The sequence below is a fragment of the Microbulbifer mixtoriginis (SeqCode) genome (assembly GCF_052467515.1).
Genome location: NZ_CP174314.1, coordinates 3,225,351 through 3,283,021 on the forward strand (window position 1 = coordinate 3,225,351; position 57,671 = coordinate 3,283,021).

The 57,671-nt window shown below is 50.8% G+C and carries 50 protein-coding genes and 1 other RNA gene (1 of these 51 only partly in view); 24 read left to right on the plus strand and 27 right to left on the minus strand.

Going from position 1 to position 57,671, the window contains the following annotated elements; all coding sequences use genetic code 11:
• Positions 1-214, plus strand: partial view of a nuclear transport factor 2 family protein gene (locus ACJJIT_RS13945; protein WP_444885688.1) — the end only. 290 nt of this gene lie to the left of the window's left edge; only the last 214 of its 504 coding nucleotides appear in the window; its start codon lies beyond the left edge, outside the window; it ends in the stop codon at positions 212-214.
• A gap of 61 nt (positions 215-275) precedes the next feature.
• On the opposite strand, the gene ACJJIT_RS13950 is transcribed toward ACJJIT_RS13945, so the two are convergent.
• From ACJJIT_RS13950 to ACJJIT_RS13960, 3 genes are all read right to left on the minus strand, one after another.
• Entirely contained in the window at positions 276-887 is a 612-nt protein-coding gene (locus tag ACJJIT_RS13950) for an NUDIX hydrolase (protein ID WP_252085055.1), read from the minus strand.
• Between the two features lie 110 nt (positions 888-997).
• Positions 998-4,162 carry an efflux RND transporter permease subunit gene (locus tag ACJJIT_RS13955; RefSeq protein ID WP_444898785.1) on the minus strand — a complete coding sequence of 1,055 codons (3,165 nt, stop codon included), beginning with the start codon at positions 4,160-4,162 and terminating at the stop codon, positions 998-1,000.
• A 32-nt stretch (positions 4,163-4,194) separates the two neighbouring features.
• On the minus strand, positions 4,195-5,505 hold the full coding sequence (locus tag ACJJIT_RS13960; RefSeq protein ID WP_444885690.1) for an efflux RND transporter periplasmic adaptor subunit: 1,311 nt from the start codon (positions 5,503-5,505) through the stop codon (positions 4,195-4,197).
• Positions 5,506-5,607: 102 nt separating this feature from the next.
• On the opposite strand from ACJJIT_RS13960, the gene ACJJIT_RS13965 reads away from it, so the two are divergent.
• The gene (locus ACJJIT_RS13965; protein WP_252085052.1) at positions 5,608-6,147 is read left to right on the plus strand and encodes an NUDIX hydrolase; all 540 of its coding nucleotides are present in this window, start codon (positions 5,608-5,610) and stop codon (positions 6,145-6,147) included.
• A gap of 102 nt (positions 6,148-6,249) precedes the next feature.
• Positions 6,250-6,777: a hypothetical protein gene (locus ACJJIT_RS13970; RefSeq protein WP_444898786.1), complete on the plus strand. Its 528-nt coding sequence runs from the start codon at positions 6,250-6,252 to the stop codon at positions 6,775-6,777.
• Between the two features lie 43 nt (positions 6,778-6,820).
• Here the strand turns inward: ACJJIT_RS13970 and ACJJIT_RS13975 are convergent, their stop codons facing one another.
• The 5 genes from ACJJIT_RS13975 to nhaA all read right to left on the minus strand — a co-directional run bounded on the left by ACJJIT_RS13975 (position 6,821) and on the right by nhaA (position 11,476).
• Positions 6,821-7,150 carry an NGG1p interacting factor NIF3 gene (locus ACJJIT_RS13975; protein WP_444885692.1) on the minus strand — a complete coding sequence of 110 codons (330 nt, stop codon included), beginning with the start codon at positions 7,148-7,150 and terminating at the stop codon, positions 6,821-6,823.
• A gap of 80 nt (positions 7,151-7,230) precedes the next feature.
• Complete coding sequence (gene trxA, locus ACJJIT_RS13980) at positions 7,231-8,085, minus strand: thioredoxin (protein WP_252085049.1); 855 nt, start codon at positions 8,083-8,085, stop codon at positions 7,231-7,233.
• A gap of 39 nt (positions 8,086-8,124) precedes the next feature.
• On the minus strand, positions 8,125-8,505 hold the full coding sequence (locus ACJJIT_RS13985; protein ID WP_444885694.1) for an MmcQ/YjbR family DNA-binding protein: 381 nt from the start codon (positions 8,503-8,505) through the stop codon (positions 8,125-8,127).
• A gap of 9 nt (positions 8,506-8,514) precedes the next feature.
• Complete coding sequence (locus ACJJIT_RS13990) at positions 8,515-9,885, minus strand: hypothetical protein (protein ID WP_444898787.1); 1,371 nt, start codon at positions 9,883-9,885, stop codon at positions 8,515-8,517.
• A 97-nt stretch (positions 9,886-9,982) separates the two neighbouring features.
• Positions 9,983-11,476 (minus strand): Na+/H+ antiporter NhaA, encoded by a 1,494-nt coding sequence (gene nhaA, locus ACJJIT_RS13995; protein WP_444888360.1) that lies wholly within the window; start codon positions 11,474-11,476, stop codon positions 9,983-9,985.
• Between the two features lie 124 nt (positions 11,477-11,600).
• Between nhaA and ACJJIT_RS14000 the strand changes: the two genes are divergently transcribed.
• Both ACJJIT_RS14000 and ACJJIT_RS14005 read left to right on the plus strand, forming a co-directional pair.
• On the plus strand, positions 11,601-12,362 hold the full coding sequence (locus ACJJIT_RS14000; protein WP_444898788.1) for a TlyA family RNA methyltransferase: 762 nt from the start codon (positions 11,601-11,603) through the stop codon (positions 12,360-12,362).
• A 305-nt stretch (positions 12,363-12,667) separates the two neighbouring features.
• The gene (locus ACJJIT_RS14005) at positions 12,668-13,171 is read left to right on the plus strand and encodes a thermonuclease family protein (protein WP_444898789.1); all 504 of its coding nucleotides are present in this window, start codon (positions 12,668-12,670) and stop codon (positions 13,169-13,171) included.
• Between the two features lie 193 nt (positions 13,172-13,364).
• Here the strand turns inward: ACJJIT_RS14005 and ACJJIT_RS14010 are convergent, their stop codons facing one another.
• Positions 13,365-14,684 carry an amidohydrolase family protein gene (locus ACJJIT_RS14010; RefSeq protein ID WP_444898790.1) on the minus strand — a complete coding sequence of 440 codons (1,320 nt, stop codon included), beginning with the start codon at positions 14,682-14,684 and terminating at the stop codon, positions 13,365-13,367.
• A 1,022-nt stretch (positions 14,685-15,706) separates the two neighbouring features.
• Between ACJJIT_RS14010 and ACJJIT_RS14015 the strand changes: the two genes are divergently transcribed.
• Positions 15,707-16,771, plus strand: coding sequence for a linear amide C-N hydrolase (locus tag ACJJIT_RS14015; RefSeq protein WP_444898791.1), 1,065 nt, complete (start codon positions 15,707-15,709; stop codon positions 16,769-16,771).
• Between the two features lie 119 nt (positions 16,772-16,890).
• Here ACJJIT_RS14015 and ACJJIT_RS14020 read toward each other — a convergent pair whose 3' ends face one another.
• The 3 genes from ACJJIT_RS14020 to ACJJIT_RS14030 form a co-directional block, all read right to left on the minus strand.
• Positions 16,891-17,286 carry a GNAT family N-acetyltransferase gene (locus ACJJIT_RS14020; protein WP_444898792.1) on the minus strand — a complete coding sequence of 132 codons (396 nt, stop codon included), beginning with the start codon at positions 17,284-17,286 and terminating at the stop codon, positions 16,891-16,893.
• Positions 17,287-17,335: 49 nt separating this feature from the next.
• Entirely contained in the window at positions 17,336-17,803 is a 468-nt protein-coding gene (locus tag ACJJIT_RS14025) for an OsmC family protein (protein WP_444898793.1), read from the minus strand.
• 195 nt (positions 17,804-17,998) lie between these two features.
• Complete coding sequence (locus ACJJIT_RS14030; RefSeq protein ID WP_252085039.1) at positions 17,999-18,343, minus strand: 4a-hydroxytetrahydrobiopterin dehydratase; 345 nt, start codon at positions 18,341-18,343, stop codon at positions 17,999-18,001.
• A 264-nt stretch (positions 18,344-18,607) separates the two neighbouring features.
• On the opposite strand from ACJJIT_RS14030, the gene ACJJIT_RS14035 reads away from it, so the two are divergent.
• Complete coding sequence (locus ACJJIT_RS14035) at positions 18,608-20,431, plus strand: DUF885 domain-containing protein (protein ID WP_444898794.1); 1,824 nt, start codon at positions 18,608-18,610, stop codon at positions 20,429-20,431.
• A 20-nt stretch (positions 20,432-20,451) separates the two neighbouring features.
• Here ACJJIT_RS14035 and ACJJIT_RS14040 read toward each other — a convergent pair whose 3' ends face one another.
• The gene (locus ACJJIT_RS14040; RefSeq protein WP_444898795.1) at positions 20,452-21,138 is read right to left on the minus strand and encodes a sterol desaturase family protein; all 687 of its coding nucleotides are present in this window, start codon (positions 21,136-21,138) and stop codon (positions 20,452-20,454) included.
• Positions 21,139-21,350: 212 nt separating this feature from the next.
• On the opposite strand from ACJJIT_RS14040, the gene ACJJIT_RS14045 reads away from it, so the two are divergent.
• Complete coding sequence (locus ACJJIT_RS14045) at positions 21,351-22,268, plus strand: LysR substrate-binding domain-containing protein (protein WP_444898796.1); 918 nt, start codon at positions 21,351-21,353, stop codon at positions 22,266-22,268.
• A 185-nt stretch (positions 22,269-22,453) separates the two neighbouring features.
• On the opposite strand, the gene ACJJIT_RS14050 is transcribed toward ACJJIT_RS14045, so the two are convergent.
• Positions 22,454-23,962 carry a fumarate hydratase gene (locus ACJJIT_RS14050; protein ID WP_444898797.1) on the minus strand — a complete coding sequence of 503 codons (1,509 nt, stop codon included), beginning with the start codon at positions 23,960-23,962 and terminating at the stop codon, positions 22,454-22,456.
• Between the two features lie 141 nt (positions 23,963-24,103).
• Positions 24,104-24,859, minus strand: coding sequence for a hypothetical protein (locus ACJJIT_RS14055; protein ID WP_444888349.1), 756 nt, complete (start codon positions 24,857-24,859; stop codon positions 24,104-24,106).
• Positions 24,860-25,189: 330 nt separating this feature from the next.
• Here ACJJIT_RS14055 and sodB point away from each other — a divergent pair, with 330 nt between their 5' ends.
• Together sodB and ACJJIT_RS14065 are read left to right on the plus strand one after the other, a co-directional pair.
• Positions 25,190-25,771, plus strand: coding sequence for a superoxide dismutase [Fe] (sodB, locus tag ACJJIT_RS14060; RefSeq protein ID WP_252085033.1), 582 nt, complete (start codon positions 25,190-25,192; stop codon positions 25,769-25,771).
• A 234-nt stretch (positions 25,772-26,005) separates the two neighbouring features.
• Positions 26,006-27,883 carry a DUF885 domain-containing protein gene (locus ACJJIT_RS14065; protein WP_444898798.1) on the plus strand — a complete coding sequence of 626 codons (1,878 nt, stop codon included), beginning with the start codon at positions 26,006-26,008 and terminating at the stop codon, positions 27,881-27,883.
• A gap of 85 nt (positions 27,884-27,968) precedes the next feature.
• Here the strand turns inward: ACJJIT_RS14065 and ACJJIT_RS14070 are convergent, their stop codons facing one another.
• The 4 genes from ACJJIT_RS14070 to ACJJIT_RS14085 all read right to left on the minus strand — a co-directional run bounded on the left by ACJJIT_RS14070 (position 27,969) and on the right by ACJJIT_RS14085 (position 32,944).
• Positions 27,969-29,786 carry a DUF885 domain-containing protein gene (locus ACJJIT_RS14070; RefSeq protein WP_444898799.1) on the minus strand — a complete coding sequence of 606 codons (1,818 nt, stop codon included), beginning with the start codon at positions 29,784-29,786 and terminating at the stop codon, positions 27,969-27,971.
• Positions 29,787-29,921: 135 nt separating this feature from the next.
• On the minus strand, positions 29,922-30,857 hold the full coding sequence (locus tag ACJJIT_RS14075; protein WP_252085030.1) for a universal stress protein: 936 nt from the start codon (positions 30,855-30,857) through the stop codon (positions 29,922-29,924).
• Positions 30,858-31,131: 274 nt separating this feature from the next.
• A complete protein-coding gene (gene hda / locus ACJJIT_RS14080; protein WP_252085029.1) occupies positions 31,132-31,845 on the minus strand; it encodes a DnaA regulatory inactivator Hda in 714 nt (237 codons plus the stop codon).
• A gap of 1 nt (position 31,846) precedes the next feature.
• A complete protein-coding gene (locus ACJJIT_RS14085) occupies positions 31,847-32,944 on the minus strand; it encodes a DUF2066 domain-containing protein (RefSeq protein ID WP_444898800.1) in 1,098 nt (365 codons plus the stop codon).
• 276 nt (positions 32,945-33,220) lie between these two features.
• Between ACJJIT_RS14085 and purM the strand changes: the two genes are divergently transcribed.
• The 6 genes from purM to ACJJIT_RS14115 all read left to right on the plus strand — a co-directional run bounded on the left by purM (position 33,221) and on the right by ACJJIT_RS14115 (position 39,944).
• Entirely contained in the window at positions 33,221-34,282 is a 1,062-nt protein-coding gene (purM, locus tag ACJJIT_RS14090; RefSeq protein WP_444898801.1) for a phosphoribosylformylglycinamidine cyclo-ligase, read from the plus strand.
• Complete coding sequence (gene purN, locus ACJJIT_RS14095; RefSeq protein ID WP_444898802.1) at positions 34,282-34,935, plus strand: phosphoribosylglycinamide formyltransferase; 654 nt, start codon at positions 34,282-34,284, stop codon at positions 34,933-34,935. The genes purM and purN overlap by 1 nt, the downstream gene beginning before the upstream one ends.
• A gap of 93 nt (positions 34,936-35,028) precedes the next feature.
• Positions 35,029-35,733 (plus strand): DUF3108 domain-containing protein, encoded by a 705-nt coding sequence (locus ACJJIT_RS14100; protein WP_444890970.1) that lies wholly within the window; start codon positions 35,029-35,031, stop codon positions 35,731-35,733.
• Positions 35,734-35,980: 247 nt separating this feature from the next.
• A complete protein-coding gene (locus ACJJIT_RS14105) occupies positions 35,981-37,390 on the plus strand; it encodes an OmpP1/FadL family transporter (RefSeq protein WP_444898803.1) in 1,410 nt (469 codons plus the stop codon).
• Between the two features lie 458 nt (positions 37,391-37,848).
• Entirely contained in the window at positions 37,849-38,622 is a 774-nt protein-coding gene (locus ACJJIT_RS14110; protein ID WP_444885716.1) for a type IV pili methyl-accepting chemotaxis transducer N-terminal domain-containing protein, read from the plus strand.
• Between the two features lie 2 nt (positions 38,623-38,624).
• On the plus strand, positions 38,625-39,944 hold the full coding sequence (locus tag ACJJIT_RS14115) for a DUF1116 domain-containing protein (protein ID WP_444898804.1): 1,320 nt from the start codon (positions 38,625-38,627) through the stop codon (positions 39,942-39,944).
• A 67-nt stretch (positions 39,945-40,011) separates the two neighbouring features.
• Here ACJJIT_RS14115 and ACJJIT_RS14120 read toward each other — a convergent pair whose 3' ends face one another.
• Positions 40,012-41,874 (minus strand): M2 family metallopeptidase, encoded by a 1,863-nt coding sequence (locus ACJJIT_RS14120; RefSeq protein ID WP_444888339.1) that lies wholly within the window; start codon positions 41,872-41,874, stop codon positions 40,012-40,014.
• Positions 41,875-42,128: 254 nt separating this feature from the next.
• An RNA gene (ffs, locus tag ACJJIT_RS14125) (signal recognition particle sRNA small type) lies at positions 42,129-42,226 on the minus strand.
• A gap of 129 nt (positions 42,227-42,355) precedes the next feature.
• Here ffs and ACJJIT_RS14130 point away from each other — a divergent pair.
• From ACJJIT_RS14130 to ACJJIT_RS14140, 3 genes are all read left to right on the plus strand, one after another.
• Complete coding sequence (locus tag ACJJIT_RS14130) at positions 42,356-43,207, plus strand: 6-carboxytetrahydropterin synthase (RefSeq protein WP_252085020.1); 852 nt, start codon at positions 42,356-42,358, stop codon at positions 43,205-43,207.
• Positions 43,208-43,261: 54 nt separating this feature from the next.
• Positions 43,262-43,978: a 16S rRNA (uracil(1498)-N(3))-methyltransferase gene (locus ACJJIT_RS14135; protein ID WP_444898805.1), complete on the plus strand. Its 717-nt coding sequence runs from the start codon at positions 43,262-43,264 to the stop codon at positions 43,976-43,978.
• A gap of 257 nt (positions 43,979-44,235) precedes the next feature.
• Complete coding sequence (locus ACJJIT_RS14140; protein WP_444898806.1) at positions 44,236-45,597, plus strand: substrate-binding domain-containing protein; 1,362 nt, start codon at positions 44,236-44,238, stop codon at positions 45,595-45,597.
• Positions 45,598-45,953: 356 nt separating this feature from the next.
• Here ACJJIT_RS14140 and ald read toward each other — a convergent pair whose 3' ends face one another.
• On the minus strand, positions 45,954-47,099 hold the full coding sequence (gene ald / locus ACJJIT_RS14145) for an alanine dehydrogenase (RefSeq protein WP_252085017.1): 1,146 nt from the start codon (positions 47,097-47,099) through the stop codon (positions 45,954-45,956).
• Positions 47,100-47,297: 198 nt separating this feature from the next.
• Between ald and ACJJIT_RS14150 the strand changes: the two genes are divergently transcribed.
• Positions 47,298-47,783, plus strand: a complete 486-nt coding sequence (locus tag ACJJIT_RS14150; RefSeq protein ID WP_152452263.1) for an Lrp/AsnC ligand binding domain-containing protein — start codon at positions 47,298-47,300, stop codon at positions 47,781-47,783.
• A 75-nt stretch (positions 47,784-47,858) separates the two neighbouring features.
• Here ACJJIT_RS14150 and ACJJIT_RS14155 read toward each other — a convergent pair whose 3' ends face one another.
• The 3 genes from ACJJIT_RS14155 to putP all read right to left on the minus strand — a co-directional run bounded on the left by ACJJIT_RS14155 (position 47,859) and on the right by putP (position 50,552).
• Complete coding sequence (locus ACJJIT_RS14155) at positions 47,859-48,323, minus strand: Mpo1 family 2-hydroxy fatty acid dioxygenase (protein ID WP_252085016.1); 465 nt, start codon at positions 48,321-48,323, stop codon at positions 47,859-47,861.
• A 104-nt stretch (positions 48,324-48,427) separates the two neighbouring features.
• A complete protein-coding gene (locus tag ACJJIT_RS14160) occupies positions 48,428-48,940 on the minus strand; it encodes an O-acetyl-ADP-ribose deacetylase (RefSeq protein ID WP_252085015.1) in 513 nt (170 codons plus the stop codon).
• 145 nt (positions 48,941-49,085) lie between these two features.
• On the minus strand, positions 49,086-50,552 hold the full coding sequence (gene putP / locus ACJJIT_RS14165) for a sodium/proline symporter PutP (RefSeq protein ID WP_444888335.1): 1,467 nt from the start codon (positions 50,550-50,552) through the stop codon (positions 49,086-49,088).
• Positions 50,553-50,757: 205 nt separating this feature from the next.
• On the opposite strand from putP, the gene ACJJIT_RS14170 reads away from it, so the two are divergent.
• On the plus strand, positions 50,758-51,363 hold the full coding sequence (locus ACJJIT_RS14170) for a hypothetical protein (RefSeq protein ID WP_252085013.1): 606 nt from the start codon (positions 50,758-50,760) through the stop codon (positions 51,361-51,363).
• On the opposite strand, the gene ttcA is transcribed toward ACJJIT_RS14170, so the two are convergent.
• Together ttcA and ACJJIT_RS14180 are read right to left on the minus strand one after the other, a co-directional pair.
• Positions 51,248-52,165 (minus strand): tRNA 2-thiocytidine(32) synthetase TtcA, encoded by a 918-nt coding sequence (gene ttcA, locus ACJJIT_RS14175; protein WP_252085012.1) that lies wholly within the window; start codon positions 52,163-52,165, stop codon positions 51,248-51,250. The genes ACJJIT_RS14170 and ttcA overlap by 116 nt on opposite strands.
• 115 nt (positions 52,166-52,280) lie before the next feature.
• Positions 52,281-52,949 carry an arylesterase gene (locus ACJJIT_RS14180; RefSeq protein ID WP_444885725.1) on the minus strand — a complete coding sequence of 223 codons (669 nt, stop codon included), beginning with the start codon at positions 52,947-52,949 and terminating at the stop codon, positions 52,281-52,283.
• Positions 52,950-52,993: 44 nt separating this feature from the next.
• Here ACJJIT_RS14180 and ACJJIT_RS14185 point away from each other — a divergent pair, with 44 nt between their 5' ends.
• From ACJJIT_RS14185 to bioA, 3 genes are read left to right on the plus strand one after another with little or no spacing between them, the layout of a single operon-like run.
• The gene (locus tag ACJJIT_RS14185; RefSeq protein WP_252085010.1) at positions 52,994-53,716 is read left to right on the plus strand and encodes an ABC transporter ATP-binding protein; all 723 of its coding nucleotides are present in this window, start codon (positions 52,994-52,996) and stop codon (positions 53,714-53,716) included.
• On the plus strand, positions 53,716-56,166 hold the full coding sequence (locus tag ACJJIT_RS14190; RefSeq protein WP_444898807.1) for an ABC transporter permease: 2,451 nt from the start codon (positions 53,716-53,718) through the stop codon (positions 56,164-56,166). The genes ACJJIT_RS14185 and ACJJIT_RS14190 overlap by 1 nt, the downstream gene beginning before the upstream one ends.
• A 40-nt stretch (positions 56,167-56,206) precedes the next feature.
• On the plus strand, positions 56,207-57,478 hold the full coding sequence (gene bioA / locus ACJJIT_RS14195) for an adenosylmethionine--8-amino-7-oxononanoate transaminase (protein WP_444898808.1): 1,272 nt from the start codon (positions 56,207-56,209) through the stop codon (positions 57,476-57,478).
• Positions 57,479-57,671 lie beyond the last annotated feature (193 nt).

The window sequence follows — 57,671 nt, forward strand, 5'->3', positions numbered from 1 at the left end:
TCGCTCTGGCTATCGCGTTGCCGTAGCCGCAGAATACCATGATGAATTAGTCAAGGTAGACGGCAGCTGGCTATTTCAATGCCGCCGTGGCGTTATTGCTAAGCTACCGAATGATCCTGATTTTCCCATACTTACTGCTGATCCCAATACTCGTGACCAGATAAGTCTTTTAGAGGATGCCTGGAAAGACTTGGGTGAACTGATATCAGATTAAAGCTACCAATATAACGAGTATCAAAAAATCCGAATCCGTGAAATATTCCTCTAGAGCAGGGCTAATTCAATGTACGTAATGGCACATCATCCCTGCGCCCAATAGAAGCGCCCAGTATTCTTACCAGGAACTCGGTTAACACTCCGGCAGTAAAACCCCAGATTTCATAGTCGCCAAACTGGTAGGCGGGTAGATAAATAGCTTGATTATCGATAGTGATTCGGTCAGTGCGGATACGGGGATCGTCAAGAAAAAACGACAAAGGCACACGAAAAATTGCATCCAGCTCACCAGGGTTGGGCCTGAGATGGGTATCCGGTGAGATCACCCCCACCCAGGGAGTGACATGTACCTGCCAGCGAGTAGTGCGCGGCCACAGAGGGCCGAGCATCCGCACCTGATTCATAGGCAGGTCCACTTCCTCTTGAGCTTCGCGCAGGGCGGTATATTGCAGGGAGGGGTCAGTGGCATCCCAACGCCCGCCCGGTAGGGAAACTTCTCCGGAATGGGTAGATAGTGTATCGGCGCGCTTAGTCAGCACTACATGGGGGTCTGGCTCTTCGGTAAGAGCAATCAACACTGCGGCATGGCCATACAATTCTGGCCCTGTTGGTACGCCAGCCTCCAGCTCTTCTATTTGCTGGGAAATTTTCTTTTCGATAATCGATAACATATCCACTTATCCCGCCTCATACAACAAAGGCTCCCTAACGTTCATCATACTGATTCCCGGTGATAACACCGAGCTGTATACCGCAATCTCCATTTGCGGCTCCCAGCCAGTTACTGCCGCTCAGCCGAAGCTACATCCAGCTGGGACTGGGGCGTATAGCCCCCTTTGAGCTTCTCACGAAGCGCCTGCACCAACGCGTAGTACACAGGCACCAGTAAAGTGGCGAACAGGCTGGCTGCGAGCATACCGCCAAACACGACCAACCCCAGGGAAATACGGCTTACGGCACCCGCGCCTGTGGCTACCAGCAACGGTATCACTCCGAGAATAAACGACATAGCCGTCATCAATACTGCCCGGAAACGCAGGCGGGTGGCTGAAATCGCAGACTCGGCAATAGACTTGCCTTTATCCCGTTCCACACAGGCGAATTCAACAATCAAAATTGCGCTCTTCGCCGCCATACCAATTAACAATACCAAACCGATCTGGGTATAGAGATTATTGATAGATCCGGCCAGCCACACCACCAACATGGCACCGCAAATCGCAATAGGCACGCACAAGAGCACCGCAATAGGAATACTCCAGCTCTCATACTGGGCCACCAAAAACAGGTACACAAATATTATGGCCAAACTGAACAGGATGGGAGCCAGATTGCCTGAGGTAACCTCCTGTAAACTGATCCCGGTCCATTCATAGCCGTAGCCTTCCGGCAGCCTGGAGGCCAGCTCCTCCATGGCATCCATGGCCTGACCACTGGAGTAACCCGGTGCTGGAGCGCCATTAATCGTCACACTGTTATAAAGGTTGTAGCGGGTGATGGTTTGTGGTGCCACAACCGGTTCAATAGTGGAGACCGAGGTAATCGGCACCAGACCACCACTGTTGGCGCGTACATAGAAGCCCGCCAGATTTTGTTCGTCATCGCGAAACTGCGCATCGGCCTGGGCGATCACTCGGAATACTTTGCCATATAAATTAAAATCGTTTATGTAATATCCGCCCAGAAAAGTCTGCAGGGTGGAATAAACCTCTGGCAACGGAACACCGAGTACGTGCGCTTTTTCTTTATCGATCTTTAATTCCAACTGGGGGGTAGCCGCCTGGAAACTGGTGAAGGCCTGGGAAATTTCCGATCGCTGATTGGCCGCGCCCAACAGATCAATCATTACTTGTGATAATTCTGTAATACTGCGCCCCTGCAAATCCTCCAGCACAAATTCAAACCCTCCCACGGTGCCGATACCCGGCAGGGGTGGTATGACAAAAGGCATAATCTGTGCGTTGGGTATCTGCGCCAGTTTTTTCTGTGCCCGCTGCATAATGGCGAACTGGTGATCCTCTTCACTGGTGCGGTCATCCCAGGGTTTTAACACCGCAAACATCATTGCGGTATTAGATGAGACACTGTTGGTAAGCAGGTTATAGCCGGGCACACCCACCACATGGGCCATACCAGGTTCTTCCAATAATATGTCTGTAACCTGATTCACCACCGGGCCCGTGCGCTCCAGGGAGGAACCATCCGGCAGTTGCACGTGTAGCATAAACGTGCCCTGGTCCTCGTCCGGGATAAAGCCAGTGGGGATACTACTAAATAACCAAAAGGCCAGCAGGAAAATACCTATAACGGAGATAATTCCGATTAGCGGAATCTTTACGCAGGCTTTTACCATACCCACATAAAAATTGGTGGAGCGATGCAGCCCTCGGTTGAAAAAACCAAATACCCCGGTCTCTTTCACTCCGGCAACTTCGCCTTCCTTACCCACTTTTAAAATACTGGCGCAAAGTGCCGGGCTCAGGGTAAGCGCATTAAGGGAGGAAATCGCGACCGACATAGAAATAGTAACCGCAAATTGCTGATACATTTTTCCGGTGATACCCGGCATCAACATGACCGGTACAAACACCGCAAACAACACCAGCGTAGTGGCAATGACCGGCCCAGTAACCTCACGCATAGACTGCAACGCAGCCTCTTTTGGCGTTAGGCCGTCACTCATCAGTCGCTGGGTGTTTTCCACCACAATAATCGCATCATCAACCACTATGCCAATCGCTAGAATCAGCGCAAACAAGGTGATGGTATTAATAGTCATACCAAACGCCAGCATCAATGCAAAAGTGCCCACCAGTGAAACAGGGATGGCAATAGCGGGGATCAGGGTGGAGCGCCAATCCTGTAAAAACAGGAAGACCACCGCGATCACCAAAATCAGGGCAATAAATAGTGTCTGCACCACCTCTTTGATAGAGGCCTGCACAAACAGAGTGGTGTCGTAGAGGATCTCTGCCTTTAGGCCATCTGGAAAACGCTGGGAAAGCTCTTTGACCTTGGCCTTGATGCCGTCAGCCACTTCAATGGCATTGGCTTCCGGCAACTGATAAACACCGATCACTGCCGAAGCCTGGTTATCCAATTGCCCATAGGAGGAATAGGACTCACTGCCTAATTCCACCCGCGCCACATCTTTCACTTTTACCATGGCGCCATCGGGTTTGGCGCGAATAGTAATTTCCTCAAATTCCTTGGGATTCACCAGGCGCCCCTGCACCAGGATGTTGTATTGAAATTGCTGGTCCTTGCGAATGGGCGGCGAGCCAATCTGCCCAGCCGCTACCTGCACATTTTGTGCCCGTACCGCGCTGATAACATCCTCGGTGGTAACGTCCAGGGACGCCATCCTATTCGGGTCCAGCCACAGACGCATGGCGTAATTGCGCGAGCCAAAAATAACTACGCTGCTCACACCCAATACGCGCGCCAGCTCATCCTTCAAATAAATTTCTGCGTAATTGGCTAGGAAAAGTTCATCGAATTTCTGCTCAGGAGAAAATAAGTTCACGACCAATAGCAAAGTGGTGCTTTGCTTGGAAACCACCACACCATCGCGCTTTACATCCTCAGGCAATTGCGGCGTGGCCTGCTCCACACGGTTCTGTACATTGACCTGAGCGATATCATCGTCATAACCAGATTTAAACGTTACCGTGAGACTGTAAGAGCCATCGTTGCCACTGGTGGAGGACATATAATCCATGCCTTCCACGCCATTCACTTGCGATTCGATGGGCACAGCAACACTATCGCGCACAACTTCAGCACTGGCCCCGGCGTAATTGGCTGCGACGTTTATTGTGGCTGGAGTAATTTCTGGAAATTGCGCCACCGGCAATAATGGCAACGAGAGAATACCCGCAAGAGAGATCAGTATGGAGATGACAAAGGCGAAACGGGGCCGCCGTATGCAAAAGGCACTGATCATAAATTCGCTAAGCCCCCCCCATTTCAGGCGGGCTATTTATAATCATGCTCTTGTCCCTCGTATCGGTGGCGTTCGCCCTCCTCCACACCTTCAGGAAGTTCCATATCATCGGGGAGCAGTGTCCCCTGCCCGAAGCCTATAGGCTGTTTGGTACTTTGCTTACCTACGGGAGAAGCGCCACCACTTGCGGGCTCCGCCGGCTTTTCTGATGCGTCGTAGGGGTTTCGTGGCGTGTTTTGAGGGGTCACTGGCTTACCGGCAACAACCCGCTGCAGACCGTTAACGATGACCGACTCCCCAGCAACCAACCCATGGTTGACCGCCCAAAGCTCCCCCTCCCGCTGCCCCAAAGTGACATAGCGTTTTTCAGCAATATTTTTCTTACCCAGCACAAAGAGGTAACGCCCCTGCATGTCCTCCAGCACTGCAGATTGCGGCACCAGCGGTTTAAGTGCCTCACTGCCGGTATACAAACGGATTGAGACCCGAGCAAATTGTCCTTGCACCAGTAGGCTGCCCGGATTGGGAAAGAGTGCGCGTACCGCTACGGAGCCGGTGTTGGGGTCTATCTGGTTATCGATAAATACAATCCGGCCCTGATAGGGGTAAAAATTACCATCCGGCAGCTCTATACGCACATCCAGCCTCGTTGGCGGCAACCCCTCCCGGCGGCGGCGCTCGGCATCCACCTGTACGGCATAGAGTTGGTTTTCAGGAACCTCAAACAACACATAGATTGGGTCCATCTTGACGATGGTAGTGAGCGGGTCCGAATCAGGTCCCACCAGGGAACCCTCAGTGAACTGGGTACGACCAATGCGGCCGGTAAGTGGCGCGTAAATCTTTGTGTAGGAGAGGTCTAGGCGAGCACTTTCCACTTTGGCCCGATCTGCATCGACCTGTGACTTGGCCTCTTCAAAAGTGCCCAGTAATTCATCCATCTGCACCTGGCTGATAGCACCTGTAGCGACCAACTTTCGACCACGTCGATAATTGCGCTCAGCGATCCGCAGAGTTGCCTCGGCGCGCTCCAAATTGGCGCTTTGGTTATCCAATTCAGCGATAAATGGGCGCGGATCTATTTCAAATAGCAGGCGCCCTTTCTTAACCGTTTCCCCCTCTCTAAAATCACGACTCTGGATATAACCTTGCACGCGGGGGCGCACCTTATACTCATCGGTGGCCTCCACCCGGCCGACAAATTCAAAGCGCGGAATCACTGGCTGTTCTCGCACCACCAGCACCTCTACAGGAGGCGGTGGCGGTGCCTTTTGCTTATCGTCTTTGCCGCCACAGGCCGCCAAGGCGATCAGCACAAGCCAAAAAAATAAAATACGCGCCATAGTAAAGCTGGCACCGCCCTATGAACTTCAACACCTTTAACAACTATAGGCGTCAAAAAGCTGGAAGCTGGCGCTGGAATCTTGCATGGGTATACTGACGCCATGAAATTTTGTAGCCAATGCGGCAGTAATGCCGTCACATTTTCCATCCCCCAAGGCGATGACCGCCCTCGCCACCTCTGTGGCAATTGCGGCACCATCCACTACATCAACCCGCGTGTGATTGTCGGTGTTTTACCCTACCTGGAAGACCGGGTCTTACTGTGTAAACGCGCCATTGAGCCACGCCTGGGACTCTGGACCCTGCCCGCCGGCTTTATGGAAAACGGTGAAACCAGTGAAGAAGGTGCTTTGCGCGAGTCCTGGGAAGAAGCACGTGCCAGCATTCGTGTGGACGAGCTTTATTCAATTTATGACATTCCGCATATCAATCAGGTTTACCTGATGTATCGCGGAGAGCTCACCGATACGAATTTTGGCCCCGGGCCGGAGTCACTAGAAGTGTCACTATTTCGCCAGGAAGAAATCCCCTGGGCTGAAATTGCCTTCCCGATCATGCATAAAACTCTCAAGCACTATTTCACCGACACGGAACAGGGGCAATACCAGCTGCACCGGGGCGTTATTTCGCGGAAGCTATAGTGGTAGCTGCAGCGCGAGCCAAGCTGAAGATAATGCACTGGAAGAGGACTCTGGGTGGGAGAAGCACTCACCCACCTGGGTACATTTAAAAAGGATGTTCCAATGAAATACGCCTATATGCTTGCGGTACTGTTATTAGTAGGCGTGGGCTTACCCATGTTGATTCCCGGCCCCGATGGCAAACCGATTATGTCTCCCCAAGACTGGCTTCCCGATCAGCAGACTCTGGACACAGTTCGCCAGCAAGGCCAACGCGCCATTCAAGCGGTGAGCGACAGTACTCAGAAATCTGCCGAGCAACTGGAAACCCTGGTGGAATCCAGTGGCCTTTTGCCAGAAGAGCAATATAAACAGACCAGGGAGGTATTTAGCTGGCGGGACAGTGAGGGCAATTGGCACTTCTCTGATTCGATACCCGAGGGCCTGGATACTCATGTACGTATACATCGGATAAAACCCATCAATACCCTGCCCGCCATACCCAGCAACGATGCTCAGCCACAAGGCCCCCAGGCACAGCTATTGCAGGAGAACCGTGAGGGCGATAGCCGGATTTCACAGATTTTGAAAGAGGTTCAAGCGTTAAAAGAAAACAGTCAGCAGCGCCAGCAGGCACTGGATAACCTTTAAAGCCCTCTCTCGCGAATGGCAGGATACTGTTTATCTCCTGCCACTAGCGAATTTTGCCGCCACAACGCTCATCCAGGCGCCAAAGGTCAAAGGCCGGCTCCTCGTAAGGATGTGCCTGGTAGAGGGCTTCAAGTGCTGCATCCACAGACTCATCGGCACACGCCATCTCAACCCGATATTCCTCTACCTGCTCTATCTGCCCGGACTCACCAATAAACGGCTGACTGCCCGCTAGTGGCCGGAACTGACCGGCACCCAATACCTGCCAGCAACAACTGTCGTAGTCGCCGATTCTGCCAGCTCCGGCGTTAAACAGAGCTTGCTTGACAACTTCCAGATGACTTGAGGGTATATAGATACAGAGCTTATGCATTCTGCTGATTCACTATTCAACGGTGTATAAAGTAAAGGGGCCTTCAAGGCCCCCTTTACAGTGCAATACGATTGAAACGTCTAGAACATCAACGTCATCAGCTTACGCTGATATTGGGTGGCGATGGGGTCGCCGGCACCCAGGCTTTTCACCATATCGAGAAATGCCTGCTTGGCCGCGCCATCGGCAAAATTCATATCCTTGCGCAGGATATCCAACAACAGCTCCAGGGCTTCCTCGTGACGATTGGCCTGACTGTACTGTACCGCCAGCTTATAGGCGGAATCATAATCCTGCGGGTTCTGCTCCAGGGCCTTCTGCAGCGCCTGAATCTCGGGGGTATCCGCCGCCTGTTGTTTTAGCTCCAGCTGGGCCATCAGGCGCTGGTATTCTGCATCCTGATCCGCCAGAAGAATTTTGCTGAGCACGGTTTCTGCTTCCGCAGCGCGGTTTTGATCGAGCAGCAACGCCGCCAAGTGTTTGGCGATATCCACCCGCTCGGAGGATTCAGCGTAAGCCTGGCGCAGCAACGGCAGGGCTTCATCCACCTTGCCCTCACCAATCAGCGCCTGGGCCTGCTGCAATTTGATGTCCCAGGGTTTGGGCAGATATTTATCGAGCATTTCACGAATCTGGCTTTCCGGCTGTACCCCGGCAAAGCCATCTACCGGCTGCCCCTCTTTGAGCAGCATAACTGTAGGTAAGCTGCGTACCCCCAGCTGGCCGGCGATCATCTGCTCGGTGTCGGCATTCACTTTTGCCAGGAGGAACTGGCCCGCATATTCATTCGCGAGCTTTTCCAAAACCGGCATCAGCTGTTTGCACGGCTCGCACCAATCGGCCCAGAAATCCACCAGAACCGGGCGATTCATGGATTCTTCAATGAGTACCTGCTGGGCGTTTTCTGCCGTTACATCGACAATAAAATCGTTCACAAACTCTCCTGAGTAATGTCTTGCTAATCTGCTGAGGTTCTAGCGGTAGAGGGTATCCGTGCCATAAGCCAGCTCAAGGGATTGCCGCTCAATTTTACGCAGTCCCTTGACCACCAGGCCATAGGAGCGATCCGCCATCCGCTCAATTTCATAATCCGGCACTGTGCCATCGAGCAATACAGTATTCCAGTGCTTCTTGTTCATATGGTAACCCGGCAGCACGCCAGGGAAGATATCCCGCAGGGCCTGAGCCTCATCGGGATCACACTTTAAATTGGTCGCATCTACCTCGCGGTAGCGGCTGAGAGTCGCGAACATACGCCCCTTAATCTTGTACACAGCAACATCGGGACCAAAGGGGAAGTCCTCAATCGCCTCTGGTCGCGCAAGTAAATAACTTCGCAGTTCCGCCTTGTGCATTGTTAGCGCCTACCAGTCTAGCGAAGAGGGTAAGCGTGGCGACGACAACAGCTTGGCGAAACGCTGCCAGCGCTCTTGTGCACTGCTTGTATCTCGCTCCACATAATCAGCTACCAGTTTTTTGCCCCAGTTGTAATTAATGACATAGGCACCGTAGGCATCGACAAAATCCTTGCGCTGCTTTGCCTTGGCCGGGCTCATCAGAGTGTATTTCTCAAACAGTGCCGCAACTTGGTCTGGGGCAATTTCACCATCGATATACTGCCGAGCAATTTCATTGCCGGCAAAACTGAGCTTATCCACCAGTCCCATCACCCGCTCATACTTTTGCGCACTTTGTGGGTCCAACCCGGCGAGGGGATAAAGTACCTCCATCTCGAAGCGGTTTTTTTCCTCCCCAGGAAAGGCCAGATCGATACCGTAATTGGCACTGCCCTCGGCAATCAGAGATTGGGGACTGAACAGCGGATACACGCTGTATTCCACCCAGCCATGGTCTTCCACCAACGTCTGTTCCAACAACGCGTTATAGGTATGATGGCCCGGGTAGCCTTCATGGCAGCCAAGGTCGATCGCGCGATCAATGGTAATCGGCAAGCCACTGTTCACCTGTATCAGGCTATGCGCCCCTCCCTGATACCAGTTGTAACCGCTCCAGGGTTTGTCACTGACATATTCAAGGGCAAAATTTTCATCCTGTGGCAGCGGAATATACTGCTTCGTGCGCTTGCGACACTCCGCAATGGCTGCATCAAAAACCTCTTGGAGCTTGTCCACTGGGATTTCATACTGCTGCCGAAACGCCTGCACTCGCGCACTTAGGGGCTCATTGCCGGGCAACAGCTCATCCAACTCCTGCAAGAGTGGATCGAAACTAGTGAAATTTTGCCTGGGGGGCTCGGTGTCATAAAGCTCGCGCGCTTCTTTGGCAAAGTTGCGCTCGCTTTCGCCAGCAAGGCTGCGGGCGTGAGCAACCAGCGCAGCCAGTTGAGTTCGCAGGTAGTGTAGACGCAGGCCGTCAAGGGAACCATCCGCCACGCCCTCTTCGGGTAGCAGTGCGATGAGGGCGTTACCGCGTTTGGCAATATCCGCCGGGCTGGCCGGGCTCTGCTCCGCCTGCTCTCGCCACTGAGCCGGGCCATAATAGGCATCGACATAACTCTTGTCGTGATTACCCAGTTCCAACACCAGGGCAACATAGTCCCTGGCCACTGTATCCATGGACATATCCCCTTTCCCTTCTATTGCAGTTTTTTGCCCTTTAACCTCTACTGCTTCTCGTAACTTATCCTCTGATCGCGCTTTACCCTCGCAGGCGACAAGAAATAGAGGTGCAGCCAGAATTGGCAACAGACACACCGCCTTTACTACTTGTTTCATTATTATTTCTCTTGAAATTTATTTCACATCTGGAAGTTTACTCAGCCGGGAAAACCCCAAAACGGCCTGCTATGGCAGGACCAGGCCGGGAAGCCCCTCAACGTTGACGACCGGGATTTTCCTGAGCGGAACTATCTTGCTTCTCTAAGCCTTCTTGCTGAGCTTCACTGCCCCCCGCAGGCTCAGGTTCCCGGCCATCGGTCTGTACATCAAACTCTTCAGTAACCGGCGCAGTGCGCAGTACCAGGAAACCGGCGATACCGGCAATTACAGAAGCCAGTAAGATACCTGCCTTGGCCTGATTCAGCAGGTTATTCTGGTAACTGAACGCCAGTTCGGCAATAAAGATCGACATAGTAAAGCCGATACCACCGAGTAATGCCACGCCAATGATATGCTGAAAATTAGCCAACTTAGGTAAGCTGCCCAAGCCTAATTTCCAACCGATCCAAGTAGCCCCCACAATCCCAATCAGCTTTCCGAATACCAGCCCAGCGATTACCCCCAGGGTTACCGGGTTGAAAACTGCACTTGAGCTAGTAAAGCTATCGAAGGGAATGCCTGCATTAGCGAGCGCAAAGATGGGAATCACCAGAAAGCCAACCGGAGTGTGCAGGCGGGTTTCCATACGCTGCAGAGGAGACTGCGCCAGGTTAACGCCACTGCCTAGGGCCATAACCCGTGCGCGTAAGGCATCATTGGCAATGATTTTATCACCGGGACGGAAACAGCGATCGAAGCTGCGGATAATATCTTTAACAAAGGTACTAAACGCCACTGGATCGTACTTGGGCTTCGCCGGCAGCGCCATTGCAGTTATGACCCCCGCAATGGTGGCGTGAACTCCGGCCAGATAAAATTCATACCACAGCAGAATGCCCACAAATACATAGGGGGGGGAGTTACGCACGCCAGCCGCCTTTAGCAACCACATGATCACAACCAGGCAACCCGCAGCGATCAGCGCGGTCATATTTACCTGCTCTGTATACCAGATAGCGATCACCAGAATGGCGCCCAAGTCATCAACAATAGCCAGAGCCACTAAGAAAGTCACAACCGCGCGAGGCACACGATTACCCAATAAGGCAATACAGCCCACGGCAAAAGCAATGTCCGTGGCCATGGGGATGCCCCAACCGCGCTCCGCCTCACCGCCAGCATTGAATGCTGCATAAATCAATGCCGGCACCACCATGCCACCGATTGCCGCCATCACAGGTAGTACCGCATGGCGTAAATCGGACAGCTCCCCTACCATAAATTCCCGCTTGAGCTCCAAGCCCACTAAAAAAAAGAAGATCGTCATTAGACCTTCATTAATCCAGTGGTGTAGCGATAAAGAAAACTCCCAATTTCCCACAGTGAAACTGATGGGCATATGCAAAAGGGTTATGTAGACATCTTCCAGGGGGGAGTTTGCGATAATGAGCGCCGCCAGCGCAGAAAGCATCAGTAAAATACCACTGCTGCTCTGCCGGTGGATAAACTCTTCAAAAGGTGTCACCAGGCGCCCAAAAGCCTGTTCTAAAGGCGCCTCAAAAACCTTTCCTTTGCGGATCTTGAACTTATTCAGAACGCTTTTTGCCATCGACAACCCCCTCTTTAGTAAAGAGTAGCCCGACTAGAAACGGAGCCGCACTTCTACCTATGGGAGCCAGAGGTTAGCATGGCCACACTATTCTTAACCATTTGACAGGACCCAGTAGCAAAACATGACCCGCTTGGACCAACTGCTAGTACAGAGAAAACTCGCCAATTCCCGCACCCACGCCAAAAAACTGGTTGAAGCCGGCAGGGTCACGCTATCCGAGGGCGGCCCCATGGAGCTGGCGCGCAAAGCTGGGCAATCCGTCAGTGAGAACTGCGCCTTAGAAGTCACTGCACTACCCGAAGATCAATATGTTTCCCGCGCCGGCCTAAAACTTGCCGCGATACTCGATCACACAGGATTAAACCCTATGGGCTGGCACGCCCTGGATGTAGGCTGCTCTACTGGAGGCTTTAGTGACTGCCTGTTACAGAGAGGCGCCACTTCCGTAGTAGGGGTAGATGTAGGACGAGATCAGCTAGCACAAAAATTAATAGATGATCCACGTATGCACCTCTTCGAAGGAATTAATGCCCGTTATTTAGAGGCATCACAACTTTCTCCTTACGCAGATACTGGCTTTGATGCCATCGTGATGGATGTATCCTTTATTTCCCAAACGTTGATACTGCCGCAGCTGCCTTCTTTACTAAAACCCGAAGGCCAGCTGTTGACCCTGGTAAAGCCACAATTCGAGGTGGGACCTGAGGGCATTGGTAAAGGGGGGGTGGTGCGTGATGCAAACCTCTACCCACAAGTACGCCAGAAAATTGCATATTTATGTGATGAACTAGGACTTGAGATTAAAGAATATATTGACAGCCCAATTAAAGGTGGCGATGGCAACCGGGAATTCTTACTCTGGGCTGCACATAGAGAAGCATGAGCTAAGAGAACAAAAAAAATTAATATTACACTGCTGAATCCACTTGAACGCTCTATCCTGACATAATTTTAATTTACGCTAGGGTCATCATATTTCGAGGGCCCTATCGATTACGTTTCAAAATAAAAATTTCCAGACAGATCTTAGATACCTACCGCTTAGAATTAAGAAACATCCTCATGCTCACCTCTCAAAACACTCTCACCCTTTAACAAAAACTATTTATTACTATCACAATCTATAAATAAACACGTAATAAATACTCCCTATCCTGCGCACATAAAACAACGACGCAGATAACCCCAATGAAAAGATTAGTTTTGCTGTGTACACTCTCCACTTCATTACAAGCGGCTCCACTGACTAACTACAGGATAATAGACGGTGACACAGTTCACGGATACGTCTCTGGTGAATATGTTGAGATACGCCTTCAGTGCATTGATGCACCAGAAACCTATCCCAGCACGCAAATATATGGCCCAGAAGCTACTCAAATCCTGAATCATTTATTGTCAGTTGGCACTGTGGATTTCCAATCGACAGGAAGGGATCAATACGGCAGAGAAACTGGCTATCTATTTGCAAATGGGTACAACATCAATCAAGAAATGGTTGCAAGAGGAGCCGCTTGGAATTACGCCTACTATTGCGGAGATAAATTCAAGATTGAGCAAGACTTTGCATACTACTCCAACCTAGGGTTATGGGACGAAATGGAAGCAAAAGACCCCTACTGCTTTCGCAAGAACCTAGATCACGACTTTTGCTATTACAATCCGGAAAACAAATTCTTTTTAGATGATTAAAAACTAAATTTTCTGAACATGAATTTTACCCACTAAGCAAACAGTTCCCATAAAGCTCAAAATAAAAAATCATTAGAACTACCAAACTGGCCTATAACTTACACTATACGGGAGTATATGGGACTGTTTGCTGATATTTTAAGAGGAGATTCCTTCGGTTTTACCTTTGGGAGGTTGGGTAAGATTCTATTGCCTATCCACCCTTTTTATAGAGGACTCCTCCTTTCATAACCAATGAGACATTGGATAGAAGGTTAATATGCCTCAACACATCCCCTCTTACTGCGATGATATCGGCAAATTTTCCTTTAGATACAGTCCCTGATTGGTCCGAAACCCCCATCATTACTGCGGGCCAGTAGGTAGCTGCTCGAATTGCATCCATAGCGGAAAAATTCATCTCTTCAACCAAAACGGCCAATTCGTTCCAAGTGCTTTGGCAATGAAATTTAGTTGGGATACCACTATCTGTCCCCACAAGAAACACCACACCAGCATCTTTAAGCTGGGAGATTTTCTTTTTCAAAGTTGGTTTACGTAAGGGAGTTAACTGCATGTACTGCAATTGCCCAGGGTTTCTCAATGACTGTTTAATATCGTCAATAGTGTCTGGTTTTAGTCCTTTGTGCCAGCATGTATCATCCAGCCTTTCCGGGTTATCCACAGTGTTACTATAGTTCCAGAGACCTTCTACGGTTGGAGTCCAGAAAAGCGGGCCTCCAGCAACGCGACCCTTAGCAGTGCGCTCTTTTAATAACTGGATGATATCTTCAGGGTACTCAGGTGCTGTTGTCAGCCCTGTATGTTCAAAGTTATCGACACCTATGGCCAGCCCTCTGCGGATCTCATCTGGGCGGTGCGAATGAGCTACAACTTTTAAACCATGCTTATGGGCCTCATCCACGACCGTTTGAGCAACTTCTATAGTCATCTTGTCATGGTCAATCAGCTTAATTATATCGACACCAGCTGTTGCCAGTAAGTTTACTTTCTTTTTTGCTTCAGGGGCACTAGAGACTGACCAACGAAAAGCTTCAGTACCAGGATAAACTTCATGTTGGATAAATGGACCGGAAACAAATAGTCTTGGCCCAGCAATTTCACCAGAAATGATTTTGCGCTTTATCTCTATAGATGCTTCTAGCGGAGCACCCAAATCACGAACACTAGTAACCCCGGCTAGCAGCAATTGTATTGCACTAGCAGGCATTATTTCATTGGTCAGGCGATGTAGGTAGTGTTTATCCCAATGCACATAGTCCGCGTGTCCACTGAGCATTAGGTGAGCATGATTTTCCCAAAGTCCAGGTAAGACATCCATCCCCTCAGTAGAAATAATTTGATACCCGTCGGGGACGGGAAGCGTTTCAACCGTTCCAACTTCCTCAATTTTGTCGCCCCGAATTAAAATAACACTGTTTGCGATTGGCCGATTACCAAAACCATCGATCAGCCGCCCCCCCACAAGCGCACTTCTCGTCTCCGCCTGAATTGACAAGCTGAACAGCAACATAATACCAAGAGATGATGCCTTAATTATTTTTTTATCATTAAAATTTCCTTCTATTAGCTGATGATAAATTCAAATCAACAAAACAGGATAAAAAGCCCCCCACTCAACTAAAAGCGCTTAACATGCATTATCTAAATAGACATACCCAATAGCGCTTCATAGCTTTTCAACCAACATCGAATCGCATAGCTAGTTTTGACCTATATACACCCTACTAACTTAACGAGTAACACTGCAAAGACCATAAATCAGACAATACATTCATCTCTCTCATAGTCTAAACAGTTATCTTATCTCTGAGTGTAAACATATTGCAGCATCGCTCACCATCAAGCCCATATTTCATAACGCATAATCAAATCCCGACATAATAGAGACAACATTAATTTTTCACGACAAACTATCATTATATATCGTACTGAACAACAAAACATACAGGCCAAAATACAATCAAGAATACATAAAGAGAAAATAAAGGATAAAAATATTCCGGTCAAAGAACTGGGGCTGTAACATTAATTTTTTATGGATTTATAACTCAGTGGCCATCCTACCCACACGCAGTCTTTCATCTCCATTAATAAACTATTAGAAAGAATAAAAATTAGACAGATTAAAAAATAAGCATCTAGAGAACTTACCGCAACATCTATTGAAATTCTTGCAACCTACTTAATACAATTAACAAATAAGCAACTTAGAATAAAACTCCTAATAAGGAAATGATGACTACACCTAAAGACGACGTAATATCAACCTACCAACCCTACAACAAATTGCTCAAAACCATAAGGTCTCACGTATCTATATATATTCCTAGCACATTGCTCAGAAACTTTTATCTTTCGGCAGAGATAGATAAGACCGACCTCACGAAACCCAAAAGAACCCATTAAAATTTGGAATCTACAAGCTTATCATGTGTTAAATATTGGCTCTTTTGAAGCCAAGATAGACAGATATTCTTAGAAAAGACAACTAAACTGCATACTTTTAACCACCCTAAATATACGAGTTATGAAGTGATCAAAACAGCTACAAATAAAGTGTCGTTGATTATAACGTTGCTCCTATTTTCCTGGCCATCGATACTCTATGCATGCTCCCGGGTTACCTGGAATACTGAGCAAGGTGTTTTTGCCGCCAGATCAATGGATTGGGGACATTCTTTTGAGGATATTCTTTATATAAATCCTCGAGGTATGAAGATGGTTGGTGAGGACGGCCATAACCCCGCCAAATGGACTTCAAAATATGGAAGTGTTGTACAAAGTAATATTCCTTATGCCCGCCAATATGGCTTCTCAAATAATGACGGTGCTACCGACGGAATTAACGAGAAAGGTCTAACGGCGCATATTCTATATCTTGGAGCAACCCGCTACGCCAAACCAAGTAATACGCCAGGAGTATCCTATATGCGCTGGCTGCGTTTTATTCTCGATAACTATGCTACAGTCGCAGATGCTGTCATTGGGATGAAAAATATACGCATATCGCCAGTGAAAGTTGGTGGCGAAGTTCTTGGTGCACATATGGCAATAGAGGACCCAAGTGGTGATTCAGCTATCTTCGAAATAATCGATGGTAAATTAGTTGTACATCACGGTAAGAAATTTTCGATCATGACAAATGACCCACCATATGGATGGCAGCTTCAAAACCTGCCTTTTTACCAAGGCTTTGGTGGGCTTAAATCTGTACCTGGAGGGATTGATGGCGCTGACCGTTTTGTTAGATTATCTTACTATCAACACAATCTACCAAAACCTGCCAATGCTATTCAGGCAGTCTCTTACCTCCTAAGTGCTATCCGTACTGTGGCCGTTCCTTTTGGCGCACCTTATAGCCGCCCCAATCAGGAAGAAGGAGCTGAAGAACCAGCTACTTATCCCACTTGGTGGCTTTCGGTGATTGATTTAAAACGCCGAATTTACTATTTCAACTGGGTCAAAAATCCAAATATTGTTTGGGTAGATTTACATGGAATCGATTTTTCAAAGGGCACAGGAAAGCGGGTTGCCGACCCAAAGAACCCCAAATTGGTTGGAGATATCACGGATGTATTTAAGCCACTAAAAAAATGAACAGAAAGAAACACAAAGTGTACAAGTTACTCTAAAAACATCGCTGAATATAAAACACTCTGCCCGATACCCAATATGGCCTTAATTACAGCCAAGAATTTACATACTTTGAAATAAATCTACTTCAACATGTACATCCCTTCACTTTCAGGGCTGCTTAACTTAAAGCCAAACTTCTCGTACAGCTCCGGTACATCCGCCATAAGGGTAATATAAGCAGAAGGAAGCGCCTCACGATCCAAATAAGACATAATGTGTTCCATCACAACCCTCCCCAACCCTTGACCTTGATAAGTTGGGGCGACAGCGACATCCACAATCTCAAAATTTAAGGCTCCATCACCAACCACCCGCCCCATGGCAATGGTGGTTGAACGAGTTTGAATGTGAATGCCATAGAGACTATTTGGCAACCCCTTCTCTGCGGCCTCCCGACTTCTTGGGGATAGCCCACTAATCTGCCTGAGGCGAAGAAAATCCTCAACTGAAGCCACAGTTTCAATAACTTTAAACATACTGCCGTCTACATGAGTATTTATGAAACCTACTCACTTCAATGAGTAGTTATACCTCCCGAATCTCAGTAACCACTTCCGTTTTTACGGAGTTAGCAATAAAGCACTGCTTGTGGGAAAGATGGTGGATTTTTTCCAATTGCTCGCGACTAGGTTTCTTTTCGCCAGAAAAGCGGATCAAAGGTCTCAGGGTGACCTTAGTCATGGCCAACTTACCCCCCCCTATTGTATCCATCACGCCTATCGCTTCATCGCGATACTCATCAATGACGAAACCCCTTTTTGCGGCAATTGCAAGGAAAAACAACATATGACAACTAGATAGCGACGCCACGAAAGCTTCTTCTGGGTCGACATTTTCCGGGTGTGAGTAGGGGATTGGGACAATATGGGGAGATGAAGAGGCTGGAACTGACAAACCGCCATCAAACTGCCAAGTATGAGCGCGGCTGTATTGGTTGTCGGTAAAAATCTGGTCGTCACGTTGCCAGACCACTGTAGAAGTATACTCAGACAAAATCTCTCTCCTTCTATCCAGGGCACACACTTTCAACTATTGATATACAGGGCTACCGAACGACTCCACGACTCCGGAACCAGGAGGTGTTTAGGGGAGTGAATAGAACCGAACGGTTCCTTCTAGGGCAACCTCAGTTTAGAAATGACGCGGGATGGCAGAAAATTGGGCGCTAGATGCGCCCTTGGGAGATGCTTAGTCTGCATCTACTTGCTGGTCGGTGCGCGCAGCCATAATAAAATCATTCTTGTGCAACCCCTTGGCCTCATGGCTCCACCAGGTCACGGTTACCTTACCCCACTCGGTAAGCAGTGCCGGGTGGTGGCCCACTTCTTCTGCGATGGCACCTACTCGGTTAGTAAACGCCAAGGCCTGCTTGAAATTCCGGAACTTGAACACGCGCTCCAGCTGCATAATGCCGTCGCGGGTCATTGGCGTCCAATCGGGAATTTGGCGCAGCAATCCTGGCAGCTCGTCATCGCTGACGAGAGGGGCATCGGCGCGGCAGGCTTCACACTGTTGTTGGGCTAGCTCAGTCATGAATAAATCCTCAAAACCTTGTTTATTATCGGTTATTTCACGTGGGGCTCACTCTAACCGGGGCTCTTCCACGACACAAGCGCAGACGTTAAAAACGCATTATCTACGGTTTTCACTCGCCAATATGGGACAGTGTGCTAAATGCTTGGATATCAATTCACGGTGTAAACAACCATTGTCAGGCTGATCAAGGGTCTCCGGCCGATATGATAATTTTTAAGCAAATACACAAGCGTTTATAAACCCCTTTTGGCAAGGATCGCCATGAAAGCCCCTCTTAAACTGTTGATTTTGACGTCGCTCACTCTTGTTTGTGCCTGTGGCCCCCAAGGTACCGATAGGAAGCGCATAGTGCCCCCTCAAGTTGAAACGATGATTGAAATGCGTGCCGAGATGGAACTGGCCTTTCAGCAGCTGAGCCAACAATTCGTTAACGGTCTGTGGAAACTGTTTCCGTCCTGGGCAGTCCGCGAAGGCTATTATGAGGCTGCCATACATTTACAAGTGCCTGACAAGGCCTTCCGCGCCTATCTACTGGACTTCGCTCAAACTTATGAACGCAAGTTCGCCGCTCTGGATAGTGAATTACTCAGTATTTCTTCCCTCACCGATATGGCGCTTATTATGAATTTCCTACAGCGCCTGCAGTGGGAATATACCACCTTCAAATCCTACCAGTGGGACCCCTCCATATATAACGTATCCCATCCTTTTGCCCTGATTTTAAATACCGAGTACGCCCCCCTCAAAAACCGACTGCGCACCTTCAATACGCGTATGCGCTTGGTTCCCGATTACTACCAAGCCGCAAAACAGGCTATCCGTAGGCCCGCCGCGCCACAATTAATGTTGGCTATTCAACAGAACGAAGGTGCCCTGGAAGTTTTTGGGACTAGGGTAGAAAACCTGGTAGAAAGCAGCCAGATGTTTGATGATGAAAAAGAAGTATTCAGGCAACGTCTGCACGCCTCCCGTGAAGCGATAAAAGACTATGTAAACTTTTTAAAAAATTTACAAACCAGCCTGGAAAAATCTGCAAGGTTTCGTGATTTCCGTATTGGAGAAAAGCTATATGAAGAAAAATTCCGCTTTGATATTCAGATTGATACCAGTGCCAGTGCCCTCTACCTGCGTGCTTTGGAAGAAAAAAAACAGGTCCACAGTAAAATGGCGGCGCTCACCGAGCAACTTTGGCCGAAACATTTTCCCGATACCCAGTCACCATCAAATCAAATGGAAAAGGTCCGGCGCCTACTCGAAAAACTATCCCTTAATCATGCCAGTAAAGATACATTCAAAGAGGTGATAGAAAAGCAAATACCACAGCTGGCAAACTTTGTCATACAGCACAATCTACTCGACCTGGACAAAGAAAAGCCACTAATAGTACGCACTACCCCTCCCTATCTTCGTGGCTTTGCTGTTGCCTCTATCAATGCGCCTGGTCCCTACGATAAGGATGCCAATACCTATTACAATGTGTTGCCCATAGAGAATTACAGTGATGAGCAAGCGAATAGCCTGCTGCGGGAATATAACCATTACACTTTGCAAATACTGAACATTCACGAAGCCATCCCCGGTCACTATACCCAGTTAGTTTATGCCAACCAGTCTCCGAGTATTATTAAAACCATCTTCGGTAACAGCGCCATGATTGAAGGCTGGGCGGTCTATGCCGAACGTATGATGCTGGAGGCTGGATACGGTGATTTTTCGCCGGAACTCTGGCTGATGTACTACAAGTGGAATTTACGCGTGATTACCAACACCATTTTGGATTACGGTGTACAAGTCAAGGGAATGACAGAAGCCGAAGCAATGAATTTAATGGTTGATGGGGCTTTTCAACAACGGGCTGAGGCGGAGGGGAAGTGGCGTAGAGCAACTCTCAGCCAGGTTCAACTCACCAGCTATTTTGCCGGATTTACTGATATCCTTGCCTTGCGCGAAGAAGTAAAGAAAAAGCTCGGAGATAAATTCGACTTAAAGGAATTCCATGAAAGCTTTCTAAGCTTTGGCAGTGCGCCAGTGCCGATTATTCGAGAACTAATGTTGACCCAACTGGAGAAGACGGGTTCTATTTGAACCAAGCACTCTGTAGAGCTCTAACTCTCATTCTTCTGACAAGATCCAATAGATTTCCAGTGAAAAGTGCCCAGCAAAAGATCAAACAGAGGGATGGTCAAATTAAAATTACATTCATTCATCCACTTACGTTGATGATGTATGCGATGCAATTGAGCTAACTCACGCAAAACGGGAACTCGATGAAACCAATGATTTTGAGGCTGATGGTATCCCAAGTGCAACAATTCATAACCCAAATGATTTACCACCATAGTCACAATCAAGAGGTAACCAGCATTCATCGAAAAAAGTATGGAGAAAAAGTATCCTAAAATTGGCGCAATCACTAAAGCAAGAGTCGCAGTTAAATAAGTGGGGAAAAGTACTATTCTCCAGTCTCTGGTAGAGTCAATTGAAAATAGGGGTGGAGAAAAAAAACTATGATGATCCCCGGTATGTCTGCGATAAAACAGCCCTGCAATCCGAATCTTTTTATGACCAGCCCAACGGTGACTAGCGTATTCAGAAAAATTATATATAACAGTCCCTGCGGGGATCACCAACAGCTCCCAAGTTTTTAACAAATCCAATTGAAACATGCAGTAGATACAAACTCCGGCACCAATAGCTAGAATACCCATCAGATGAAGCCATCCATGGTAACGGCCTTTCACTCGCGCCCTGTATCCAGCCCTGAAAGGGGCCGCATCGTGATTGATCGACATATTTGCTCCTTTTTATTAGCGTTGGAATTCCGTAAAACTATATAAACAATCAAAACCCGGCAGTTTGATTACATCCATCTAATAGCGATGTACAGAGTGCCCCTCATCATTTGCACTAGAAAATTTAAGAATTTGATTGACCAGAAATATAATCAGGCGGATGATTGAATTCCAATAAATAATAATTAACAGCATTATTTGTGAGATTGATAATGTCGAATCATCTCAGATCAATGGACTTGAATTTACTGCCTGTATTTGATGCCCTGATGGTCGAACGCAACCTGACTAGGGCTGCAGTAAAGCTACACATGAGCCAACCTGCTGTAAGTGCTGCCTTAAAGCGTTTGAGATCCACCTATAACGATGCACTTTTTATCCGCACCGCAAAAGGCCTACGCCCTACCGAGCGTGCGCTGGCACTACACCCTTCCATTCACACCGCCCTTGGAGCAGTGAGATCCAGCTTTCAGCAACTCGACTTTGAACATTATGAAGCAGAAAGGGATTTCTCGATTGTTCTACCCGATGTGGTGGAAACCCTTATGATTCCAGGACTCAGTGCCTGGCTACGAGAGTATGCACCAGGGATAAAGCTCACAATATTACCTGACGAATCAGAGATGACTTCCAGAATGGTAAGCAATGGAGAAGTCGACTTAATTATCGATTATTTACCATTAGAATCTCCCAATTACAGCAGTCTGATTATTGCCGAAGAAGAATTGGTGGTGATCGCAGGGGAGCATAATGAGAAGGTAGGAAAATCCATCTCTGAGGCGGATTTTCAATCAATACCACAAATATCATTGCTGAGAGGAAACCCCGTAGGCTCACCGATGGAGAGGCTGGCCAGACCGAATAAATTGCAGCGCAATATTTGCCTGCGCGTCCCTCACCTATCCTCCTTTCCTCATATAGTCGCCACCACCGATTTAATTGCCGTTGTACCCGCAAGGATGATGAAGTCCTCTCATTACCGAGCACTACCTGTTCGTACAATTGAGCTGCCTATGGATTTCCCCAAGGTCAGCCTGCAGCTGATTTGGCATAAGTCACAAACCAACAACCCCGCCCATCGCTGGCTAAGAGAAACCATTTTGCAGCTTTACCCAGAGCTGGGGATGTAGAGGCTTTTTGAGTGGGCTGTACCAGGATGAATCTAATTGAGGCATCAGGTTAGGCTTTTACTATGCCTGTTTTACCGTGACTAGCTGAGAAGACAACCTAGCCCCGCCAAACTTCACCCCGAAAAGCTTGAAGACAAAAAAGCCGGGAACCTCGCGGACCCGGCTTGTTTAAATTGGGGCAGCCCTTAGGCGATACCCTCCTCGATTTTCGCCTTCCAGATCAATGGTCCCGTGGTATGCACAGACTCACCTTGGCTATCGACTGCTACGGTTACTGGCATGTCCTCCACCTCAAACTCGTAGATGGCTTCCATACCCAGCTCCGGAAAGGCAATTACCTTGGAGGCTTTAATCGCCTGAGCCACCAAGTACGCAGCGCCACCCACAGCCATTAAGTACACTGCTTTATTGTCACGAATCGCTTCAATTGCCATTGGGCCACGCTCTGCCTTACCGATCATCCCTTGCAGGCCGGTCTCTTCAAGCATGGTGCGCGTAAATTTATCCATACGGGTGGCGGTAGTTGGGCCTGCGGGGCCAACTACTTCATCGCGCACAGGATCTACCGGCCCTACGTAATAGATAAAGCGGCCAGTCAGGTCCACTGGCAGCTTCTCCCCTTTCGCTAGGATATCCACCATTTTCTTGTGAGCGGCGTCGCGACCAGTAAGCATCTTGCCATTCAGCAGCAAGGTTTCACCGGGCTGCCAGCTCTGCACATCCTCTGCAGTAACGGTATCCAGGTTGACACGACGAGTATTGCTGCCAGCTTCTCGAGTAATTTCCGGCCAGTCTTCCAGCTTCGGCGGAGTCTGGCGCGTGGGGCCAGAGCCATCAAGAGTGAAGTGGGTATGACGAGTGGCGGCGCAGTTGGGAATAATTGCTACGGCCTTATTTGCTGCGTGAGTGGGATAATCCTTCACTTTCACGTCCAAGACAGTGGTCAAGCCACCCAGGCCCTGGGCACCAATACCTAGCTTGTTGACGGAATCGTATAGTTCCAGGCGCAACTCTTCGGCACGGTTGGAGGCACCGCGCTCCTGCAACTCCTGGATATCGATAGGATCGAGCAGGGATTCTTTGGCCAGCAACATAGCTTTCTCAGCAGTACCGCCAATGCCAATACCCAGCATGCCCGGCGGACACCAGCCCGCCCCCATCTGAGGCACCATCTTCAGAACCCAATCCACTACAGAATCAGAGGGGTTGAGCATGGCAAATTTAGTTTTGGCTTCACTGCCACCACCTTTGGCTGCCACATACACTTCCACAGTTTCACCAGGAACGATTTCATAGTGAATCACTGCCGGAGTGTTATCGCCGGTATTCTTACGGGCACCATCTGGGTCGGCAAGAATAGAGGCGCGCAAAACGTTGCTGGCATTTTGATAAGCGCGGCGCACACCTTCGTTGACCATGTCGGTAACGCTCATGTCCGCTTCCCAACGCACATTCATACCCACTTTCAACTTCACGGTGACAATGCCGGTATCCTGGCAGATAGGGCGGTGGCCCTCGGCACACATCCGTGAATTGATCAGGATCTGGGCCATGGCGTCTTTGGCCGCCGGGTTGACCTCTTTCTCATAAGCCTTGTTCAGGGCCTGAATGAAGTCCTGTGGGTGGTAGTAAGAGATAAATTGCAGCGCATCAGCAACGCTGTCGATCAGATCATCCTGGCGGATAGTGGTCATGCCCAACTCCGATTAACGTCTCAAGGCCGGCGATTCTACACGAAATGTAGGGTTATTGGCCTGTTATTAAAATGGCGATAAATTTTCCACAGGCAATAAAAAAGGCGAACCCAAGGTTCGCCTTTTCTAGCCCCTGAAAAACTACATTGAGGAGGCTGTAGGCTCACTGGACTGCAGAGAGCGAATCGCATCGCGCAGTTGTACCAGATCTTTGTTCACCGAGCGACGGTAGGCATCAATAGACTCCACTGCCTCTTCATTGGCTCCGACACGCATAGTCAGATCACTGCGCACAGAGGCCAACTGACGCTCCAGGCGTGAAATTTTGTCGGTCATCTCACGCTTGCTCTCGATACTGCCTTTACGCAATTCCGCCAGGGCAGATTCAACCGCAGCAATCTTTTTCACACTGGCATCGAGGCTACCGAGCTTGCTGTTGAGTGAAGCAACCTGTTTCTTGTTGGCTTCGTTTGCGGCCTTATTGGCTGCAATACTCTTGCGGTTGGTATCGTAAGCCACCCCCCAAAGCTTACGGATCTCGGAGGAGTTCTCCTTGGCCTTGGCGCTCAGCACCTCAACGGAAGCTGTAGACTCCTCATCAGAGAGACTAAAGCGCTTCTCCAGCTCAGCAATCCGGTTCTCGGCATCGGCTATGCGATTCTCCGCGTTGACCAGCTGGGTACGGCTTTCCTGCCACTGCTGGTAGAGGAAACCAGAAGCAGCAAGTCCCCCCATGGCTAAGACCAAGGCACAGAGGCCTAGGAAGGAGAAGCCACCGCGGCGCTCCTCAACGATCACTTGTGGTTCCTGGGCCTGCTCGCTGCGCTCAGGAGAGCTGGGCTCCAGTGCGGGTTCGATGGCGGCGCTGCCGTCCAGTGTGGGCTCTCTACGTTGCATGTATCAATACACCCGGTAACTAATCTGGTGGGTTCGGTACTGGTCAGTTCGGGATTGTCCCGCCCGGCACCGCTAAATTCATTACTTAGAGACAATCAAGCCGGGACAGATTCGTCGAATTATGCGGCAGTTATACCAAAAATTGACGAAAAAGTAATCGGCCACAAGTAAGAATAGACGACAGCAAAACATTGGTGTCATCAAACACCACCCCTTGAGTTCGAGGAAAACGTCCCAAAATCCCCTATTCTACTGCGCCGGCTTAATTCTGGCATACGGCGCGTGTAGAATGCTCTCACCAATAACCCTAAACAAAGGAAGGAAGACACCATGGCTTTCGAATTGCCCGAACTCCCCTACGCGATGAATGCCCTGGCCCCCCATATCTCTGAAGAGACTCTGGAGTACCACTACGGTAAACACCACAAGACTTACGTTGACAAGCTGAATGGTCTGCTGGAAGGCACTGCTGACGCCGATAAATCCCTGGAAGAAGTGATCAAATCCTCTTCCGGTGGCGTATTTAACAATGCCGCACAAGTATGGAACCACACTTTCTACTGGAACTGCCTGAGCCCCAACGGCGGCGGCGAAGCCACTGGCGCTGTTGCAGAAGCTATCACCGCAGCATTCGGCAGCTTTGACAAGTTCAAGGAAGAGTTCACCACCAGCGCGGTAAACAACTTTGGCTCTGGCTGGACCTGGCTGGTGAAAAAAGCCGATGGTTCAGTAGCTATCGTAAACACTTCCAACGCAGCCACTCCGCTGACTGATGAAGGCGTTACCCCACTGCTGACCTGCGACGTATGGGAACACGCTTACTACATTGATTACCGCAACCTGCGTCCTAAGTACATGGAAGCTTTCTGGGCGCTGGTGAACTGGGAATTTGTAAACCAGAATTTCGCCTAATCGCGGAATTACCTAAAAAGCGGGCACTGCCCGCTTTTTTTATGGGAGGAAATCACTCCCGACATGGCTCCAGAATACTGCCCCTAGTCAAAGACCCATCTAGTGCGCACAATACCCTCTGGAGTGCGCTGTTCTCGCCACGTTAAGCGCGGCCAGAATTGGCTCAAAAACCTAAAGAATGCCACCCAAGTGGCACAATATAGCAATGATTATCCGAACACTGGGAATATGCTTATGAAGTTGAAACCAACCCTGATCGCAGCTGCCATTAGCGCGCTGGTTATCAGTGGCTGTGACCGCGGCGCCCCCGAAGCTGCACAGCAGAATGCTGCCTCCGTCACCGCGGAAAGCAAGTCCATTCAAGACAGCACTGCCAAGGTGAGCCAAGAGGCCATCAAGCAGGTAAACCAGATGTTCGAGGACTTCTTCCAGGAGCATCTGTCTCGCAGTCCGGAGTTCAAAACCTTCCTGGGCAAAAAAGAAGATTACGATAAGTGGGATAATCTCTCCCCAGAATTCGCCAAAGAAACACTGGAAATCAACAAGCGCCAGCTCGCCGAGCTGAATAAGGTTGACCCCAATACTTTGGATGAAGCCACTCGCCTGAGCCTGCGTCTTGCCAAGCGCAATCTTGAGCAAGACATTGAAGGCTACAAGTGGCGTAACCACTACTACCCGGTCAACCAGATGTATGCCACCCATACCAGTGCGGCATCCCTGCTGATCAGCCAGCATCGTATCGATGCAGTGAGTGATGCCGAGGCTTACATCGCCCGACTGAACGGCATGCCCCAATACTTTGCCCAACTGGAAGAGAACCTGAAAGCCAACGCCAAGGCCGGTACTATTGTGCCGAAGTTTGTCTTCCCCTATGTGATCAGCGACTCACAAAACCTGATCAGCGGCGCACCTTTTGAAGGTGAGAAAGACAGTCCGCTTTTTACTGACTTCAAAGGTAAAGTCGAAAAGCTGGAAATCAGCGCCGAACAGAAAAAGGCGCTGATCGATAAAGCCAGCACCGCCCTGCAAGAGAGCGCTGGCCCAGCGTACAAAAAACTGATCAGCTACTTACAGGAACTGGAAAAGAAAGCCACTACCGATGACGGCGCCTGGAAGCTGGCCAACGGTGATGACTTCTACAAGTTCCGCCTGGGTGTATACACCACCACCGATATGACAGCCGATGAGATCCACCAGACTGGCCTCAAGGAAGTTGCGCGGATTCACGATGAAATGCGCGAGATTATGCGCAAAGTGAAGTTTGAGGGTAACCTGCAAGAATTCTTCGAGTTCATGCGTACCGACAAGCAGTTCTACTACCCCACTTCTGAGGAAGGTAAAGCGGAATACCTGGAGAAGGCTACCGCCATTATCGACACTATGAAGGGCCGCCTGGACGAGCTGTTTATCACTAAGCCCAAAGCCGACCTGGATGTACGAGCTGTGGAACCTTTCCGCGAAAAATCCGCAGGTAAAGCTTTCTATCAGCGCCCGGCGCCCGATGGCTCGCGCCCAGGTATTTACTACGCCAACCTGTATAACATGGAAGATATGCCCACTTACCAAATGGAAGCACTGGCTTACCACGAGGGCATCCCCGGTCACCATATGCAGCTCTCTATCGCACAAGAGCTTCAGGATATCCCCAAATTCCGTAAGTACGGTGGTTACACCGCCTACACCGAAGGCTGGGGCCTCTATTCAGAGCTAGTACCTAAAGAGCTGGGCTTCTATGAAGACCCTTACTCAGACTTTGGCCGCCTGGCAATGGAGCTGTGGCGTGCAGGTCGCCTGGTAGTGGACACTGGCCTTCATTCCAAACAGTGGACTCGTGAACAGGCTATCGATTATCTGGTTGAAAATACACCAAACCCGAAAGGCGATGTGGTTAAAGCCATCGAGCGTTACATTGTGTTGCCTGGTCAGGCAACGGCTTACAAAATCGGTATGCTGAAAATTATTGAGCTGCGAGAGAAAGCCAAAGCCGAGCTGGGTGATCAATTTGATGTGCGCGGCTTCCACGACACCATTTTAGCTAACGGTGCGGTACCTCTAAATGTTCTCGAAGAACTGGTAGACGGCTGGGTTGCAAGCGTTAAAGCTAAGAGCTAACTTCTCCGGGTAAATAGCACCCAATAAAAAAGGCCACTCTCAGAGTGGCCTTTTTTGCAACTATCTAAAGGAGTTAAAAACTACTTTATCCTTTTTTAATTGTAATCCAGTCATCCACTTGGCGCTCCAAGATTGCCAATGGCAAGGCCCCATTGGTCAGCACCACATTGTGGAACTGGCGAATATCAAACGCCTCGCCCAGCTCCGCCTGGGCCCGATCACGCAACTGCAGAATTTTTAACATTCCAGCCTTGTAGGCCAGTGCCTGCCCAGGCATTACCAGGTAACGCTCGATTTCTGTGGTCACTTCGGTTTCGGTCATGCCAGTTTTTTCCACCATATATTCGATGGCTTCTTCGCGACTCCAGCGCTTGTAGTGCATACCAGTATCCACCACCAAACGCACCGCACGGAACATCTCGGCCTGCAAACGGCCAAGATCATCGTAGGGGTTTTCCTGAAAGCCCGCTTCCTTGGCAACCTGCTCAGAATAAAGTGCCCACCCCTCAGCGTAAGCCGTAAACAAACCCAATTTGCGGAAAGTGGGCACACCTTCTAGCTCCTGAGCAATCGCCAACTGGAAGTGGTGGCCGGGAACCGCTTCGTGATAGGCCAGCGTGCGCATACCAAATTTCTTGGTTTCATGAACATCACGCAGGTTTGCATAGAAAACCCCCGGACGGGAGCCATCCATAGCCGGAGGGTTGTAGTAAGCCCCCGGTGCGCCCTGCTCTTTAAATTCTGGTACCCGTCGTACTTCAACCCCCATCGCCGGCTTCACATCGAAATAATCTCCTAGCCCAGCATTAATCTCATCGATCATCGCTTGGTAGTCGGCAACTATGCGCTCGCGCCCTTCATCCGAATCTTCGTATAAAAACTGGGGATCATTGTTAATCACAGAAAAGCGGGCGCTGATACTGCCGCTATCTTGCCCAACTGAAGAGAAAATACGATTCATCTCCCCCTCTATTCTTGCCACCTCTTCAATACCAACTCGGTGCAACTCCTCGGGGGACAAATTCGTTGTGGTGTGGCTACGAACCTGGTACGCGTAAAACGCCTCCCCATCAGGAAGCGCCCAAACACCATTATTTTCGAAAACCTTGGGTTGTAACTCGCGATAGTAAGCAATCAGATTCTTATATGCAGGATATACTTCTGCATCAATCAAGGCCTCTCCCTGAGCGAGGATACGCACCCGCTCCCCATCGGCCAGACCTTCAACTTTATTTAGGCGTTCTTCAAGGGAGGTATAAAGAATATTCTCATGGGCCGGTACCGCTATAAAATCTTGCATCTCTTCCAGCACGCTGTCGATAACAAAGCGGGGAGGCAGGATGTTTTTTTGCTCACGGATTTTTAGACCATCAAGCACCTGTGAAAATTTGCGGTCAACCTCACTCAGGCGGGAAAGGTAATAATCCGCTTCTTTGACATTATGAATCTGGTGCACTTCCGCAAGAAACTCCGGCAGGCTGTTTTGCACTCCAAACATTTGGTTAAGCGGATAATTGTGGTGTTTCCAGCGCTCCCCCTCCACCATATTGCCAAGAAAGTAGGCAAATACATCGTAAGAGATCGCTTGCTGGCCATCCATACCTGCACGATCGTACTCCTTCAGAACGGCAAGCTCATCCTTAATCATCTGCATCTGACGCTGCTGTTCAGCCTCAGAAGCGTCATCAAGATGGGCATTGTGTCCATCGATTCCAAACTGCTCGAGCAATCGCAACTGGGAGAGAATTTCTGGACTGGTGCTGCCGAGCTTGAAAAAGGCCCGCTCAAAGTACACATCTATTGACCAGGGTTTAAAATAGATCGCGTTGACCGCAACAACAGAAACCGCCGCCACCCCCAATAACAAAATACCGCCAAGCCATTTGGCCAACGTTTTAATCATTTTTTATTCTCCTAATATAGATATTGCGGTTCTAACTCCTCTCCGCCCCATGACGGCCCTACCCTGAGTGAGCCATGGCCAGCTAGATCATAGAAAAAACTATACTGCTGACACACCGCATGCCCATATTAAGCGCTATATCTTGATGGGAGAAACAAAATCACTGGGCTTTAACGCAAGCAGAGAGCAACTCACCTTTTGCAGAATATTCTCGGCAGTGTTTCCCATAATAAAACCGGGTATACCCGCACGACCCACAGTACCCATGATGAGGAGATCCAGCCCCTCCTCATCGATCAGCAGGGGAATATAGCTATCTGGGTGAGCAATGACATGGTGAACTTGAATATCCCCGCCGATACCCGCAGCCCGAATAAGTACATCCAATTTTGAGCGGTGTTGAGCTCGAGCCGCTTCTGTAGCCTGGTCCAGCTCCTCTTCAGAGGCGCTGATAGGGAAGTGACGACGCAAGAACTCATCAACGTCATAATCCCAGCAGGAAACAACGTGTAAAATACCGTTACAACTATCCGCCAACACCCGCGCCCAACGTAGTAAGCGGATCGCCAGATCGTAAGTACTCCCCTCATCACACTCGGGATCAATCGCCACGGCCACCCTTATCTCAGTGTGCGCACGCTCTATGGGACGACACAGCCACACTGGGCAGGGGCACTTGCGTAATAACTCCATATCAATGGCTTTGAAGCCCTTGAGCTGGCTCAGCCCCTCCACATTTTTAATTACCAGATCGTAACCTTCGCTAAGTACGCGGCGAATAACTCTCTCTGCAGGGCGTGGACCACAGTCAGATTCGATCTCTATATTCACCTGCTCTTTCGACAGCTTCATACGCTCTCGAGCTGCGGCAATTCCTTCATTTACACGTTCCAGCATTGCCTTAACACAGAAGCTACTAAAGTCCTCAAACCCCGCCGGTACCGCTGGGCAAACCAGCAGCACCTTAATTTCCGCATGATTATTGCGGGCTATGGCAAAAGCCTGTAACAACCCACTGGACTCATCTTCAGCAGCATGGCTCACATAGAGGACTTTATGAATATTCGGCATAACAATTTTCTCTAACTGTGGGCATTGGAGGTAAAAGCAGACGGAGACCACCATGCAGCCCTGCGGCCACTACCATTTGATATGGTCGATGAAAGCCAATTCACAGAAGAAGAATAGAAGTGCAGCTCTAGTCACCACCAGATGGGAAGCAATCCTGGAACAAAGAGGAAGCAAAAGGAGATTTTTATAGAAGGGATAACGGTAGATGACCCAGAACTCTTTGACAGTCTCCTAGGTCAACTACTGAGTTAAGCTTAGGGGCAAATTGGATACCCTAGATATCCAGCACCTGTTTTACAAAGGGGATGGTAATTTTACGCTGTGCCATCAGGGAGGCCCTATCTAACTGCTCTAACAGCAGGAACAGTGCGCGAGTATCCCTAGGCGCGCGGTGCAAAATGTATTGCGCCACATCTTCGGGCAGATCGAAGCCGCGCAGGCGACTGCGCCTGCGCAAGGCAGCCACTTTGTCGCGGTCATTCATTGGCTGTAACTGGAATACCAGCGACCACTGCAGGCGCGACAACAAGTCAGCCAAGGAGATATCCATCCCCCGCGGAGATTTTCGCGCCCCTAATAATAACTGCCTACCGCTGTCTCTGACCCGGTTGTATAAATGGAACATCGCCGTCTGCCACTCGGGCTGTCCCTCTAACAAGTGCAGGTCATCAATACACACCAGATCCAACTGCTCGAGGCCATCGAGCAGTACAACCGGGTCCATGGCCATCAATTCAGCCATAGGAATATATTGGAAACTGCGACCATTGGCCTCGGCACTCTGACAAGCAGATTGCAGCAAGTGGCTAACACCACTTCCTGCATCCCCCCAGATGTAAATCACCGCTTCGGGATTTTGCCCACTGGCAAATGACTGCAGCAGAGCTACAACTTGGCGGTTGGGGTCCGACTCCGACAGATAAAAGTTATCGAAGGTAGCATCGTCTCGCAGGGATACTCCCAGCGGCAACTGTTGCGGAATACTCATCTCAATCCCAACGATAGCGCAACGGATTATCAGCGCTGCCCAAAGGTGCACGGTGCCCATTCAACTCAATGGCATCCTCGTCCCCATGTGCTCGCAACTTATGATTTAACGCCAGGGTATCGCGCAAATTGCGTAGGCCTACGGTGGCACTCAATGCCAAGCGCATCCGATCTCCCTCCACAGAAAGGAGATTTGCACTGCTCACCTGCGCCAGTCCCTGTAAATAGGCCGAGGCCTCTGCGTAATCGGCAAAGCTATCCACGCCAGATAACTCCACAAAAATTGAGCCCTGTTGGGCATCCTCAATACCGGGGCGCACGGCATAGCGTTGGGCAAGCAAGTTAGCCATCTGATTAACACCGCGCAGTGCAACCTCTTCCAAAGAGCCACCATTGCTATCAAAGGCATAACTGCGACCACCGTGCAATAATAACCAATCAGCCTGCCAGCGGCGTCCCGACGCCTGAAGCAAGCGCCCCATCAAAGTGGCATCCGGCCTGTAGCGTAAACCAGCGCGCTCTGCGGCCTGTTCACTCTGAGCCCAAAGGTCACCAAGAGGCATATTGTGCTGATCATTGAGGTCCATCACCGGGAAATCCAATGGCACACCGCGCTCCACAGCCATAGCGTCCAATACCGAAAAGAGCTCCGGGGCATCTTCTTCCCTAAGGATACTGCGCCCTTCCTTTAGGGTATCCACAGCCAGCCACACCAGAGTGCCGGGGCGATTATTGGGCCACATTGGCAAACCCAACTGATGGATTTGCCTGGAAATAGCTTGGGGATCGAAAGAGAGATGAAGGTAGAGCTGATTATCTTCGCTGGTGTAGCGGTAACCTTCTAGGAAATGCTGGGCTTTCTTCAGGATAGGCTGCAAATTTGGATTACTGCCAATTGCGGCGTCTCCGGTGACACGCACAAATATCCGCTCCAGCCCCCGGCTGCCAGCACTCGCGCGGTCAGTAGCCCCACGGCTCGGTACAGCCTCGACCACTTCATACAGGTCCGAGATAACTCGAGCCTGGACTGGCAGAATTAGGGCACCGAACAACAGGACCAAAAACTGCAACACCAATCCCTGCCGGAGCAGCTTGTGCATAGGATTCTTCTCCAAACCTCATTCCAACCCGTGAGCTTGCACGAAATCGTTGTTATTGCGCAAGACGCCAAAATCCACGGCTGGGATAAAAATTGGGGCTATTGTATCAGCGTCGGCGACTTCTCTCAGCCCCGAGTTCTCACTATTAGAGGGTTTCTAGCCGTTTAACTGAAGATAAATACCAGATTCCTTCATTGAGATGCCCACTGGGCGTGGCTACCGGACCAAGACCCGGCTAGAATACGCGCCCTTCGAAGACCCACTGCAGGAAGAATCATGAGCGATTCCAAGCCGCAATCCGCTGAAACATCCCTCTCTTATAAAGACGCCGGTGTCGATATCGACGCGGGTAACGCCCTGGTAGAGCGTATCAAGTATGTCGCCAAGCGCACTTCCCGCCCGGAAGTCATGGGAGGCCTGGGCGGTTTTGGCGCTCTCTGCCAACTCCCCAGCGGCTATAAAGAGCCAGTCTTGGTTTCCGGCACCGATGGCGTGGGTACCAAATTGCGCCTGGCGATGGACCTGGGCATCCACGACACCATTGGTATCGACCTGGTTGCTATGTGTGTCAATGACTTGGTGGTAGCAGGTGCCGAACCACTTTTCTTCCTCGACTACTATGCCACTGGCAAGCTGAATGTGGATATCGCCGCTGAGGTTGTCTCCGGTATTGGTAAAGGCTGTGAGTTGGCAGGCTGTGCCCTGGTCGGTGGCGAAACCGCCGAAATGCCCGGCATGTATGAAGGCGACGACTACGATCTGGCCGGTTTCTGCACCGGGGTCGTGGAGAAATCCGAGATTATTGATGGCAAAAAAGTAAAGAGTGGTGATGTGCTCATTGGACTCGCTTCCAGCGGCCCCCACTCCAATGGCTACTCTTTAATCCGAAAGGTACTCGAAGTCAGTGGCGCCGATTTACAACAGCAATGCGGTAGCGAAACACTGGCCAAGGCATTGATGGCCCCCACCCGCATCTATGTTAAGAATCTGCTGCAACTGATGAAGAGCGTCCAGGTAAACGCCCTCAGCCACATCACCGGCGGCGGCCTGCTGGAAAACCTGCCCCGCGTACTCCCGGAAGGCTGTCTTGCTCGTGTAGACGTTACTAGCTGGGAGATGCCCGAAGTGTTCCGCTGGCTCCAACAGGCAGGCAACATCGACGCCCGTGAAATGTACCGCACCTTCAACTGTGGTGTCGGTATGGTAATTTGCGTACCTGCGGAACAAGCCGACCAAGCACTGCAAACCCTGGAGCAAGCAGGTGAAGACGCCTTCGTCGTGGGCAAAATCGAAGATGCTGTGGCAGGCTCAGATGCCGTAGAGCTGGCAGGCCTGTAATGTCACAGGGAGTATGCAAAGTTGCCGTGCTGATTTCCGGTAGCGGCAGCAACTTGCAGGCGCTCCTGGATGCCTCGGCAAATGCCGGGGCAGACTTTTCCGTCTGCACAGTAATCAGCAATAAGCCCGAGGCCTTCGGCCTCAAGCGCGCCATCGAGGCCGGAGTCCCCACATCAGTGGTCGACCATCGCAACTTCTCCGGCAGAGAAAGCTTCGACCAGGCGCTAATCGCAGAAATCGACAGCCATCAGCCGGATTTGGTTGTCCTGGCCGGGTTTATGCGTATCCTCACTCCCGAGTTTGTTCGCCACTACAGCGGTCGCCTGCTCAATATTCACCCCTCTCTACTGCCAAAATATCAAGGGCTCCATACCCATCAGCGTGCTCTGGAAGCCGGTGATAGTGAGCACGGTGTTACCGTTCATTTTGTCACCGAAGAGCTCGATGGTGGACCACCCATCGTTCAAGCTGCCGTACCTATAAAGGAAGGGGACACTCCCGAATCTTTGGCAAAGCGGGTTCAGGTACAGGAACACGTCATTTACCCCATGGCTGTTACCTGGTTTGCCCAGGGGCGCCTAAAAATGCTGGCGGACCGCTCGCAACTGGACGGCGAGCTTCTACCTCTTAGTGGCGCCAGAATCGATAGTTAAGCAAAGCCAAGCTGGCGGGATCAGCATTGCAATGTACTTTGCGGGTCGCGCCAGCTAGTATTCAAAGAGGTTCAGATTTTGCGAGGCTCTGTCGTGCGCATTTTTATCTCCTCTCTGTTTTTTCTCTTTCTCTCCACTCAATCTCTCGCCAGCCAACTGGAACCCTTTAAGGCGACTTATACCGCAAGGTACAACGGCATTAGTGTTACAGCCACTCGTGAGCTTACTGGGCAAGAAGGGAGTTGGCGGCTGGACTTTAATACCTTTGCGCTTTTTGCCAGTATTAAAGAATATTCCCGCTTTATCAGCCAGGACGGCAATATTACCCCCTACCACTATGAGTATCGCCGCAAAGGACTCGGCCGCGATCGCGGTACAATTCTCAGCTTCGAACCCGACAAAGGCATGGTGTTCAACGTCTCCAACCCAGAACGGGATATGGAAAACGTATCGCCAAACATCCTGGATAAGTTGAGCTATCAAATGCAGCTAACACTGGATGTCGCCGCAGGCAAAGAAAATCTCCAATATGAGGTCGCCGACGGTAAGAAGATTCGCAAGTACACTTTCGCCAAAGAGGGCTCCGAAGTAATAAAAACACCAATGGGGAAAGTAGAAGCAATAAAGGTACGCCGAGTTAGAGATGCGGACTCAGAAAGAGAGACGACCGTCTGGATTGCGCCTCAATGGAACTACGCCTTGGTGAAGCTGGTGCAGCGCGAAGAGAATGGCAAAAAGTACCAAATAACCTTGAAAAAGCTATCTATCAATGGCAAAAGTGTCGGTGCAGGCCAATAAATTACCATTTTTTTACAGAGGCAAAAAAAATATTCACATTCGATGGATTTTTGCCTCCTTTCTCTTTATAAAGTGACTCCTTTCCCTTGCACAGGCAATTCCTTGTTGCCTAACCTGTTTAAAAGCGAGGGATTTGCTACGAAAACGGAAGGCATCTATATAAATCTAATGGCCTTCCCTCCATATCCCAGCATTTCCAATGCTACTTATGGTTTTCAGTAATCAGCAGACTTAGAGATGGGCTCTCATGAATAAGAAATACCTGCGACATGCAGTTTTAGCCGCAGCAATCGGCTCCGTTTCCCAAGGCGCTATGGCCGCGGGCTTCTACCTTCAGGAAACCAGCGCATCCGGCCTTGGCCGTGCCTTCGCTGCCGAAAACACTATCGGTGACAACGCCTCCATCCTAGCCCGCAACCCGGCTGGTTCTGCACTATTTGATACTTATACTTTGACTGGTGGCCTCACCTATGTTGATCCAGGCATCGATGTAACCGGTGATGTTACTTATTACCTTCCTGTCGATGTTGGCCCAGACGGCATCATTTATGCTGAGTCCAGTACTGTAGCCGATGCCAGCGACTACGCGACCAGTGCTTTTATTCCTAATGGCTACCTAGCAGCACCGATCAATGACGACTGGTCCTGGGGCCTGGCCATGTACACTGACTTTGGTCTGGAAACTGATTTTCCCGACAGCTTCCCCGGCACCACCATCTCCAACAAAACGAACCTGCTGACTTTAAATATTCAGCCGTCCATTGCCTACGATATCAACGATACCTTCAGTATCGGTGCAGCTATCAACTTCCTTTACGCTGAAGCCGAGCTAAAAACAACTTTCCCTACAGACTTCCCTATCGGCGCCGTTATTGAGCAAAGAACAGGCGTTAACCCTGAAGGGGCCACCATTCTAGATGTTAAAGGTGATGGCTGGGATGTAAGCTGGACCATTGGTGCCTTATGGAACATTGATGACAATACTCGCGCAGGTATTTCCTACCACGCAAAGTACGACCCCAAGCTAAAGGGTGACGTTAATTCTGATGTCGTACCTGCAGAAGCTCCCTTTGATGATGCCAGTGGCAACCTGACCCTGAACCTACCTGACACCCTGGAGCTGGGCCTTTACCACCGCTTCGAGAACAACTGGGCAATTGCTGTTGGCTATATGTACACCAACTGGAGCCGTTTCGAGCGCCTTGAAGCCTTTATCCCTTCAGGTGGTGAAGAGTTCAATCCTCTCCTGATTAAAGAAGAGAACTTTGTAAGCGGCTCCCGCTACAGCCTTGCCGCTGAGTACTACTTTAATGACAGAGTGACTGTACGCTTTGGCTACGCCCATGACGAAGGCGCAGCCCGTGACGGCTTCAACCGCCACGAAGAAGATGTAATCAAAGAAGAAACTGGCCTGGACCTACCGGTCACCTGGCGCACCCTGTCCATTCCCGATACCGACCGCCAATGGCTAACTATAGGCGGCACCTATAAGCACAATGACCGCCTAAGTGTTGATGCCGGACTCGCCTACCTTTGGGGTGATGATGAGCTTATTCAGGAAGTCAGTAACTTGGATGGATTTGTAACCTACTACGATGGCGGCACCACCAAGACCGAGGCCTGGCTATTCAGTGCAGGTGTAAACTACAGCTTCTAAGTAATTTCGCCCTCTCGGCAAATAAAAGGCTCTACTCCGGTAGGGCCTTTTTTAATTCTCCTATCGACCTCTCACTCCACCACCTCTAGACCCACAAACTCCCCCCATCAACATCAATACCACTTAATAACAATGTTAAGAATTAGTGGTTAGATATCTATCGAAAGTAATTTGTTATATAGCCTCATCAACACTTAAGAAAAACAACACAACATCGAAAATCGACTCATTATTGAAAATACTCAAATTATTAACACTCACTTAAAAGAAAACAAAATGACTTTATCGCGAACGCCAGCTTTCTAGATAATTTTTGTAACATGCCACAGTGAGCGACAACAGTGACTCTAAAGCAGAAAGGTAATCCCCTCACTAATAAGTCTGAAATGGGGTAGCAGAAAAACTAGCAGGCAGGCCCAAAACCTCAAACTTAAAAAGTCAAACCAAAAGAGCAAAACATGAAATTAACCGCGGTATTTCTCCTATTAATAGCAAGTCTTGATGTTGCAGCATTAACCATGGGAGAGGCAATTAATATAGCAGGGCGTCAACGAATGCTATCTCAAAGAATCACGCAAGCATTTATCCTAAACGGTATACAACCCGAAGCACAACGCCACCAGAAAGTATTGAAACGGTCAGTGCAGGAATTCGAGCGTAACAATCAGAAACTTAATACGTTCCCAGCTGCAGAAAAAATCAAAGATCAGCTAAAAAAAGTACAGAGCGAATGGCAACCCTTTAAGCAACTCAGTCTGCAACCGGTAACCAGGGAAGGAGCAACCGACTTATTCCTGCGCAGCAATAAACTATTAACAGAAACGCACAGCTACGTGGTTAAATTACAGCAACTCGCCAATCACAATTCTGCCGAACTAATCAACATTGCCGGTCGGCAGCGAATGCTTTCTCAAAGAATTTGCAAGAATTATGCTGCTAAACTTTGGAACATCTCACCAGCTGAAGCGGAGCAAGGGCTACAACAAGATCTTACAGAGTACTCCAGTCGCCTAACCCGCCTTTTAGAGAGCACACTCAACACCCCTGAAATCAGCAGCAACCTTCTCAAAGCCAAGGATCATCTCAGTTATGCCAGCCGAGGCTTTGAAGGGGAAATGAAACTATCTGAACAGCGTCAGATTCAAGTAATTACTGGCACTACAGACTTGATGCTGCGCGATATGGATGTCGTTACCAAGCAATATGCCAGCTTGCTGGACTCAAGAGAATAGTCATGAAAACAGATGTTGAATTTAGGCCCAGTATGGAGGAGCTTCTGGAAAAGCTGGCAACGCCAAAATTCCGAGGCCTAAATCAACAAGCTAATGACGAAACCATAAAACGTATGAAGCAGTCCGTGCCGATATTAATCGGGATTGGCAAAGCTGGGGATCACATACCCGGCATGCGCAAGAATCTGATTTTACACGCCGGCCCACCAATCACATGGAACCAGGCCTCCGGCCCTTTAAAGGGGGCAATTATTGCCGGCCTCCTATTTGAAGGGCTCGCAAAAAACAAAGAAGCCGCCATAGAGATGATGAAAAAAGGGGAGGTGGATTTAGAGCCTTGCCATGATCACAATGCCGTTGGACCAATGGCCGGCATTATTACCTCTTCTATGTCAGTGTATATTGTTGAGGACCAACTCTCTGGCTATAGAACTTACTCCAACCTCAGTGATGACAGAGGTGATTTTCGTGGAAGCTCCATTCGCTTTGGCGTTTACGAAAAAAGCGCTATCGATTACCTCCACTGGGTTGAGAACAATGTGGCCCCAGTTCTCAATCAAGCCATTGTCGATGTCGATGGGATTGACTTCCTGCCAATCATCGGCAGAAGCCTACTTATGGGCGATGACTGCCATGTAATGACCAATGCTGCCACTTTAATATTCTCCAGAATTCTCCTCCCTGGTGTTATCAAGGCCAGCCCTAAAAAAGAGTGGATAGAGAAAATTGCCTCACAGATTTACCAAGATGAATCATTTTCCCTGAATGCCATTATGGCCACCTGTAAAGCGATTGCGGATGCGGGTAATGGCATACCACATAGCAGTATTATCACAACCATGGCGCGTAATGGTACCGAGTTCGGCATCAAGATATCAGGACTCGGTGAAAAATGGTTTACCGGCTTGGCCGGTGTTGGACGCGGTTTTTTGATGCCCGGAATTACGCCTGCGGATGTCAACCGCGATATGGGTGACAGCGCAATAACCGAAACCGTAGGGCTTGGTGGTACCGTGAAATCGCTATCCGGTTCAAACCTGGATACGATCGACAACACTCTCAAGATGTATAGCATTGCACACTCAGAGAGTGATTCATTCTTAACCCCAGGTATTGATGATCGGGGGCCACCGCTTGGATTCGACCTATTGAAGATCGTCAAGACCAATACAACCCCAACAATTAACTCCGGCCTGGCACACAAAAATATGAATCGCTACATGGCCGGTACTGGATCACTTCACCCTCCAATGGAGGCTTTTATTAAAGCCGCTGTAGAGTTTTCTGAAGTTGAAGTCCCCTTAACTCAAATGCAGCCCTGACATTTTTTAAACAAAAAAAGGGGAGTAACACTCCCCTTTATTAGCCACTTCTCGCAAAGCTAGTAGATTACCAGCCGCACTGACGACCCTTGTTCTGCTCTTCCAAGTATGCCATCAAAGGCTGGAAGTAATCGATAATTGCAGATGCATCCAGATCGCGCTGGCCTGTCAAAGCTTCCATCGCATCCGGCCAAGGCTTACTGGCACCCATAGCCAACATGGTACGCAATTTCTTGCCCGCTTCATCATTTTGATAAATAGAGCAGCGATGCAGTGGCCCGGTCTCGCCAGCAGCTTCACACAATGCACGGTGGAACTGGAACTGCTGAATGCGAGCAAGGAAATAGCGGGCATAAGGAGTGTTGCCGGGAATATGGTACTTGGCACCCGGATCGAAGTCCGCTTCGGTGCGCTCTACCGGGGCCTGGATACCCTGATATTCCTCGCGCAGCTTCCACCAAGCCTTATTGTAATCAGCCGGCTGAACCTCACCATTGAAAACCTGCCAGCGCCACTTATCTACCAGCAAACCAAAAGGCAGGAAAGCAATTTTATCCAGCGCCTGCTGCATCAGATAACCGATATCTTTGCTCTCATCCGGCACCTCATCCATCAGGCCAATTTCCTTCAGGTACTTAGGGGTGATAGACAGGGCAATAGTATCGCCGACAGCTTCGTGGAAACCATCGTTGGCCCCCTCTTTATAGAGGAAGGGCTGCTCCTTATAAATGCGCTGATAGAAGTTGTGGCCCAGTTCATGATGGATAGTAACCAGATCTTCTCCGGTCTTGTTAATACACATCTTGATGCGGATATCATCCTGGCCGTCCATATTCCAGGCGCTGGCGTGACAGACAACATCGCGATCACGGGGCTGCGTGAACTGAGAACGCTCCCAGAAAGTTTTGGGCAATGGTTTGAAGCCGAGAGAAGTAAAGAACTTCTCACCCGCCTTGACCATATCCTGCTCGCTCATACCCGAGTCAACAACGAGCTGGGTCAGGTCATAGGGTGCCTGCATGTCATCGTCTTTGACTAGGTCATAGACATTGCCCCACTCCTGAGCCCACATATTACCAAGCAGATGTGCGGGGATTTTACCCTGAGCAGGTACTACCTCATCACCGTAGTGATCATTTAGCTTGGCGCGTACATGGCAATGCAATGCCTCATACAAAGGCTTCACTTTGCCCCACTGGGCATCCATATCGGCAGCGAAGGCATCTGGCTCCATATCGTATTTGGAGCGCCAGAAAACACTCAGGTTATCGTAACCCAGCTCCTCAGTGCCGGCATTGCCGATCTCCACTTGACGCTCATACAGAGGCTTCATTGGAGGGGAAACTTTACGCCAGCCCACCCACAAATCCTTGAGCAGCTCTGGGTCGCGGTTGGTCGCCATTACCTGACCCATCTCGGTCAGGGTGTAACACTTTTCAGCCCCTTCCTCTTCCCGACAGTACTTACCGGCACCATACATACCCTGCATTTTCGAGCCGATCTGGGCCAGCTCAGCGGTCAAAGCGGGATCTTTCGGCGCCGGGAACACCAAACCCTGCTTCAGCATGGTCAATTGGCGACGGGTATCTGGATCGAGCTCCAAGTCATTAAACTTTGCCGCTTCCGAAGCGAGCTCCACAGCCATCGTTGTGTAGCGCTCGGAGGCGAGGGCTTCTACATACTGTGAATCAAGATTGATATAAGTGGATGCCAACCAAGCAGCGTGGCTCATTTCCTGAGCCATTTTCTCCAGGCGGGCCTGGGCATCATTGAGGAATGCCTTGGCATCCTCAGCAGTCAGCGGGCCATTTTTGGCCGCTGGGCTTTCTGCGGTGGCCTGAGCCACCCCCATGGATTTAGGTGACTGCTGATTGCTGTCACAGGCAGACAGCGCTACTGCAGCGGCAATGGCAAGAGCAACTTTCTTCATCTTCCCCTCAAATAATCGTTATTGGGCCTAGCTATAACTGTCGCCGTTTATAGCATAAGCAAGCTGCTAGCAGCGACGGTAAGCTTATGAGTTAGCTACAGATCGACACAATATCTCACGTATTCGGCGGTTTCTGGGGAAAAATACGGCGTGATCGGGTACGGCTGCCAACAGACAGAGGGACGATTAGCCTCAGAGGCCATCTGGCGAAGAATCAGGGAAAGCTTTAAAAAGGAAGGCGTTTAAGGAGGCAGCCCAACCAGCAACACCCTCGGCACATGATACCACTGCTACCGTTGCTCCCTTCCGGGCCTGGCGGGGTTCGCAGCTGCTCATTGCGAGGGGACCGGAAGGGCCACCACAACGATCTTCGGTGCATCCGAAGAGGGCGCGATTATAGAGGGTTAAAGGCGCAAGTTCCAGCCCTATTAACAGGTTATAATAGGCGACTACTACTTTATCCCCTTCTGAAGAGTTAACCATGCATCTGTTTGTCGATAATTTGACCAATGTTGATTTCAGCTACCTGGACCACCAGCGTGGTTTAGTGGGCGAAACCTGGCTAGCGAATGCCGCCCTGGATGGGGCTCTCGATCACCAGGGCATGGTTTGCGATTTTGGTATCGTTAAAAAGACATTGCGCCACTGGCTAGATGATCAGCTGGATCACCGCCTCCTGGTTCCGATCCTCGCCCCTGGCCTGGCGCTAGCCCATCAAGACGGCAATATCTCTCTCAAGTGGCAACTCGCAAGCGGCGAGCAGATTTCAGTATCTGGACCAGAACAGGCATTCGCCCTAGTAGAGAGCGATAGCATCAATGCTGAAAGTGTTGCCCGCTGGAGTGTTCAGCAACTGGCTAACTCCTTCCCTGCCAGTGTTGAGCAGCTCAAGCTATCTTTTGAAGACGAGCAAATTCAGGATGCCTTTTACCACTACAGCCACGGACTGAAAAAACATCAGGGCAATTGCCAGCGTATTGCCCACGGCCACCGCTCTCGCATCCAAATTTTTGTTAATGAAAAGAGAGACAAATCGCTAGAGCAAAAGTGGTCTCAACGTTGGAAAGATATTTACCTGGGTACCCGTGAGGACCTGCGCGAAGAAAATAAAGAGAATGGACATAGCCTGGTCTTCGCCTACAGAGCCCAACAGGGAGATTTTACTTTGCAGTTGCCCGCAAGCGCCTGTGAAATTTTGGATTGCGATACCACTGTTGAGCAGCTGGCTCAATATATCGCCACGACTCTTGCCGAACAGTACCCCGGCAGTGAAGTCAAAGTGCGCGCCTATGAGGGGCTCGGCAAAGGAGCCATTGCCAGTGCTAAGCTCTAGCCCTGTAAAAGCCACTAAAACCAACAATTCTCCATAGTCTCAAGAGACTTGATTTTGAATCTGATTCTTTTGCAAGAAGCGGACTTTATCAGCCCTGATATCGTCCGTCTCTCTGGCCGTCGGCTAGAACATATTGTCAATGTCCACCGGGCCGAGCCCGGTCAGCAACTGCGTGTGGGTCTGCTGGACGGAAATATCGGCTATGGGCAAATCACTACTCTCGCCGATCAGCAAGTAGAGCTCCGGGTGGAGCTAAGTAAAAACGCTCCGCCTCCTCCTCCCATCACCCTGATCCTGGCGCTGCCACGCCCCAAAATGCTGAAGCGCATTATCCAGCATGTCACCGCACTGGGAGTTAAAAAGCTGGTCTTGATCAATAGCTACCGGGTGGAAAAGTCTTATTGGCAAACCCCATGGCTAGAAGAGAAAAAGCTTTTTGAACAATGCCTGCTTGGGCTCGAGCAAGCCGTCGACACACAAATGCCAGAAATTCTATTGCGCAAACGTTTTAAACCTTTTGTGGAAGATGAGCTACCTGAACTGTGTCAGGGCTCTCAAAAACTGGTTGCTCACCCGGTCGGTGGCACAGCTTGCCCAGTGGATATCGGAGAGGCCTGCACCCTGGCAATTGGTCCTGAAGGGGGGTTTATTGCCTACGAAGTTGAGAAGTTAAAAGAAGCGGGGTTTCACTCTGTACACCTGGGCCCACGAATTCTCCGAGTGGAAACAGCCCTACCAGTTCTGGTAAGCCGACTTTTCCCCTCCTGTTAAGTGTAAGTCCCGAGTCGTGGTCACATGCCAATTTCACAGTGCATGTGACCCATACTTCTCATATTTATTTCATAAGCCATTAATATCGCTCGCCCCAAGCTTTCAAAAAGCTACGGCAATATGGTCTTGTTTACCGCAAATTGTCCTGGACTCAAATTTGAGACTTTTGCACGTTTCCTTCATGAATATTTCATCATTTTGTCACAATTAAGACATATTTTGCGGCCTCGTTTTACTTCCCTAGGCTCTGAGATCACATGTACCTTTTTCTTCAACGACTGTGCCGCTCATTAATACTATTAATACTGCTTGCTACTAACCTTCTAAGCCCTTTCGCCACCGCTGAACTTCCTCCTTTTCCTTCAGACAGCAATGGAAAGCTATTTAGCCTACACGGCTCCAATACTATTGGCGCACAACTGGCACCCAACTTGGTTCAAGACTATTTCACTGCGAAAGGGGCGAGTGACATTAGTGTCCAGCCACTAGACGCCCCCAACGAAGTCCGTATTCAGGCAAAAGTTGGCAACAATTCTGTATTTGTCGATATTGCTGCACATGGCTCCAGTACGGGTTTTACTGGGTTAAAACTGGCAAAGGCCGATATCGCCATGGCTTCGCGCCCAATCAAAGACGGCGAGTTCACAGAGCTGAGCACGCTGGGCGATATGCGCAGCCGCAATGCGGAGCATGTCATTGCCATAGATGGACTGGCCATAATAGTGCATCCACGCAACCCACTTCACCAACTGACCCTACAGCAAATAAGTGCTATTTTTTCTGGTCAAATTAAAGACTGGTCGGAACTCGGTAAAGGCAAAGGGCGAATTAACGTTTATGCCCGAGACGACCAATCAGGCACCTGGGATACCTTTAAAAGCTTGGTGCTTGGCAAGCGTTACGCTCTCACCAGCAGGGCCAAGCGCTTCGAGTCCAATGATCAACTTTCCGACCGTGTTACCTCTGACCCGCGCGGAATCGGTTTTGTTGGGCTAGCATCCATCCGTCAAGCAAAGGCTGTTGCCGTTTCTGACCAAAATACACTGCCGCAGGCTCCAGAGCACCTAACCATTGCTACGGAAGACTACCCTCTGTCACGCCGCCTTTTCCTATACACTCCGATTTATTCCTCCAACTCTACAGCGAAAGAATTTCTGCGTTTTGTACAGAGTGAGCTGGGACAGGAACAGGTGAAATCCTCTGGATTCGTCGCGCAAACTCCCATCGGCTTTAAACCAGAGGATTCTCGGGAAGGACCAAGTGAATATTTGAAGCTTACCCGAAATGCTGAGCGACTCAGTATCAATTTCCGTTTCTCCGAGGGCAGTGCCTCCCTGGATAACAAGGCTCAGCAGGATATTGAAAGACTGGCAAAGTACATGGAAAAGCCACAGAACCAAGGACGAAAACTATTACTTGTCGGGTTTGGCGATGAGAAGGTCAGCCCTGAACGTTCGGTTATCCTATCCAAACTTCGCGCAGTTACCGTACGTTCAGCTCTGCGCGATTATAAAATTAGTACCGCGCCAGTGCAGGGTTTTGGTGCTTACCTCCCAATCGCCTCGAATAACTCCAGCGCAAAAATTAAAAATCGTCGAGTTGAAGTTTGGCTACTCTAGCCATTAAAGTCCGGCCAGAATCAGGGAAGAAGAAACGAATAAGGCTGGATAAATAGACATCTAAAGGGAGGCCGCCGCGGCCTCCTTTTTTTACGACACAAATCACTGTATTTGTTGAGAAATGAAAAATAGTTAAGGAGCAAAACTATTTTTTCTTAGGGGAAGCGGAGCTATCGTTCAAGGGTAACGATAAATTAGCAATAAAAAAGCCGCGTATAAACGCGGCTACAATGGTGGCACAAGCCACCAGGTCTCACAGAGAGGAACGCCAAAGAGCGCTCCGGGGAAAATTTCCCTTCAAAACAAGCGCGTTACCGCTTTCTTGTTCAAGGTGCGGCTGACGCAGCCGCACCCCATTAAGCTACGGCGCCTTCCGCCTCAGCTACTTTTTGCAAAGCCAGCTTCGGATCTACAAACTCATATCCCAGTACATCGGCAACTGCCTTGTAAGTCACCATACCGGCGTGAACATTCAGACCTTCCAGCAGGTTGGCATCATCCAGCAACGCCTGCTTAGCGCCTTTGTTTGCCAAGGCTACAGCGTAAGGCAGGGTAGCGTTGTTCAGAGCCATGGTGGAGGTACGCGCTACACCACCGGGCATGTTGGCCACACAGTAGTGCACTACACCATCGACAACGTAAGTGGGCTCTTGGTGAGTGGTCGCTTTGGAGGTTTCGAAACAGCCACCTTGGTCGATAGCTACATCCACTACCACTGCCCCCTTCTTCATACGGCTGATGATATCGCGGGTCAGCAGCTTGGGAGCTGCGGCGCCAGGAATCAGCACTGCACCTACGACAAGGTCTGCTTCCAGGGCGTGCTTTTCAATCGCATCATTCGTGGAGTACTCGGTGCGTACAGCACCACCAAAAATGTCATCCAGCTGACGCAGGCGTGGCAGTGAACGGTCCAAGATAGTGACGTCGGCACCCATACCCAGCGCCATCTTGGCGGCATTGGTACCAACAACACCACCACCGATGATGAGCACTTTGGCAGGTGCAACACCGGGAACACCACCCAGCAGTACACCGAGGCCGCCCTGGGCTTTTTCCAGATGATGCGCACCACACTGTACAGACATACGGCCGGCAACTTCGGACATGGGGGCCAGCAGAGGCAGGCCGCCAAAGCGGTCAGTCACAGTTTCATAGGCGATGCAGGTTGCACCAGATTTCACCAACAGCTCGGTTTGCTTGGGGTCTGGAGCAAGATGGAGATAAGTGTAGAGAACCTGCCCTGGGCGTAGCATTTCGCACTCATTGGGCTGCGGCTCTTTCACCTTGACGATCATATCGGCAGTAGCAAAGATCTCTTCCGGAGTCTCGATGATTTTGGCTCCGGCCTGCTCGTACATTTCATCAGTAAAACCGATAGCGGCACCGCCATCTTTCTGTACGATTACTTGGTGACCATGGCCGATCAGTTCGCGAACACTAGACGGCGTCAGGCCAATACGGTACTCGTGGTTTTTGATCTCTTTCGGGACGCCAATCAACATTTTCTGCTCCTTAATCTCTGCGTTTGGCGTAGTCTCCGCAAAAAGCTTGGAGCTACACCTACTTTCTGTATTTTACCCAGTATAGGGCCACTCTAAAAGTGGATTTCTACAAGAATTTTTAACAAACTAGTGGAATCAACTGCTTACAATAGTAACAAGACTATTTATTGATCTGATCGCCCACAAAGGAAACAAGATATGCGCAAGCGCGCGGGAGAGCTGAATACCGTAGACCGCAATATCTTGCGGGTTCTGCAAAAAAATGGCCGTACCAGCTATGCAGAGCTAGCTCGTCAAGTGGGATTGACTGCTACGCCATGTGTCGAGCGGGTGAAACGGCTGGAAAACGATGGGGTTATTCAGGGCTATACCGCGCTGATCAATCCAGAGTTTCTCGACGCAGCCCTGGTGGTTTTTGTGCAGATTCGCCTAAACCGTTCCGCCCAGGACGCCTTCGAAGAGTTCCGCAATGCTGTAGCAGCCCTGCCGGAAGTACAGGAGTGTTACCTGGTATCAGGCAACTTCGATTACCTGATCAAGGCACGAGTTGCCGATATGAGCGCCTACCGTAAGTTTTATGGTGAGACCCTTCTGACCCTACCGGAGGTACAGGAGTGCACCAGCTATGTGGTGATGGAGGAAGTGAAAGAGACTTTAGAGGTGCCGGTCCATTACAACCGCTAGCCCCAATTTGCGGAGTTAGATCACAAGAGAGACGACTGATCCATCGCCTCTCTTGCTTGCTAACAGCACATGAAATCAGTACTGAATTCCGAGCTTTCGATAGATGAAGCCTATCACCCAGGCGGGCCCGATAAGCAGGAATTGAATATCCTTGAAGAAGGAAGGTTTTTTCCCTTCGATATGGTGACCGATAAACTGAAAAATCCACATCAGCACAAACAGTCCCAGCGCGGTTTGCCAGACGGGTATTCCCAGCCGCTCTACCACAGACCAAGCCCACAGACACACTAGCGTTAGTGCAGTCATCCCCAGGCCGATAGAGAATGACAGGGCGAAATAGAACAACATCACCGGCACTGTGATCACTACGGCCCAATTTAACCAGGGTATTGATGCCATAAACTGCGGCTGAGGTATGGCCCATAAGAGGCCAGCGACGGTGGCGTAAATCACTGGTACCGCAATCCAGTGAATCGATTTATTGACGGGGTTCTGATGGCTTTCACCATATTCGGCAAACCACTGTTGGGCACTGCGCATGACAATCTCCTTTTCTTATTTTTTATTGTCAGACGCTCATCTTGCTAAACAGCTGCAACGCAATCAATGGCCGAATGTATCAGGCAAAAGCGCAAAGTAATCAGCTAACGCCGTACATAGGCATCCAGTTGGGTGTGATAGAGCTCTGCCATTTCCTCGTCGAAACAACAAAAAACAATACTCACTGGCGCCCCTTCCCTCTCCTGGTGTTGCTGTACCTGCTCTACAGCAATTTCCACAGCCTGCCTGGGAGGGTAATCGTAAACACCGCAGCTAATCGCAGGGAAGGCTATAGAGTACATGCTCTCTCGCCGCGCTAAGGCCAGACACTGGCGATAGCAGCTCGACAGCAGCTCTGGCTCACCCAAGCGGCCCCCGCGCCAAACGGGTCCGACCGTGTGATAAATACGTTTAACGGGGATTGAGAAAGCGCTGGTAGCACGGACCTCGCCAACTGGACAGCCGCCGATACTTCGACAAGCTTCCAGTAGCTTAGGACCTGCGGCACGGTGAATGGCCCCGTCCACACCACCACCGCCGAGCAGGCGTGTATTGGCGGCGTTGACGATGACATCGACGTTCAATCGTGTGATATCACCGAGATGAACTTTGATCACTCAGTATCTCCAACCGCTATTTGAATAATCGCTGCGGATGGAAATCCTTTTCGCTTCACAACAGTCGCGCCCATGAGTAGGACGCGTCCTCTGCACTGCAGACAAGTGGCCAGGCCAATGCAACAGGGCCCCGCAGCCCCCGGGCTTATCCCAGCAGTTTCTTGTGTTGGGAGGCCACAGTTTCCGGGCATTTCGTCAGCGCGCTAACTATGACGATAGCAGCTGCTGAGAAAATGAAACCTGGCAGCAACTCATAGATATCGAAGATTCCCCCAGACAGCTGCTCCCAAATCACTACGGTAAGCCCACCGACAAGAACCCCAGCAATGGCTCCACTGCCCGTCATACGGGACCAGTAAAGGCTGATCAACAGTGCCGGGCCGAACGCGGCACCGAGTCCTGCCCAGGCATAGCTCACCACATCCAAAACCTTGGAATCCGGGTCCATCGCGATCCACACCGCGATCAGGGAGAGCCCAACAACAGCCCAGCGCCCCACTTTAACCATGGCCTCCGGACTGGTCTTGCGACCAAACCAAACATGATAGATATCTTCCGCCAATGCCGCAGATGACACTAACAGCTGGGAATCTGCCGTACTCATGATGGCTGAGAGGATTGCTGCCAACAGCACACCGGCAACAATCGGGTGGAACAACACCTGAACCAGCTCCATAAAGACAGTCTCGCCATCGGGCAGCCCTTGTTGCATTTGCAGGTGGGCGAAGAGGCCCACCGCCATGGCACCGAGAAAACCGATCAGGGACCACACCGCGGCAACGGTTGCCGCTGCCGGCACATCATCAGGGCTGCGCACTGCCATAAAGCGCGCCAGGATATGGGGCTGACCAAAGTAACCCAGCCCCCAGGCCAAAGAGCTGAGAATCGCGACTAAGCCCAATGCCTGGCCGCTGCCATCTGTGAGCCAATGCGTTAATTGTGGTTGCTGCGCTTGCAACTGGGCCCAACTGGCGGAGAAACCACCCTGGTCAGAAATCACAACCAGTGGTACGGCAATCAGAGCAGCGCTCATTAATAAGCCCTGAAACACATCAGTCCAGGATACCGCCAGGAACCCACCAAACAGCGTGTAGGAAATGACAGCAATAGCACCAACAATTACCGCCCAGTGGTAATCCCAACCGAATACCGTTTCAAATAGCTTGCCGCCGGCAATCAGACCAGAAGCCACATAGAAGAGGAAAAACAGCAGGATAAAGACCGCGCATACCGTGCGCAGGTAGGGGTGCCCCATTTTGAAACGACGATCCAGGTAAGCGGGAACTGTGAGGGAGTCATCCAACTCATAGGTATAAATACGCAGGCGACGCCCCATGCTAACCCAACTCAACACAATTCCCGAGAACAGGCCTATAGCGATCCAGCCTGCGGAGAGGCCCGCAGCATAGGCAGCTCCGGGCAAACCCAGCAGTAACCAACCGCTCATATCCGAAGCGCCAGCCGACAAGGCTGCTACAGCTGGGGGCAGCGAACGGCCACCGAGGAAATAATCACTGGCATTTTTGGTGCGTAAATAGGCGTAAATACCGATCACCAGAATCAGAGCCAGGTAGGCGATAAAAGTTAGGGCGACGAGCCACTGTGCGGACATGGGAATTCCTTCTGCTCAAAAACGGAATGGCACCGAAAGAAGGCAATGACTGCGACACTTGCTCGCTTTTTGAGCAAAATGCACTACAGAACCGGAGCCACTTCAAAAATAATTATGTTTATTGCGCGTAAATCTACTTAACGGCTGGCGCCAACTCAATCCACAAACTAAATATTCAGAACAACCACAGAAAAAAGACAATACTATGGGCATCTGTCTGGACGAACTGCGCCTCCAGGTTATCCGTCCAACCCTCAAGCACTTGAGAGCCTGGAGCCAGGGCATGGAAAACCTTTTGCTGGGCACCGCTGCACAGGAGTCACAGCTGGGCTTTCATCTCAAGCAGGGGCGGCGCCACGGGTTGGGGATCTATCAAATCCAGCCACATACACACCGGGAAATCTGGGATAACTACCTGATTGATCACCCCGCACTGGCCTCAAAAATTCGAGGGCTCGCCAGCCAACGGGATTTTCTCGACCACCCCCACAGCGAACTGACCACCAACCTGCGCTATGCCACCGCAATCGCCTGGCTGGTTTACCGCTCGGCAGAAGTGCACAAAATACCCGAATCAGACACCCACGATGTGGCCAAAATGGCGCGATTGTGGCACCAGCACTTCCATCACGGACCCAGTGCCACTACGCGGGATTTTGAATGCAGCTATGCCCAGCTGGTGAGCGGTGCCGATCCTACAAATTCAGCGCCGAGATATACTGGGGCTCAACCTCCTGGGCATCGTCCGGCTCCCACGAATTCACCTGGCGCTGAATTAAATGGTCAGGGCGCTCGGCAGCCGACGGCTTAGAGCGGTCCAATTCCAGACTTTCAAAATCGTAGAGATCCCTGTCCGCCAATTGCGACGGGGATATACGTGTTAATGCGGCAAAGATATTTTCACTGCGCCCAGGGAATTTATTGTCCCACTCCCGCAACATCTGCTTGATCGCCTGGCGCTGCAAGTTTTCCTGACTACCACACAAATTACAGGGAATAATGGGGAATTCCTTGAACTCCGCGTAACGGGCAATATCTTCTTCTCGGCAATAAGCCAGCGGGCGAATCACAATATTGCGCCCATCATCGGCACGCAGCTTGGGTGGCATCGCCTTCAGGCGACCACCGTAAAACATATTTAGGAACAATGTCTCGACAATGTCGTCTTTATGGTGACCAAGGGCCACTTTGGTAGCACCAATTTCCTCGGCAAAGCCGTAAAGGGTACCGCGACGCAGTCGTGAACAAAGGCTACAGGTAGTCTTGCCCTCTGGCACCACTTCCTGCACCACCGAATAGGTATCTTTCTCTACAATATGGTGTGGCACGCCAAGGGAGCGCAGATACTCCGGCAGGATATGCTCAGGGAAACCAGGCTGCTTCTGGTCCATATTCACCGCCACCAACTCAAAGTTCACCGGGGCGGTTTTTTGCAGGTTCAGCAGAATATCCAGCATGGCGTAAGAATCCTTACCACCGGATAAGCAAACCATGATTTTGTCGCCCTCTTCAATCATATTGAAGTCGGCAATAGCGCGACCCACATGGCGGCGTAGGCGTTTCTGCAGTTTGTTGAATTCGAGTCGCTCGCGGCGATTTTCCACTTCGGACATGGTGTCTCTCTAACTATTTCGGTACCGGTGACCGGGGCTGGGGGTCACAGCCATCGCCTATCTGTGTGGAGCGAGGCTTTCATATTGCTAGGGGGCGCGATTGTACGCATTTCGATCACGGAGTACACGACTCCCCATCCGACTTATCCGCTAACAAGAACTCTACACAGGGCCAAACATGCTCCAGCAAGGCTGGCTGTGCTTTAGCGGTTGGGTGGATACCATCGGATTGCATGGCACCGTCTGCAAGCGCGACGGTTTCCAGGAAGAAGGGCACCAACCCGACCTGTTCGGATTTGGCCACCTTGGGGTAAACGGCGGCAAAAGCATTGGTATAGGCGCGGCCGTAGTTGGGCGGGATACGCATGCCAAGCAGCAAAACCTCTACACCAGAGTTCTTCGCCAGCTTCACCATCTCCATCAGGTTGCGCTGTAAAGACTGGGGAGGGTATCCCCGCAGACCATCATTGCCGCCCAGCTCTACAATCAGCCAACGCGGATTGTGCTCCTGCATCAGGCGTGGCAGACGCGTCAATCCACCAGAAGTCGTTTCTCCGCTGATACTGGCATTGATCACCCGAACTTTTTTGCCCTTTTCCTGCAAACGCTCCTGCAGTAATTGCACCCACCCCTGCTCTTCATTGATACCGTAGGCCGCGCTGATACTGTCACCCAAGACCAACAAAGTATCTGCCTTACTTGCCTGGGCAGCTCCAATGGGGATAAACAGCAACAGTACCAAGCTGAATTGAGCCGCCATCTGCCGAAAAATGGCTGTCGTCATGTCATACTCTCCAAAAATTCGCGCATCCGTATAGGGAACACAGTATGTCCGCCATTCTTACGGCAGAAAACCTGTATCACAGAGTCTCCACCAGCGAAGGGCCATTGACCCTATTAAACAATATCTCCCTGCAGCTGGCGCGTGGAGAGAGTCTGGCTGTGACCGGTGCCTCAGGTTCCGGCAAGTCCACCTTGCTCGGTCTATTAGCTGGATTGGACAAGCCCAGTGAGGGAAAAATCTGGCTGGCCGGCGAAGAAATTACCGCCATGGATGAAGAACAACGTGCGGCGGTACGCGCCCGCTGTGTGGGGTTTGTCTTTCAAACCTTCCAGCTACTACCCGGTCTCACCGCTCGCGAGAATGTCATGCTGCCCAGTGAGCTACGCGGTGAACGCGGCGCCGCCAAACGCGCTGAGGAGTTCCTGGCCAAGGTCGGACTCGAACATCGCCTGGGCCATTACCCGCGCCAACTCTCCGGCGGGGAGCAGCAAAGGGTCGCCATTGCCCGGGCATTCGCCAGCTTCAGCGGCGAGGACGCCATCCTTTTTGCCGACGAACCCACCGGCAGCCTGGATGCCGGCAACGGCGCCAAGATCATCGATTTACTCTTTAAGCTCAATGCCGAATCCAGCACCACTCTGGTGTTGGTGACCCACGAGCAGCGCCTGGCTGAACGCTGCGCCACTCACTTGCGTATGTCTGCAGGTGCCGTGGAGTCTTACGAGCCCCTCGCCGGTGACGACAACTTCTCGGAGGTATCCGCCTGATGCTGCCACTCAGACTGCTGTTCAGGGACTGGCGCGGTGGCGAGTTGGCGCTAATTGCCTCTGCCCTGATTTTGGCGGTTACCTGTGTCACTGCGATCGCCCATTTCACCGACCGCCTTACCCGAGCCATGGAGCAGCAATCCCTCACCTTCCTGGCTGCAGAGCGGGTGCTGCGCAGCAGCAAGCCTGTGGATAGCGCATGGCTGGAAGAGGCCAATAAAAAAGGGTTGGAACAGGGCCAGATAGTCCAGTTTTCATCCATGATCTCCGCCAACGACCAGTTCCAGTTTGTCTCGGTCAAGGCCGTCGACAAAGGCTATCCGCTGGTGGGGCAACTGGAAATCAGCAAGTCCCCGGAAGGCCCTGGAGAAATTGCACCGCAAGGACCTCCCCCGGGAGAAGCCTGGGTGGAGTCCCGCCTTCTACCCTTGATGGGAATCCAGCTCGGCGATCCTATCGCCCTCGGCGACACCCAACTGAAAGTGACAGCCATACTGGAGCGGGAACCCGACCGGGGTACCAGCCTGTTTGATATGGGTGCGCGAGTATTAGCCAATACCGCCGACCTGCCCGCCTCAGGTGTAATCCAGCCCGGCAGCCGTGTGCGCTACCGCTACCTGTTTGCCGGTGATGACCAAGTCCTGAAGGATTACTTTGACTGGCTCAAACCTCAACTGACTGAACACCAGCGAATACTGGACCTGCGCGAAGGCCAGCCCCGGGTTGCCTCTGCTCTGGATAGAGCCGAGTCCTTCCTATTTCTCGCCGCCAGCCTGGCCGTACTTCTTGCCAGCGTCGCCGTTGGCCTGGCAGCCAGACGCTACGGACTGCGCCACGGCGCCTACGTAGCCGTAATGAAAAGTCTCGGCGCCGGGCGCAACAAAATTCTCGGTATCTACCTGGGACAGCTGGCCGCCCTCACCCTGATTGCCACCGCTATCGGGCTGGCACTGGGCACCTTTATCCAGAGCCAGGCGGTCAACCTGATGGAAGGGTTCTTCCCAGTTCAACCCCCGGCTACCAGCTGGAGCCCACTGCTGATCGGGCTCGCTACCGGCATCGCCTGCGCCCTGGGCTTCGCTTTGCCGCCACTTTTCCGTTTGGCGCGTACAGACCCGATGCAAACCCTGAGGCACGACTGGAGTAACCCGGACAGACGCGAATGGCTCGGGCTGATTCTCGGCCCCAGCGCCATGCTGCTCCTAATCTGGTGGCTGTCCGGCAGCCTGCTCATGACACTCGCCCTGTTTGTCGGCATGCTCCTGTTGGTAGCGGGCAGCGCCTTGGTTAACCGACTTTTGGTGCGCGGAAAGCTGGCCTCCCTGGGCGGCGCCTGGCGTATTGCCCTGGGCAGCCTGCAACGCCGCGCCGCGTTCAACACTCTATTGATTGCCGCTTTTGGCACCGGATTATTGGCCATGCTGGCCATGGTCTTTGCCCGCACCGCCCTGGTGGACGAATGGCGGATGCAATTACCGGAAAAAGCCCCCAACCACTTCCTCCTGAATATCGCCCCCCACGATGTTCCAACCATGAAAAATATGCTGGCAGAGGGCGAGGTAAGCAGCACCGAGTTTTACCCCATGGTGCGCGGCCGTTTGGTGGCAATTAACGGCGTCTCCATTAAAGAGATGAAAGATCGCCCCGGTGGCGTTCGCCGAGAATTGAACCTGAGCTACACCGATACCCTGGCACCGGACAACCGCATCTTGGAAGGCGAGTGGTGGGACAAGACCAGCGAAGGTGTTTCCGTAGAAGTGGAGCTGGCAGCCCAGCTGGAACTATCACTGGGAGATCAGTTGCGCTTTTCAATCGGCGGACTCGAAGTAGAAGCCCCGGTAGCCAGCTTCCGCTCGCTGGACTGGAACAGCATGCGCCCCAACTTCTATATGATATTTGCACCGGGCACTATCGATGATTTCCCGGCTACTTATATCACCAGTTTTTACCTCCCACCGGAGGACAAGCTACAGGTCAACGATCTGGTTCGCGCCTTCCCCAGCGTCAGTGTGATAGAGCTGGATAAGATCATCCAGCGTATCCGCGACACCATTAACCAGGTGTCCTTTGCTATCGAATCGGTTATGGCCCTGATGCTGGTTGCCGGGGTCCTGGTATTAATTGCCGGGGTGCGCGCCAGTATCGCCGAGCGATTGCAGGAAGCGGCAATTATCCGCACACTGGGAGGCCGCAGGCGCTTGTTGCTGAGAAGCCTGATACTGGAATTTGGCCTACTGGGTTTTGCCGCCGGTTTGCTCGCGGCTATCGGTGCGGAAGCCACCTTGGCCGTACTGTCTTATTGGGTCTTTGAACTGCCGGTGATATTGCACCCAGTCCTTTGGCTAACCGGACCACTCACCGGTGCGGTTCTGGTTGGCACCGCCGGTACCTTGGCCTGTTACAGCTCGATCAGCCAGCCCCCGCTCAGAGTACTGCGCGAACTGGCCTAACGAATGATTGTCGGCTCTTGAGAATAAAGATTTAGTTTTTATGGACCTGGATTTCGATCGCAAACATATTTGGCACCCCTACTCCTCCCTGATCGACCCGCCGCCGGTATACCCGGTGACGCGGGCCGAAGGGGTACGTATTTACCTGGAAGACGGGCGCGGCCTGATCGACGGTATGTCCTCCTGGTGGAGCGCCCTGCACGGCTACAATGTGCCCGAGCTAAACCAGGCCATGCGCGATCAGATGGACAAAATGTCCCATGTGATGTTCGGGGGTTTAACTCACGAGCCCGCGATCGAGCTGTGCAAGAACTTAGTGGAAATCACTCCAGCCGGCCTCAACCGGGTATTTCTTGCTGACTCCGGTTCAGTGTCTGTGGAAGTGGCTATCAAGATGGCCGTGCAATACTGGCACTCCCATGGCAAGCCCGAAAAGAACCGCCTGCTGGCCCTGCGCAACGGTTACCACGGTGATACTTTCGGGGCCATGGCCACCTGTGACCCAGTCACCGGAATGCATCATTTGTTTGCTGAACATCTGAACCAGCACCAGTTTGCACCCGCTCCGCAAACACCCTTTGGCAGTACCTGTAGTGACAATGATATCGCTGAACTGTGTCAGCAAGTGGAAGAGAACCGCGATCAGCTGGCCGCGATTATTTTAGAGCCCATCGTCCAGGGCGCTGGCGGCATGCGTTTTTATTCTGCCGATTATTTGCGCAGGGTGCGCGAACTCTGCGACGAGCACGACGTACTGCTAATCGCCGATGAAATCGCCACCGGTTTTGGCCGCAGCGGCAAAATGTTTGCCTGTGAGCACGCCGATATCACCCCCGACATTCTCACCCTGGGCAAAGCCCTCACCGGCGGCACCATGACCCTCGCCGCCGCCCTCTGTACCGATAAAGTGGCCGAAGGTATTTGCCAGGGAGAAGCCGGTGTGTTTATGCACGGCCCCACTTTTATGGGTAACCCCCTGGCTTGTTCCGTCGCTAACGCCAGCATCCAATTGTTACTCAACAGCCCCTGGCAGGAGCGAGTAACTGCGATCGAACAGCAACTGACCGAGCAGCTGGCCCCATTAAAAACCGCACCGGGTGTGGCCGATGTTCGCGCCCTTGGCGCTATTGGGGTGGTGGAAATGCGTGAGCCGGTCAATACGGCCAAGGTGCAGGAAGCTTTAATTGAACGCGGCATCTGGCTGCGCCCCTTCGGCAAGCTGGTCTACGCCATGCCGCCCTATGTAATTTCTAAAGAAGACCTTAACCAATTAACTTCGGCAATGGTTGATGTATTGGGCGAGGTTTCCTAGCCTCCGTACCAATTAATTTGTGAAACCGGTCTCAATAATACCGGGTTAACGGGCTCTTCCTGTAAATAACCTTCTCTTTGCTATCGCGAAGAGAGGGTTAACAGATCAAATTCCATAAAACGGAGATCGTCTCTTCCTGGCTAAAATCCTCCGTTACCCCCCTCCCGTACTCGCCGTTCTCAGATTCCATTTT

What these genes read in the sequence shown, in the direction of transcription:
- ACJJIT_RS13950 (WP_252085055.1), bottom strand. Translation starts at nt 887, where the DNA reads ATGTTATCGATTATCGAAAAGAAAATTTCCCAGCAAATAGAAGAGCTG.
- ACJJIT_RS13955 (WP_444898785.1), bottom strand. Translation starts at nt 4,162, where the DNA reads ATGATCAGTGCCTTTTGCATACGGCGGCCCCGTTTCGCCTTTGTCATC.
- ACJJIT_RS13960 (WP_444885690.1), bottom strand. Translation starts at nt 5,505, where the DNA reads ATGGCGCGTATTTTATTTTTTTGGCTTGTGCTGATCGCCTTGGCGGCC.
- ACJJIT_RS13965 (WP_252085052.1), top strand. Translation starts at nt 5,608, where the DNA reads ATGAAATTTTGTAGCCAATGCGGCAGTAATGCCGTCACATTTTCCATC.
- ACJJIT_RS13970 (WP_444898786.1), top strand. Translation starts at nt 6,250, where the DNA reads ATGAAATACGCCTATATGCTTGCGGTACTGTTATTAGTAGGCGTGGGC.
- ACJJIT_RS13975 (WP_444885692.1), bottom strand. Translation starts at nt 7,150, where the DNA reads ATGCATAAGCTCTGTATCTATATACCCTCAAGTCATCTGGAAGTTGTC.
- ACJJIT_RS13985 (WP_444885694.1), bottom strand. Translation starts at nt 8,505, where the DNA reads ATGCACAAGGCGGAACTGCGAAGTTATTTACTTGCGCGACCAGAGGCG.
- ACJJIT_RS13990 (WP_444898787.1), bottom strand. Translation starts at nt 9,885, where the DNA reads ATGAAACAAGTAGTAAAGGCGGTGTGTCTGTTGCCAATTCTGGCTGCA.
- nhaA (WP_444888360.1), bottom strand. Translation starts at nt 11,476, where the DNA reads ATGGCAAAAAGCGTTCTGAATAAGTTCAAGATCCGCAAAGGAAAGGTT.
- ACJJIT_RS14000 (WP_444898788.1), top strand. Translation starts at nt 11,601, where the DNA reads ATGACCCGCTTGGACCAACTGCTAGTACAGAGAAAACTCGCCAATTCC.
- ACJJIT_RS14005 (WP_444898789.1), top strand. Translation starts at nt 12,668, where the DNA reads ATGAAAAGATTAGTTTTGCTGTGTACACTCTCCACTTCATTACAAGCG.
- ACJJIT_RS14010 (WP_444898790.1), bottom strand. Translation starts at nt 14,684, where the DNA reads ATGTTGCTGTTCAGCTTGTCAATTCAGGCGGAGACGAGAAGTGCGCTT.
- ACJJIT_RS14020 (WP_444898792.1), bottom strand. Translation starts at nt 17,286, where the DNA reads ATGTTTAAAGTTATTGAAACTGTGGCTTCAGTTGAGGATTTTCTTCGC.
- ACJJIT_RS14030 (WP_252085039.1), bottom strand. Translation starts at nt 18,343, where the DNA reads ATGACTGAGCTAGCCCAACAACAGTGTGAAGCCTGCCGCGCCGATGCC.
- ACJJIT_RS14035 (WP_444898794.1), top strand. Translation starts at nt 18,608, where the DNA reads ATGAAAGCCCCTCTTAAACTGTTGATTTTGACGTCGCTCACTCTTGTT.
- ACJJIT_RS14040 (WP_444898795.1), bottom strand. Translation starts at nt 21,138, where the DNA reads ATGTCGATCAATCACGATGCGGCCCCTTTCAGGGCTGGATACAGGGCG.
- ACJJIT_RS14045 (WP_444898796.1), top strand. Translation starts at nt 21,351, where the DNA reads ATGTCGAATCATCTCAGATCAATGGACTTGAATTTACTGCCTGTATTT.
- ACJJIT_RS14050 (WP_444898797.1), bottom strand. Translation starts at nt 23,962, where the DNA reads ATGACCACTATCCGCCAGGATGATCTGATCGACAGCGTTGCTGATGCG.
- ACJJIT_RS14055 (WP_444888349.1), bottom strand. Translation starts at nt 24,859, where the DNA reads ATGCAACGTAGAGAGCCCACACTGGACGGCAGCGCCGCCATCGAACCC.
- sodB (WP_252085033.1), top strand. Translation starts at nt 25,190, where the DNA reads ATGGCTTTCGAATTGCCCGAACTCCCCTACGCGATGAATGCCCTGGCC.
- ACJJIT_RS14065 (WP_444898798.1), top strand. Translation starts at nt 26,006, where the DNA reads ATGAAGTTGAAACCAACCCTGATCGCAGCTGCCATTAGCGCGCTGGTT.
- ACJJIT_RS14070 (WP_444898799.1), bottom strand. Translation starts at nt 29,786, where the DNA reads ATGATTAAAACGTTGGCCAAATGGCTTGGCGGTATTTTGTTATTGGGG.
- ACJJIT_RS14075 (WP_252085030.1), bottom strand. Translation starts at nt 30,857, where the DNA reads ATGCCGAATATTCATAAAGTCCTCTATGTGAGCCATGCTGCTGAAGAT.
- hda (WP_252085029.1), bottom strand. Translation starts at nt 31,845, where the DNA reads ATGAGTATTCCGCAACAGTTGCCGCTGGGAGTATCCCTGCGAGACGAT.
- ACJJIT_RS14085 (WP_444898800.1), bottom strand. Translation starts at nt 32,944, where the DNA reads ATGCACAAGCTGCTCCGGCAGGGATTGGTGTTGCAGTTTTTGGTCCTG.
- purM (WP_444898801.1), top strand. Translation starts at nt 33,221, where the DNA reads ATGAGCGATTCCAAGCCGCAATCCGCTGAAACATCCCTCTCTTATAAA.
- purN (WP_444898802.1), top strand. Translation starts at nt 34,282, where the DNA reads ATGTCACAGGGAGTATGCAAAGTTGCCGTGCTGATTTCCGGTAGCGGC.
- ACJJIT_RS14105 (WP_444898803.1), top strand. Translation starts at nt 35,981, where the DNA reads ATGAATAAGAAATACCTGCGACATGCAGTTTTAGCCGCAGCAATCGGC.
- ACJJIT_RS14110 (WP_444885716.1), top strand. Translation starts at nt 37,849, where the DNA reads ATGAAATTAACCGCGGTATTTCTCCTATTAATAGCAAGTCTTGATGTT.
- ACJJIT_RS14115 (WP_444898804.1), top strand. Translation starts at nt 38,625, where the DNA reads ATGAAAACAGATGTTGAATTTAGGCCCAGTATGGAGGAGCTTCTGGAA.
- ACJJIT_RS14120 (WP_444888339.1), bottom strand. Translation starts at nt 41,874, where the DNA reads ATGAAGAAAGTTGCTCTTGCCATTGCCGCTGCAGTAGCGCTGTCTGCC.
- ACJJIT_RS14130 (WP_252085020.1), top strand. Translation starts at nt 42,356, where the DNA reads ATGCATCTGTTTGTCGATAATTTGACCAATGTTGATTTCAGCTACCTG.
- ACJJIT_RS14140 (WP_444898806.1), top strand. Translation starts at nt 44,236, where the DNA reads ATGTACCTTTTTCTTCAACGACTGTGCCGCTCATTAATACTATTAATA.
- ald (WP_252085017.1), bottom strand. Translation starts at nt 47,099, where the DNA reads ATGTTGATTGGCGTCCCGAAAGAGATCAAAAACCACGAGTACCGTATT.
- ACJJIT_RS14150 (WP_152452263.1), top strand. Translation starts at nt 47,298, where the DNA reads ATGCGCAAGCGCGCGGGAGAGCTGAATACCGTAGACCGCAATATCTTG.
- ACJJIT_RS14155 (WP_252085016.1), bottom strand. Translation starts at nt 48,323, where the DNA reads ATGCGCAGTGCCCAACAGTGGTTTGCCGAATATGGTGAAAGCCATCAG.
- putP (WP_444888335.1), bottom strand. Translation starts at nt 50,552, where the DNA reads ATGTCCGCACAGTGGCTCGTCGCCCTAACTTTTATCGCCTACCTGGCT.
- ACJJIT_RS14170 (WP_252085013.1), top strand. Translation starts at nt 50,758, where the DNA reads ATGGGCATCTGTCTGGACGAACTGCGCCTCCAGGTTATCCGTCCAACC.
- ttcA (WP_252085012.1), bottom strand. Translation starts at nt 52,165, where the DNA reads ATGTCCGAAGTGGAAAATCGCCGCGAGCGACTCGAATTCAACAAACTG.
- ACJJIT_RS14180 (WP_444885725.1), bottom strand. Translation starts at nt 52,949, where the DNA reads ATGACGACAGCCATTTTTCGGCAGATGGCGGCTCAATTCAGCTTGGTA.
- ACJJIT_RS14185 (WP_252085010.1), top strand. Translation starts at nt 52,994, where the DNA reads ATGTCCGCCATTCTTACGGCAGAAAACCTGTATCACAGAGTCTCCACC.
- ACJJIT_RS14190 (WP_444898807.1), top strand. Translation starts at nt 53,716, where the DNA reads ATGCTGCCACTCAGACTGCTGTTCAGGGACTGGCGCGGTGGCGAGTTG.
- bioA (WP_444898808.1), top strand. Translation starts at nt 56,207, where the DNA reads ATGGACCTGGATTTCGATCGCAAACATATTTGGCACCCCTACTCCTCC.